We start from the raw sequence: 57671 nt of genomic DNA, 5'->3' as shown, positions 1-57671 counted from the left end.
ATCTTTTCTTTCTTCCGCCGCTTTGGCTTGCTGTTCTTCCTTCTTGGGACGCCCTCTTTTGCGCTTGGCTTGAGCCGTATTTCCGGCTCCGTTGGGCTGTTTTGCCGAATCTTTCCCCTGCAATTTCGCAGCCATCATTACGGCTTGCTTGTCTAATATGGAGTATATAAGATTCTGCTGAGTGGCACTCTCCGCATTGGGAATATCCATGGACTTTGCCACCTCTTGCAACTGCTCCGGCGACATTTTCTCAAGTTGAGAAATATTGTAATTCTGTGACATACTTATTTTAATCTCATCTCCATCCGCAAAAGAATGAAGAGTATCGGTTTATAGTAATTTGATGTATGAACTTCTAATCGGATTTCCTTAGATACAAAGGAAAACGTACAAAACTAAAAATGAAAAGAAAACACTCGGTCCGGAAAAAGACCAAATAAGATAAAAACAAAACAGAGAATCTTTCCAACTTTCAGTCCTTAAAACAGGAATTTAGAAGATAAAAGGTTATTCGGAAAGAAGCTCTAAGGAATTTTGTTCTGCGCAAAGGTAGATTAAAAATGCGACTTATACAATATTCAGAGGTGGATACGAGGATCGGAATCAATTAAAAACCTCTTATTATCTATCGGAATGACAAGGATGTTCCCATTTGAGGCAGAAAACTTTCCGTGTATTAGGACGGATCTTGACGGAATCTGCGACTCTAAAGGGCAAAACTCCCAATACCTCTCCCACAGCTTCTATTACCAAATAATTGGGTCTGAAAATATTGGGTACCCCGTGATCCTTAAGAAAATCCGTTGCTTCTTTTCGTCCTCTCATACCCATAGGAGAAAAAGAATCTTTGGTATCGACGGTACGAAGAACAAGTGTCTCCGGAATTGTATCCGCATCCAAGTACAAACATCCCTTATCGTATGCTCCAACTTCCTCGACATCAAGGAACGAAGCTGCAATAGTACCTTTGCCTACATGCCAAGAGCCATTAACCTTCGGAATTGTTATCTTAAACTCCCTCTCTACATTGACCGGAGAAAGATAGAGAGCGCCTCTAAAGAGTTCTGCTTCGTAAGACACATCTCTATTAAAAAAGCGACGTCCGGAAAGCATAGGTTCTCTCAAAATATCTGCGATAACCTCAGAAGAAAAATTGTACTCCGAAAGATATTCATGTAAAAAGGCAGCAGGAGAGGTGCTTATCACAAGTTTGTGCATATCCAACCGCTGCCCGAATCGTGTAATTGCAACCTTTGCAAAATCCAAATAGGACTTCTGAAAAGCAAGATGCTCTTCCTTCCAATAATCTACACTCTTGAATAAAGTATCTTCTATGGATGGATTAAACTCCTTAAGCAAGGGTAACAGCTCCAGTCTGACTTTATTTCTCTTGTAGATAGGCTGATAATTAGAGGAATCTTCTATGGATGGTATGGAATGAAGCTTCGCATACGCCCTCAACTGTTCTTTTTTTATTCCCAAAAGAGGACGCAAAATAGGAGATCTCCACTCTTCCATTCCCAAAAGACCTCTGATTCCTGTTCCTCTAATCAGATTTAGAAGGATCGTCTCTACTTGGTCAGTGTGATGATGTCCAAGGGCTATCGCTTCTGCCCCATAGGTCTCTTTTAGTTCTTTCAGCCACGCATGGCGGAGATCCCGGGCAGCCATTTCGATAGAAATACCTTTCTCTTTTGCTACCTTTTGTGTATTAAACACCATGTAGAAAAACCGGTGATTAGACCAACGTTCTGCGCAGACATCACGCACGAAGGCAGCATCCCGTTCCGACTCTTTGCCTCTAAGCTGAAAATTACAATTGGCTATGATAAGATTGTAACCGGCTGCATCCAACAAGTGAGTAAGAACCATGGAGTCCAAACCACCACTAAGACCAACCACAACGGTAGCTCCTTCCGGTAGAATATCGGAAGTGCGCTCCATAACATACGATTTCAGATCTATTTGCATAGTAAGACCTGTGGGAATATAAACGACAATAATTACAATCTAAAAAGCGACAAAAAGCAATTCTCTCTCCTACTCCGAAGAGAAAGGAGAGATTTTAGCCAAAGAATCTCACAAGGAGAAAATCTTACTTCTCTTCTCCAAGATTCTTATCTACCAAGATGCGCCCGCAGTACTCGCAAACCACAACTTTCTTTCGAGTCTTAATCTCAAGCTGTTTTTGAGGAGGAATCTTGTTAAAGCAACCCGAACAGGACTCTCTATCTACTGTTGATACAGCCAATCCGTTTCTGGCAGATTTGCGGATACGCTTGAATGCTTTGGAAAGTCTCTCATCCAACTTTGTCTCCAACTTGGATGCCTTCTCTCTAAGTTTCTCTTCTTCCACTTTGGTTTCCGAGACTATCTCATCCAACAAGCCTTTCTTTTCTTCAAGATCTTTGCTTCGTTCAGAAACAACCTCCATGATCTCTTCCAAGACCGACTTGATATGCTTGATCACACCTTCATCTTCTCCAATCTTCTTTTCCAAGAACTGAATCTCAAGAGACTGATACTCGATCTCCTTGGTTAAGCTCTCATATTCTCGATTGTTCCGAACAGAGTCCAACTGAGCAGTATATTTTTCAATCGCTGTCTGTGCTTCTTTGATCCGCACCTTTCTGTCAGCAATGATTTTCTTAATCTCTGCAATGTCTGCCTCGCACTTAGACTGTCTGGTTTGAAGGCCTGCGATTTCATCTTCAAGCTCTTGAACTTCTATCGGAAGCTCTCCGCGAAGAATACGAATACGGTCAACCTCAGACATTACTTCCTGAAGATCATAAAGCACCTTCAGTTTCTCCTCGATGCTTATCTCTTGTTCTACTTTTTTCTTGGCCATGTATATATTACTAATGTATATAGTGAATCGGATTTTGATTTCTTTCTGAGAAACAGAGTGCAAAGTTACTGAATTTCTGTGATATTACCTCCTTAAAGCATTTCAATGCAATCATTTCGGATTCATAATGCCCTATCGTTGCCAAGACGATGCTCTCTTTTGCGTCCAGATAATCGTTATATTTTGCCTCTCCGGTGATAAAAATATCAGCATTGGCACGTATGGCGTGCTTTAACAGGAATGCACCGCTACCTCCACAAAGCGCAACCTTCCGAATCTTTGTCTTAATCGGATGGGAATGAGCTATCTGCTTTATGTTCTCATTACTGCTTTTCAGCAAATTCCAAACCTCTTCAAGGGGCATTTCTTCGGGAAAATCTCCCATGATACCTGCTCCATAAGAAGAAAAAGATGTCTCAAGAGGCAAAATATCCATAGCAACCTCTTCGTAGGGATGCACGGCTTTTATTCTTTTCACTCCTTCATGCAGAGATATTCGTGGTACTACCGTAGATATTGCCACTTCAGGCTCGGTGTGAATCTCCCCCGGAGAACCACAGAAGGGATTTGCTCCATCGAGTGCTCTAAAACGACCTTCTCCTGTATGGGTAAAGCTACAGGCATCATACAGCCCCTGCTTACCCCAACCGGACTCTGCCATAGCCTCACGAACTTTTTGAGCATGAGACTGAGGCACATAAACCTGCACTTTACAGTACTGCCCCTCCATAGGAAGAACGGGACGAAGATTTACGAGCCCCAACTCTTTCGCCCAATAGTGGTTAAGCCCGTCGGGATGATTGTCCAAGTTCGTGTGAGCTGCATAGATTGCTATACCATTTCGTAAAGCAAGTACGACGGCTCGTTCCTCGTACGTGGCTCCGGTAATCCTCTTCAGCCCTCTGAACAGAAGAGGATGATGCGCCAAAATAAAGTTATATCCTTTCTTTATAGCCTCTTCCACCACCTGCTCCGTAACATCAAGGGTCAGAAGTACTCCCGTAACCCGATCAGAAAGTATGCCCACCTGCAGTCCGCTATTATCATAAGACTCCTGCAAAGGGAGCGGAAAAACCTCCTCTATGGCACGACAAACATCTTGAACAGTAGCAATCATCCGAATCTTTTATTACTTCTTCTGAGGGATACAGACCTGCAAACAAAGTTCTTCCAGCTGTGCATTATCTATGATCGAAGGAGCATCTATCATGACATCCCTTCCTGAGTTATTTTTAGGGAATGCGATACAGTCCCTTATACTGCCAAGACCGGCAAAGATGGAAACCCATCTATCCAATCCGTATGCTATACCGCCGTGAGGAGGAGCCCCATATTTGAAGGCATTGATAAGGAAACCGAATTGATATTGAGCCTGCTCATCCGAGAAGCCAAGCACTTTGAACATCTTTTTCTGAAGCTCGGAGTCGTATATTCTTATAGAACCGCCACCCACTTCTACTCCGTTTATGACCATGTCGTAAGCATTTGCACGAACAGCGCCCGGATCGGAATCGAGAAGAGATATATCTTCCGGTTTTGGAGATGTAAACGGGTGGTGCTTGGCATAGAACCTCTTGGTATCTTCATCCCACTCCAATAGAGGGAAGTCCACAACCCAAAGACAAGCATACTTATTCGGGTCCATGAGTCCGATCCGACGCGCCACTTCAAGACGAAGTTCACCAAGCTGTTCTCTCGTCTTCATGATATCGTCTCCACTCAAAATCAGGATCAAGTCTCCCTCTTTGGCATTCATCTCCCTCTTCAGCTGCTGAAGCACTTCCGGAGTATAAAACTTATCCACACTGCTCTTTACGGATCCGTCTGCTTCCACACGGGCATATACCATACCCTTAGCCCCAACCTGCGGACGCTTCACATAGTCTGTCAGGCTGTCTATCTCCTTTCTTGTCATGGATGCTTTGCCTTCCACACAAATGCCTCCTATGTATGCGGCGTTGTCAAAGACGCTGAATCCGTGTCCTTTCAAGATGTTATCCAGCTCTACAAACTTCATATCGAAGCGGATGTCTGGCTTATCCGAGCCGTAATATTTCATGGCATCGTGCCAAGACATACGAGGATAGCTTTCTGTCTGCTCTACTCCAAGAATATTCTTGAAAAGATGTTTGGAAAGTCCTTCAAAGGTCTGAAGAATATCTTCCTGCTCTACAAAGCTCATCTCGCAGTCTATCTGTGTAAACTCCGGCTGTCTGTCGGCACGCAGGTCTTCGTCTCTAAAACACTTTACGATCTGGAAATATCTGTCGAAACCACTGACCATAAGAAGCTGCTTGAATGTCTGTGGAGATTGTGGCAGAGCATAAAACTCTCCTTCGTTCATACGTGAAGGCACCACAAAATCCCTTGCTCCTTCCGGAGTGGACTTGATAAGCACCGGGGTCTCAACCTCCAAGAAGTTAAGCGAGTCCATGTATTTTCGCACCTCGATAGTCATTTTATGACGAAGTTCAAGGTTCTTTCTCACTGCATTTCTTCTTAGATCGAGATAGCGATACTTCATCCGAAGATCGTCTCCTCCGTCTGTATCATCTTCGATGGTAAAGGGTGGAGTGGCTGCTTTGTTCAGTATCTTGATCTCCTTAACATCTATCTCGATCTCCCCCGTCGGGATGTTTTTGTTCTTAGACACACGTTCTATGACTACTCCACGAGCCTGTATCACAAACTCTCGCCCAAGATGCTCTGCCTGTTCCTTTAGATTGTTATCTCTTTCTCCATTGAGAGTCAGCTGAGTAATGCCATATCTGTCTCTGAGATCGACAAAAACCAACCCTCCCATAGTACGTACTCTCTGTACCCAACCGGCAAGAGTAACCTCCTTTCCTGCATCTTGAAGTCTCAGACTTCCGCAAGTCTCTGTTCTAAGCATGATATTTATTCTGTTAATCTATTACTTGTCTCATAGTCTTTACACTTCCACAAAAGTACATAAAATCTCTGTATTATTTGTAGATTTCTTTTGTATTAAATCTCTTACGAACTCCGCTTTTTTCTTCAATCGGCATCTCAAATATTCTGAGCAAATGATCGAATAAAACCGGTCTTTTTTAGACGTAAAAATCGACATAAAAAGGGGGCTTTGGAGATGGTATTTTTATATAAAAATGAAGAGCGAAAAGGTCCCGAAAAATGAAGTCGTCAAAACAGGGAATCTCCTAAAAATTTCAGGATAAAACCGATAACAAACTCACCATGAAACGATTACAAAATATCGCGAATTTGAAAACTTTTTCCTCGTGATCGAATTGAAGCCCCAAATTCGAGTTAATAAAGATCAAAATAAGTCCGCAGAAATGTAAACAAAACACAACGAGGGAAATCGGGTAAAATCGGCAAAATCGAACACAAAACAGATAAAACACTAATAACCAACCGATTATGTAAAAATTCTAAACACGTTAATCGAATCCGGTAAACGTGTTTAATGAAATCACTAAACGTGTTCATTGAAAAATTAAACACGTTAAGCCNATCCGGTAAACGTGTTTAATGAAATCACTAAACGTGTTCATTGAAAAATTAAACACGTTAAGCCGACAAAATATGCTCGTTTAGCGTTTTTGCTTAGCAGGTATCAGAATTTGTGTTAATAAAACAGGCTCAATTTAACAATTCGATCGTGCTCTGAAAACGACCCCTCCGATGAAAATAGAGAGAGCGAAAAAAGTGAGCATTTTTCGGGATGGAATATATAAAAATGAAGCTCTGAAAAAGGGGGCTCTATTGACAAAAAAGAGCGTAAAATGTACACGATACAGGGTGTATTTTTTAGGATATTTATCCGAAGAGTTTTGAGCATCCATTTGGATGCCGAATAGCGATCGAATAAATCCGAAATCAGGAAACATAGAATGATTGGAAAATTGAGATAAAAACGAGAGACATTAGAACCGGATTGGTCAAACGCTCATCACTCGTTATTTTTTGTACATTTGTAAGCTATATAGAATAACCCTATAAATTTAACTTTAAGTAAATGACAACTCAAATTAACCACACTACCCTAAGAGAAAATGTATGGGTAAGATGGGGACTGCTTCTCGCAGTATCCTTCACGATGTTTTTTGCCTACATGTTTGTGGATGTTCTCTCCCCTATTAAGACAGAATTGGAACGCCCCGAAGTGTTAGGCTGGTCTTCTTCCGTTTTCGGAACGTATGCCGGCAGTGAATTTTTCATCAATGTCTATCTGCTGTTCCTCATATTTGCGGGTATCATTTTGGACTCTATGGGGATTCGCTTCACTATCCGTCTCTCCGGAGGGCTTATGGTGCTCGGTGCGCTCATAAAGGTTTATGCCCTGAGTGGTACCTTTATCAATGGAGGACCCGGATATGAGTTCTTCAACTCTTTTTGGCCCGAATTTCCTGCAACGGCTAAGCTTGCCTGTGTAGGATTTGCCATATTCGGCACCGGATGTGAAATGGCCGGCGTTACCGTGTCTCGCATCATCGTGAAGTGGTTTACGGGCAAAGAGCTGGCTTTGGCAATGGGGATGGAGATGTCTATTGCCCGCCTTGGTGTTTTTGCCGTATTCTGGCTCTCTCCATACTTGAACAAGACTTTTGAAAGTGTGCAAGCACCTGTTATCTTCTGCACAGCGCTTCTCATGATAGCATTCCTGCTTTATCTTGTTTACTGCGTATTCGACAAAAAGCTGGACAAGCAAGAGGGAGAAAAATCCATGGAAGCACAAGAGGATGAAGCTTTCCACATCAAGGATCTCAAATATATCGTTTTCAACAAGATGTTTTGGATTGTTTCGCTGCTTTGCGTTCTGTTCTATTCAGCAATATTCCCATTCCAAAAGTTTGCTTCGGATATGCTTCAAAGCAACCTCGGACTGAGTGTCGAGACAGCAGGACAGATATTCAGCTTGTTCCCTCTCGGCGCTGTGTTTATCACGCCACTAATGGGTATTTTCCTCGATAAAAAGGGTAAAGCAGCAACCATGCTGATGATGGGATCTTTCTTGATGTTTGTCTGCCACTCCATATTTGCTTTCTACGATTTTGACAGAGGAACAACAAGAGCCCTTGTTGAGGCTATCATGGCAATAGTTTTGCTTGGTCTTGCATTCTCTCTTGTACCTGCCGCTCTATGGCCTTCCGTACCTAAGCTAATAGACAACAAGGTATTAGGATCGGCATACTCTGCTATTTTCTTTATTCAAAACATCGGACTGATGCTTGTACCAACGTTTGTAGGTAAGGTTTTGGACTCTACCAACCCCAATGTTCAGGCAGGAGAACCAAAGAACTTTATGTTTGCAATGATGGTATTTGCCTCTTTTGGTGTTTTGGCATTCTTTTTGAGTCTTCTTCTTAAAATAGAAGATAAAAAGAAAGGCTACGGATTGGAAAAACCGAACGCCAAATAAACAACAAGAACATACACTTTTATTTGAATGATAAAATCAAAAGACATAGCCCTTGCGGCTATAAAAGGACTTGAAGAGAAGAAGGGCAAAGATATTGTCCTTCTTGATCTGACTGTTTTAGATGATCCTATCTGCGACTATATGGTCATTGCCAATGGTAACACCAACACGCAAGTGGAGGCTCTTGAAGACTCTGTCAGAACCATTGTAAGAAAAGAGACCGGAGAAAATCCGACCTGGAGTGATCGTGGTAACGGCGAGTGGATCGCAATAGACTATATTTCCGTTATGGTACATATATTTGTACCCGAATTGCGTAACTATTATGCTCTGGAACAACTTTGGGCAGATGCTAAAATTACGCACATAAAAAGCGAAGAATAGAGTTTCTCCGACAAATTATCTAATACCAAAAACAGCATGAACGGAAATACGAACAACAATAGACCTCAAGGACCGAACTCTTCAAGGGGTAGAAACCCCATGAAGGGTATCGGTTTTGGGTGGATATATGTCGTTATTCTAATAGTACTGGGAACGATGTTCCTAATCAGTCCATCTCCGGAAAACAAGATGGACTGGAGCGAGTTCCAGTCTTATATGGATAGCAATAGTTTTGAGTCCATAACAGTCTATACCGAAAATGGAGAAGCTGTGGGGACTCTGAAAAAAGAGGCTGCCGAGAAATATCACAAGTCAAAGCAAGAAGAAGCCGGTAATGACGATTCCATAGGGGCCAAAAGGACTCTATTGGCAAATAACGATGTTACGACGGAAGTACCCGGAGCAGGAAGTTTTGAAGCCTACTATCAGAAGTTGAAAGAAGCAGACAAACTCCCGGATGCAAGGATCAAGTATATCAATCCGAAACCGTCCATATTCCAATACATCTTCTCTTCTCTACCGCTCATCATTCTCATTGGCTTCTGGATATTCGTGATGAGTAGAATGTCGGGAGCTAAAGGTGGAGGTGGAGGCATCTTCAACGTGGGTAAGAGCAATGCCCAGCTGTTTGACAGAGAGAACAAAGTACGAGTAACATTCTCCGATGTTGCAGGTCTGAGTGAGGCCAAAACAGAAATAGAAGAGATCGTACACTTCCTTAAAGAGCCCAAGAGATATACTCATCTTGGCGGTAAAATACCTAAAGGTGCTCTGCTTGTAGGACCTCCGGGAACAGGAAAAACACTTCTTGCAAAAGCCGTGGCGGGAGAGGCTAATGTCCCTTTCTTCTCTCTATCCGGATCCGATTTTGTGGAAATGTTCGTAGGAGTCGGAGCTTCGAGAGTTAGAGACCTGTTCAAGCAAGCAAAAGAGAAAGCACCTTCTATCATATTCATAGACGAAATAGATGCCATTGGTAGGGCAAGAGGTAAAAATGCAGGCTTTGGAGGAAATGATGAGAGAGAAAACACATTGAATCAGCTCCTTACAGAGATGGATGGATTTGATACCAATAGTGGAGTCATCATACTCGCTGCAACTAATAGAGCCGACATCTTGGATAAAGCCCTACTGCGTGCCGGTCGATTTGACAGACAAATCCATGTAGATCTACCGGATCTTAACGACAGAAAGGAGATCTTTAAGGTGCACATGAAGAGGCTGAAGATGGACGAAAGTGTTGATATAGATCTTCTCTCCAGACAAACACCGGGATTTTCCGGAGCTGATATTGCAAATGTGTGCAACGAAGCAGCTCTTATTGCAGCTCGTAATGGTAAGGATGTAATACAGCGTGTAGATTTCATGAACGCTGTGGACAGAATAGTGGGAGGCCTCGAAAGGAAATCCAAGATAACCACTTCAGAAGAGAAACGCTCGATAGCCATTCACGAGGCCGGTCACGCAACAATCTCTTGGCTGTTGGAGCATGCCAATCCTCTTATTAAGGTTACTATTGTACCTCGCGGTAGAGCACTTGGAGCAGCTTGGTACTTACCGGAAGAGAGACAGATTACCACTACTGAACAGTTGTTGGACGAAATGTGTGCTCTCTTGGGAGGACGAGCAGCCGAAGAAGTTGTTCTTGGTCGTATATCCACAGGTGCATCCAACGACTTGCAAAGGGTAACAAAAATGGCACAAGCAATGATTACCTACTTTGGGATGAGTAAGACGATGCCTAACATCAACTTCCAAGATTCTCAAAATGAGTATGGATTTACCAAGCCTTTCAGCGAAGAGACTGCACGAAAGATAGATGAAGAGATCCTTGAACTGATCAATGAGCAGTACGACAGAGCTAAACAAATACTGAGAGATCATAAAGATGGTCATGCCGAAATAGCCCAACTTCTACTGACCAATGAAGTGATCTATACGGATGACGTGGCTCGTATCTTGGGAGAACGCCCATGGAAAAGCAGGACTGAAGAGCTTCTATCGCACGATATTCCTGAAGATAAAGTAGAACCCAAGGAAGAGGAAATCTCCGAACAGAAGAAATACCTCATTGATAGGTAGTTTTTTCTTAACTTTGTTCACAATATATTGACTTTTAGATCCAAGAAACAGAAAAAATATGCTTGAAAAGATACTGATCTTAGACTTTGGCTCTCAAACGACTCAGCTCATTGGAAGAAGAGTGAGAGAGTTGAATACTTACTGCGAAATAGTCCCCTATAACCAATTTCCGGAAGACACTACTAGCATAAAAGGTGTTATCCTTTCGGGCAGTCCTTTTTCTGTTTATCAAGAAGAGGCATTCAAAATAGATTTGCAAAAGATTCGAGGAAAGTTTCCTCTATTAGGAATCTGTTATGGTGCACAGTATATCTCACACTCTTTGGGCGGAAAAGTAGAGTCATCTAACACTCGTGAGTTTGGAAGAGCAACCCTTGTGGAGATCTCTTGTGCCGATCCTTTGATGAAAGGAATTGCTCCGAACAGTCAGGTTTGGATGTCTCATGGAGATACGATAACCTTCCTTTCCGATAGTTTTTCAGTGGTAGCATCAACAGAGAGTGTGAAGAATGCAGCATTCCGTGTGGAAGGAGAAAAGACTTGGGGTGTTCAGTTCCATCCGGAAGTGTATCACTCCGAATGTGGATTGGATCTGCTCAGCAACTTCTTGGATATTTGTGGCTGCGAAAGGAATTGGACACCTGCATCATTCATCGAAACAACCGTGGCGCAACTCAAGCAAGAGTTAGGTAATGATAAGGTTATCCTTGCGCTTTCCGGTGGCGTCGACTCTTCTGTTTGTGCCGTTCTGTTGAATAGAGCAATAGGAGACAGACTTACTTGCATCTTTGTGGATCATGGGTTACTCAGAAAGAATGAGTTTGAAAATGTTCTAAAGGACTATGAGCATCTTGGTCTGAATGTCAAGGGAATTGATGCAAAAGACTATTTCTATGAACAACTGAAAGATGTTACAGACCCTGAGACCAAACGCAAAATCATTGGTAAAGGATTTATAGATGTTTTCGACCGTGAAGCACACAAAATAGATGATGTCAAGTGGCTGGGACAAGGAACAATCTATCCCGATGTCATAGAGTCTCTTTCCATTACCGGAACGGTCATAAAGAGCCACCACAACGTGGGGGGGCTTCCTGAAAAGATGAAACTTAAACTTGTGGAACCTCTTAGAACTTTGTTCAAGGACGAAGTACGTAGGGTCGGACTTGAATTGGGTATGAGACCTCATCTTATTCATCGCCATCCATTCCCCGGTCCCGGCTTGGGTATCCGTATTATTGGAGCAATAGATGCGGAGAGAGTAAGAATACTCCAGGATGCAGATGATATTTACATCAGTATGCTTAGAGAGTATGGGCTATATGATAAGGTATGGCAGGCAGGAGTGATCCTTCTTCCAATAAAATCTGTCGGAGTAATGGGAGATGAACGCACGTATGAAAATACGGTAGCTTTAAGAGCCGTAACTTCTACGGATGCCATGACAGCAGATTGGGCACATCTGCCTTATGAGTTTCTTGCAAAAGTTTCAAACGAAATCATCAATAAAGTCAGAGGTGTCAACAGAGTGGTGTATGACATAAGTTCAAAACCACCGGCAACCATCGAATGGGAATAAAGGCAGAAGCCTCTGAGTCTCTTGTGTGCTCAGAGGCTTTCTTTTTTTGAACAAAACAGATTAGAATATTTTGTATATTTGTTCAAGCTAGTAACCAACCGTAAACATCGCGCAAGCGATAAAACTATTATGCAAATGAGTACCAGAAAAAACTTCATCTTGGATACCAATGTTATCCTGCACGACTCCGAATGTCTAAAAAAGTTTCAAGAGAATGATATTTACATTCCCATCACCGTAGTAGAAGAACTTGACGGCTTTAAGAAAGGGAATGAACAGCTCAACTATAATGCCAGACAGTTTATACGCACACTTGATCGCTTTGCTTCAAAAGAGGATATAACCAAAGGTGTGTCTTTGGGAAAAGATATGGGAAGACTCTATGTCGTTGTAGATACCAACTTGGACCCCAAAGTACATAACGCTCTTGTACAAAACACACCGGATCATCGTATTATCTCAATAGCCATAGCCGTGGCAAGAAGTGAGCCTGAAACAAAAACAATTCTGGTCAGCAAGGATGCCAATCTCCGTCTCAAAGCACTTGCATTCGGGGTACAGGCGGAAGACTATAAAAGTGGGCGAGTAGAGAATATCCATCACATGGAGCAGCAACATATCTGGAGAGTTCTCACCAAACCGGATGTTTTGGCAAGAGTGGCGCAGAAAGAAGAGGTAACCATAAAGGAGGTTATGTCCACAAGAGGCAAGAAAATCCTCCCGAACTCCTGCTTCGAGCTACGCGAAAAACGTGGAGATACTCCCCTACTATGCAGAACGCATGGAGACAGTCAGATCCTTAAACCGGTAGAGTTCAGCGTCAATGCCGGTATAAAGCCAAGAAACATTGAGCAACAGTTTGCATTCGATCTTCTCAATGACGATGCTCTCTCTCTTGTTGCTATCACAGGAACATCCGGAACAGGTAAGACCTTGCTTGCCATCGCTTCTGCTATCGAGCAAAGAAGAAGGTTTAAGCAGATCCTTATTGCTCGTCCTATCGTTTCTCTTTCAAATAAAGATTTAGGATTCCTTCCCGGAGGTTATGAAGCGAAAGTAGAGCCTTACATGCAGCCGATCTTTGACAATATCAACGTCATAAAGGATGTTACCGGACAGCGACATGGTTCAAACTCAGAGATAGATGAACTTTTAAGGACTCGTTTTATCTCTGTGGAAGCATTAGCATATATCAGAGGTAGAAGTCTCAGCAACGTTATCTGTATTATTGATGAAGCTCAAAACCTCACACCTCTGGAGATAAAGACAATCATCACCCGCGCCGGAGAAGGTACGAAGATAATTTTCTCCGGAGACATTTATCAGATCGACTCCCCTTACTTGGATGTCAAAAGCAACGGGCTATCTTACATGATAGACCGCATGGCAGGACAAGAGTTTTTTGCGCACGTACATTTGGAAAAAGGAGAACGCAGTCTTCTCAGCGAAAAAGCAGCCAAATTGTTATAGATAACAGAAAAAATTCTCTTAATATACTTGCCGTGTCTATCTAACTTTGTATCTTTACAATCAGTAGTATAACATCAGTGTATATATATGAAACGACAAATCAAATTTAGTTTAGTTTACCGCGACATGTTCCAATCGTCCGGTAAGTATCAGCCAAGATTAGACCAGTTAGCAAGAATAGCACCCGTAATCGTTGATATGGGTTGTTTTTCAAGAATAGAGACCAATGGAGGTGCATTCGAGCAAGTGAATCTTCTTTATGGTGAAAACCCCAACAAGGCTGTCCGTACTTTCACAAAGCCATTCAATGAAGCAGGTATCCAGACTCACATGTTGGACCGTGGATTGAACGGACTGCGGATGTACCCTGTACCTGCAGACGTAAGACGTCTCATGTATAGAGTCAAGAAAGCACAAGGAGTAGACATCACACGTATTTTCTGCGGACTCAACGACGTCAGAAACATCATCCCATCCATCAAGTACGCATTGGAAGCGGGCATGATACCTCAAGCGACACTCTGTATCACACACTCTCCGGTACATACTGTGGAGTATTACTCGAATATTGCGGACAAACTCATCGAAGCAGGCGCACCGGAAATCTGTCTGAAAGATATGGCGGGAATCGGTCGTCCGAAGATGCTCGGACGTTTAGTGAAGTCCATCAAGACTAAGCATCCTGAAGTGATTGTTCAATATCATGGACACTCCGGGCCGGGCTTCTCGGTTGCCTCCATGCTTGAAGTGTGCGAGAACGGAGCAGATATTATCGACGTGGCAATGGAGCCGCTATCCTGGGGAAAGGTTCACCCGGACGTGATCACCATCCAAGCCATGTTGAAAGATGCGGGATATGATGTTCCGGAAATCAACATGAATGCATACATGAAGGCACGCAGCCTGACACAAGAGTTTATGGACGACTTCTTGGGATACTTCATGGATCCGACCAATAAATACACCTCATCACTTCTTGTCGGATGCGGACTTCCGGGAGGCATGATGGGATCTATGATGGCAGACTTGAAAGGGGTACACTCCGGCATCAACATGTATCTCCGAAACGAAGGCAAAGAGGAGCTTACGATAGACGACTTGTTGGTGAAGCTCTTCAACGAAGTGGAGTATGTATGGCCAAAGCTCGGCTATCCTCCTCTGGTAACGCCGTTCTCTCAGTACGTCAAGAATGTCGCTCTGATGAATGTCTACAACATGGAGCGAGGAGAAGGCAGATGGCAGGCAATTGATGCCAATACCTGGGATATGATTCTTGGAAAAGCCGGAAGACTTCCGGGAGCATTGGATCCGGAGATCGTGGCGCTTGCAAAAGAGAAAGGTCTTGAATTCTCCGATGCCGATCCTCAATCCAACTATCCCGATGCTTTGGACACCTATCGTCAAGAGATGAAAGAGAATGGTTGGGATTTTGGTCAAGACGATGAAGAACTGTTCGAGCTTGCGATGCACGACCGTCAGTACAGAGACTACAAGAGCGGTGTGGCAAAACAACGCTTCAATGAAGAAGTAGAAAAGGCTCGCAACGCAGAGATGACCAAACAAGGCTTCTCCGCCGAAGACATCCTTGCCATCAAGAGAGCCAAATACATCGCCGTACCTGCCACTGCAACGGGGCAAGTCTTCTGGGAAGTGGACTTCCAAGACGGCTCTACACCTCCATCCGAAGGCACCGCTTACCGCGCAGGTTCCAAGCTTTGCTTCGTCATGACACCTATGGGCTATCCTGAAGACGTCAAGGTGAACATCTCCGGACGCATCCGCGAAGTAGCCGTAAAGCAAGGTCAGGTGGTGAAGAAAGGCGACGTCATTGCCTACTTTGAAGAGATCACGGACGAATCTCAGCTTCCACCCGTTGAAAACTCACAAGCGGCAGTGGACAGAGTAGAAAAGAAAAAGTTTGAATCCAAACCAAAAGCAGAGAAGAAGAAGTAACACGCTTCTTTCGGGATAAAAATAGAAACACCAAGCAGAGCTGCGGATCTTTCCGGTCCGTGGCTCTGCTTCTTTATATCTCCACATTCAGACAAAAGCCGCAAAACATCCGCTCTGTTCGGAGAGCTATCTTCCTTTCGTCCAAAATCTCACCGGTTTTGCTCTGAAAACCGACTAAAAAAAGTTTAATTCCTATTGACTAAAAATCAAAAACTTACTTATCTAAAATTGATTTCCCAATAACCTTTTCTATATTTCACGGCGAGAAACCAATATTTCACGGCGAGAAACCAATATTTCACGGCGAGAAACCAATATTTCACGGCGAGAAATATAGAAATACTTATTAGTAATATGACTTTTACTCATTAGAAATCTATCTTTTATTCATTATTAAAAGAAGTATTATTCATTAATAAGGCAGCTATCACTCATTATCAAGACAGACATCGATAATTATCAAAATAGAAAACAGTAATTACCAAAACGAAAAACGGTAATTATCAAAATAGACATCAGTAATTATTAAGACAGAAAATAGTAATTGTTAAAACAGAAAACGGTAATTACCAAAACAGAAAACGGTAATTACTAAAACAGAAAACGGTAATTATTAAAACGAAAAACGGTAATTATCAAAACGGAAAACGGTAATTATCAAAATAGACATCAGTAATTATCAAAATAGAAAACGGTAATTACCAAAACGAAAAACGGTAATTATCAAAACGGAAAACAGTAATTATCAAAACAGAAAACGATAATTACTAAAACAGAAAACGGTAATTATCAAAACAGAAAACGATAATTACCAAAATAGAAAACGATAATTATCAAAACAGAAAACGGTAATTATCAAAACAGAAAACGATAATTACCAAAATAGAAAACGGTAATTACCAAAACGAAAAACGGTAATTATCAAAACGGAAAACGGTAATTATCAAAACAGAAAACGATAATTACTAAAACAGAAAACGGTAATTACCAAAATAGAAAACGATAATTATCAAAATAGAAAACGATAATTACTAAAACAGAAAACGGTAATTACCAAAACAGAAAACGATAATTACCAAAACAGAAAACGATAATTACCAAAACAGTTTTTATTACACGGCTTTTACGAAAAAGCACCAAAGCTTCATACCGAAAGCTTTGGTGCTTATTGTGATAATATCTCAAACTCTCCCCGGAGAGATAGAGGGATCAGCTCCTGATGCGATCTTCAAAAGCAGAGAGTGCAGCCTTTGCTCCCTCGCCCATTGCCACAACAATCTGCTTATAGGGAACGGTGGTGCAGTCTCCCGCTGCGTAGATGCCGGGAGTATTGGTGCGACATGAAGGATCTATCAGAATCTCTCCGCGAGGATTGGTCTCGACCAAATCCTTCACAAGTGCAGTATTGGCAGCAAGACCGATCTGAACAAAGACACCCTCCAAAGCGATCTCCGTCTCCTTGCCGGTGGCACGATCGGAGAGAACGATGCTTGTTACCTTGCCGTTCGTTCCGCGGATCTCCTTTGTGGCAGTGCTGAGGATGATCTTGATGTTACCCATTTCCTGCGCTTTCTTCTGCAACACTTCGTCCGCTTTCAACACGTCAAGAAACTCCACTACGGTAACCTCCGTGCAGATCCCTGCAAGGTCAATGGCAGCTTCCATGCCGGAGTTTCCGCCCCCGATCACGGCAACACGCTTGTTCTTGAAGAACGGACCGTCGCAGTGAGCGCAGTATGCCACGCCGTTGCCGGTGTATTCCTTCTCGCCCGGAACGCCCAGCTTGCGCCAGGAAGCACCGGTCGCCATGATAAGAGCAGGTGCTGTGAAGAGTTCGCCCGATGTTGTTTCCACTCTCGATATGCCTCCGTCCTGAGTGATGTTCTTCACGGTGCGAGCCTCGAAGAGCGAGATGTCGTTCGCATCAATATGGTTGCGAAGATTGCCCGCAAGCTCTCCGCCGGTGGTGTAAGGCACGGAGATGAGGTTCTCAATACCTACGGTCTCGTTCACCTGCCCGCCGACACGCTCCGCGACGATTGCCACTTTGAGCCCTTTACGTGCCGAGTAGATCGCAGATGCGGCTCCGGCAGGACCTCCACCCACGACAATCACGTCGAAAGATCGCTCCTCCGGCTCTCCGACAGACTCTTGCGGTGTGCTGCCATAGCTCTCTTCCAGCTTGTTCAGCAGTGTCGCCATGTCTCCTCTGCCGACATGAATCACCTTGTCGCCCGCCATCACGGTCGGAACAGATGCTATGCCGAGACTCTCCACTTCGTCCGGAAAGAAAGATCCGTCCACCATCGTATGAGAGATGCCGGGGTTGAAGATGGCAAGAAGATTAAGAGTCTGAACCACGTCGGGGCAGTTCGTGCACGAAAGAGAGACATAAGTGCGCAGCTCTATCGGACCATTGAGGCTCTTGATGCGGCGGCAGACGCCCTCGTCGGGAAGGTTCTTTCCGATGCCGTCGTGGTTAAGAATGGAGAGAAGAAGCGATGTGAACTCATGTCCGCCCGGTATGCCTCGGAAGCTGATGCCCGAAGGCGTTCCGTCCACCAAAAGATCTATCCGGAAGTTTTCGCTCTCCTCATACGCAGCCGACAGCTTCTCCGATGTGGAAGCAAGCTCTTCGATCATCTCCTTGGCATCGTTGTACGAAGGATGAGAGGATTGTGCTTTCAGCAAAAGCGTATATTCCCTCTTGAGTGGCGCAAAGTAGCTGCCCACCTGCACAAGTGTATCTTTATCAAACATGGGTATAAATATTCTTTGTTTTTCTTGTTTCAGACTAAAAAAATAGCCCCCGACGGACTAATAAATAGTAGTCGAGGGCGTATTTGACTCATCTCTCAGCCCACCGGGCTACAGCATAAAAGCTCCGGAATCAGATCTTACCTACAAGGTCGATGCTTGGCTTCAGTGTCTGCTGACCTTCGCGCCACTTTGCAGGACACACTTGACCGTCGTGAGAAGCCACATACTGCGCAGCCTTGATCTTACGTAGGATCTCTTCTGCATCACGACCCACGCTGTTGTCGTTAAGCTCTACGATCTTGATGACGCCTTCCGGATTCACAACGAAAGAGCCACGGTATGCCATCTGATCCTCCTCGATAAGGATACCCAACGCACGTGTCAAAGCTCCCGTAGGGTCTGCCAACATAGGGTATTGCACTTTCTTGATGGCAGCAGAAGCGTCCGCCCAAGCCTTGTGTACAAAGTGAGTATCGCAGCTGCAAGAGTAAACCTCAACACCCAGTTGCTTAAACTCTTCATACTTGTTCGCAAGGTCTTCAAGCTCGGTAGGACATACGAATGTGAAGTCGCCCGGATAGAAAACCACCAAAGACCATTTGCCTTTAAGATCTTCATTGGTAATCACTTTGAATTCGCCGTTTTGGTATGCGTTCAGCTTAAACTCCGGAAATGTTGTGTTCAAAATTGGTGTCATAATAAGTTGGATTGTTTTATGGTTTATAATTTTACTGACATCTATATTATTGCAAAACAAAGATAGATACACTCATCAACCCGTTCAACAGATAATATATATAGGGTTATAGATGCGATCTATAAGAAAAGCTTTACAAGCTCATCCATCGGATAGTCTTTCTGCTCTCCGCTCTTCATATCCTTGATGTTCACCACGCCGTTCTCCAGCTCTTTTGTCCCCACAAACGCCACGAACGGGATGTTAAGGTCATCGGCATAGCTCATCTGCTTCTTCATCTTGGCAGCATCCGGGTATAGCTCCGTCCGCACACCCTGCATACGCAGCATATTCAATACGGGCAGCACGGCATCCACCTCCTTTTCGCCGAAATTGATGAACAGCAGCTGCGTGCCTCTTGCACTCTCTTTCGGATAGAGATCCAGCATATTCAGCACATCGTATATACGGTCTGCACCGAAAGAGATACCCACGCCGGAGATATTGTCCAGACCGAACACCCCGGTAAGGTTATCGTATCTTCCGCCACCGGTGATGGAGCCCATCTCCACACCCACAGCCTTTACCTCGAATATCGCACCCGTATAGTAGTCCAGCCCGCGAGCCAGTGTCAGGTTCAGCTCAAGCTCATTCTTCAACGGTGTAAGGGCAAGTTTGTCGAGGATGAACTCCACTTCGTCCAAGCCCCGAATAGCTGTGGACGACTCGGCAAGTACCTCCCGAAGCACCGCAATCTTCTCTCTGTTGCCACCGCTAAGGCGCAGTATCGGCATCAGTTTCTCTATTGCGGCATCGGAGATTTCACGCTCTTTCAGCTCCTCCACCACTTTGTCCAATCCGATCTTATCCGTCTTGTCCATCGCCACGGTAATGTCTATGATCTTGTCCGCATGCCCGATGTACTCCGCAATACCGGTAAGAATCTTTCGGTTGTTCAGCAAGATGCGCACCGGGAAGCCGAGCTTCGTGAAGACCGTGTCTATAATCTGCGTCAGCTCCACCTCATTGAGCAGAGAGTCGGAGCCGATCATGTCCGCATCGCACTGGAAAAACTCCCGATACCTCCCCTTTTGAGGGCGGTCGGCACGCCATACGGGCTGAATCTGATAGCGTCTGAAAGGCAGCGTTATCTCATTGCGGTGCTGCACCACAAAGCGGGCAAACGGCACGGTAAGGTCGTAGCGCAACCCTCTGTCGCACGCTTTGGCGGCAAAAGAGGCAGAGTTCTTAGCCAAAAGCTCCTCGTCCGTAAACTTCGCCAGACAGTCTCCCGAATTTAAGATACGAAACAGCAGCTTATCCCCCTCGTCTCCATATTTTCCGGTGAGAGTGGAGAGGTTTTCCATTGCAGGCGTCTCTATCTGACGGAAACCGAAGCTGTGAAACACGCTCTTTATGGTCTCGAATATATAGTTTCTCCGCTCCATTTCGTGAGGAAGAAAGTCCCTTGTTCCTTTGGGTATGGATGGTTTTTGCATCTTTCTCTCTGTTTTTTTGATTCTACTACAAAAATACGACTAAAAACCGACTTCCGGAAGCAAAAATCAAAATGCTCTCCCTGTCTCCCATGCCTCATCCCCTAACCGACAGAGCGCCCTCCGACACCCTCTCTCCCCTTTCCCGAAACACAATATACGGCTTAAAAACTTTCTCTGATCACGTCTAAATCTTTGATTGAACAGATTTAGAAAAAGAAATCGCGGCTTGATTTCTAAAAATCAAACCGCGATCTGTACCATTCAAGCCTTGCTTTCTCCCATTCAAGCCCTCATCTCCCTCTCTTTACACGTTCACCCCATCTTTTATCCCCTTTCAATCATTCTTCTGAACCCTTTTATCTCAACTTTCTTACTTATCAATCTGATGTAAATAGGCTTAATGACTGAATGTGTATAGATACTCACCTACATCTTCAAAGATTATAGAGAGACAAAAGAGTCTTGATAGTCTTACTGACTGAATATGTATAGATACGAGTCAGAAGCAGTTGGAGCTAGTGATCAAGGAAAAAGGTCTTGATAGTCTTACTGACTGAATATGTATAGATACTTTCCTCTGATTGGCATGCTGGAGAAATATTAGAGTCTTGATAGTCTTACTGACTGAATATGTATAGATACACCGCAAGAACGCGGTCAGGGCTTTGGCTCTGCGAAAGCGTCTTGATAGTCTTACTGACTGAATATGTATAGATACCTTAGTGGTTAACAAGCGGACTATAGCCCCCGTGATCAGTCTTGATAGTCTTACTGACTGAATATGTATAGATACTGATTGAAAAGCTTACAGGTAAACCTTTCAATAAAAAGTCTTGATAGTCTTACTGACTGAATATGTATAGATACTCCCTGAACAGCCTAAAGTTTGGAAGGTCAACATTGCTGTCTTGATAGTCTTACTGACTGAATATGTATAGATACAACTAAATCAGAGTTTCAACACCAGGAACTCTTGATGTCTTGATAGTCTTACTGACTGAATATGTATAGATACGCTGTTACCAAGGGGTATTATGATTGTAATTGCAAGGGTCTTGATAGTCTTACTGACTGAATATGTATAGATACAGCTGAGGGAACGAATCCAATCTCATGGTCAGTTGTTTCGTCTTGATAGTCTTACTGACTGAATATGTATAGATACAAAAAACAAAAGAGTATGCAAGAAAAATTTTATTACGAGTCTTGATAGTCTTACTGACTGAATATGTATAGATACTATTTGATTATCAACGATATACAAAAAAGTAAATTCGCAACTCTCTGATTATAAACAAGCAAAATAATTTCGAAAATACCGATATATAACTGCGCATATGTCGTCAATATATCTCATAGAAAGATTATTCTTTCTTGAATAACAAAGATATCCCGCCGGCTATCTAAAATTCCTATTCAAGATGTAGAGGTTCTCCATTCCGAAGAATGCGGATATTGTTCTTGGAGCAATACTTTATCATGTTACCGCTTAGAGTAACACCTTCTGCTTCTATAGAGATCTCTCTTACTTCCGGAGCCGGCAGCTCTCTCACTATCCGGTTATCCTTGCGAATCAGTATAGTATCCCTGCTTATGCCGATAGCAGAACCCTCTTCCTCTATAACAACAGGAGCAAAGGAGTGAGGGCTTCTTCTCCGTTCCCGGAAAGAAGAAACCGACATCTCTTTAAGGGAATCCCCTTGCTCTGCTACGATCTGTCCGTTACCCGATACGGTGTGAGTGCCGATATGCACCCAATGAGCCACAGCCAGCATGGCAGCTGCAACAGGATGATAGGGAGTGCGGTAGTGAAGCTGTCCCAAAATACCGGACATATCGTAGTGTCTGTTCTCCTTTATGGTAGACTTACGCGGCATGCTTACTTGGGAGAGTAGCAGATCGTCCCTGTCCGGAAAGATGTATGGCTCTATCTGCGTGCGCTCATCGGTAAGGAGGTAGTGCCGGTAGAGGTCGTAGAGCCTCCGAGATACCCGGTTCATGAGACGAGAATATGGAATGAGATCGGTAAGGATATGGTCTATCTTGAGCGTTGTGGGCGAAAGAAAGCGAATGGTAAGGATATCTTCCCATTTCGGTGCATGCTTCAAGAAGAAACGGATATCGAGCCGGGTATTCTCCGCTTTCAGACCGGTCTGATACTTGTCCGTGGTCGGGTCGAGCAGCTGATAGGAGTGGTAAGAGAGATGGTTCTCGTGAAAGAAGTTGTACTTCTGCCATTCGGGAAGAAAACGAAGGAACTCATCCACCGGTGCGGCATCTTTTGCCACTATGGTGATATAGAGATCCAACGGCTCTCTACGAGCTATGCGATGCCGATTGGGCTTGTCGGCACGGATAACGATCCGGGAAGAGATAGTGGATGCCTTCTCTTCTTCTCCTTTTGTACTCTCCGGCTTGAAAAGATCGGAGTAGAGATGCGAAAAGGTTTTGCTGTTTTTGAGAGCATTGCCCAAAGCAAAGCGAGGCAGGAAATACCACTTGCCCTTAAACTCCACATCCTTTTGTGCTACAAACCTTACCCGAAAATGGTAAGCAGAGAACTCCCGAAGAAATATAGGGAGTTCTTCTGCTTTAATACCGGTATCAGGACTATTTATCTGTAAACTGTCCATATCCTACGTTGGTTTTTGCTCCGAGTCCGAACGTCAGTATGATCTCCCGGAACAGTTTTTCCTTAGCTCCCGCCGTAAAAGTGCCTTTGTTCCTGAATAAGAAGCGGAACCGGTAAGTAACACCCGGATTTACTCTGAGGAAACGTACCGGATTGGGATCTTTTAATGGATTTTCGTGATGCGTGATATAATCGTCTCCAAAGAGAGAAGAATCACCACTTACGGAGACAGGGTAAGCATCCAGAAAAATATCCCTATCGTAGATAGACTTCCCTTCACCTTCAAAGATCTCTTTTATAAACTCTTCTTTTTTCCAACCGCTCCACACTTTTTGTTCGTCTCCCTCGTTATATTCAAGAAAGTCCCACTCTTCGATGGCAGACCTTAACGCTCCTTTTATGGAAGATCCGGGTATAACGGGCAGACCGGAAGTGTAATCGAAATACATACCCAACTGATAGAAGTCGCCCGATTCTTTTTTTTGACCTTCATTACGGCTACTCCTCCCGGCTCCTTTATTTTCTTTAGGTTTATTGATTTCGTGATGATACCCAATGCCACAAAGTAGTCCGGGATAAGATGTGGTAAGATCGAAAGAAGAGACATCGGTGATATTTTCTTCAAACTTTGGGAATTGCTTGCGCCCTAAAAGTTCATCCGTACCCTTATTAAACCGGCTTGTGTCTAATAATTTTCCGTTATTATCCAATTTCAATGTATCAAAGTAGTTACGATAGTACCACTTGCCAAAGTTTATGAAATCTTTCATTCCGACCTCCTTTCTTTCTTCTCCTTAATGATAAAGGTGCGAGTGGCGAGCTTTAGTGCGACCACATACTGCAAGATCTTTTTCTCCCACTCTCTTGCTACAGAAATGGATTTTATCTCTCCCCCTTTATCATTTATTACTTTCCTGATGATTTCTGTGGGTTCTACATGTTGCCAATCCCGGATATTTCTTCTTTCTTCTTCCGAAAGATCCATATAATAGAGAGCCTTTAGCCACAAACATAGTTCTCCTTCACTATTTCCACCTTTGCCTTTATTGTAGAAAACAAGTGTGGGCAGAAGTCCGGACTGCAAGATACTTGGACCAAGGGCATTGATATACCCTTCATATACATCCTCTATCTCTCTATCTTCATTAGCTATGCCCACTTTCTCTATCGCCACCATCGCCATAGGGATAAGATCCTGTATCTCTTTTTTATTTGTTATCATGACCGGTGATATTTTCGATTTTACAAAAACCATAACCAATAGAGGCATTGGCTCCTATCTGAACAAGAGAACCCTTCGCTGTGAGCAATTCATTGAATTTGTCAAACTTTTCTTTCGCTGCTTCCGGATAGGTAACAAAGAAAACAAACTCAGACATTGCCGGTACCACTTCTTCGTACCAAAGATTCTTGCTCTCGCCATTTTCCAATTTATTTCTGGCAATAATGGGAAGATTGTCAAGAGTATCATTGGGAATGTTGTCTCTTTCGTATGACGGAAAGGATATTTCTGTATTTAAGTTTTTTCCAAACGCTCTTATACTCTCCTGCCACTCTCCACAAGAACAAAGCTTATATCCCTTCTCCTGATCATCTCGAACCGGGTAGGCTACTAAGTTGGCTTGAAAAAAATTGAAGTTCCCTATCTTATTTTCTCCACCATTGTTGTTTGTTCTGACATTATCAGGTCCAAAGATGTAATCTATATCTACATCTTGAGTCTTTAGAGAATCAAAAAACTGTCTCAATGCTCCTTTCAGACTGGAAGAGTATATGCACGGTCTATCGGTAGTAACATCTCGTTGTACTACGTTATCCACTGCGTTATAGTTTGCTCCGCCTGTACCAACATGAAGATTAGTAAGGCACTGTATCTTGTATACTGCTGTTTTCATATTGTATCTCTGTTATTTATTTGTTGGGGATTATAATTGTGTGGTTGTATCCTATGGTACGAAAATGAGAAGACTCTACTTCTCTCTTAAAATCTTCTGCTGCGTCTTTATTTTCAAAATAAAAGAGAGAACCTCTGGCATATAACTCTATCTCTTTACTGACAGAGATATTGTCATCTGTTGTATGAGATGGTTTTCTCACTTTATTCCTGTTATAAAATCTTTTTGTGTGTTCGGTAGTAGTCAAAAGACAAGCAAATTCGGTTATCTCTGTAACTGCAAAATATGCTTCATCTACAATCTCCGACTCGATATAAGCATCCGAAAGAAGCATGACAGTGTAATAGTTTTCATCTTTCTCGTACTTTATTACCTCTGTCTTAGAAGTATATCCCTCTGCCGGATCCACTTTTATAACTTTCATGGAGAATGGCTGTCTCTCTCCTCCCAAGTGAACTATTCGATTAGAAAACTTTTTTTCTGTCTCAAGTTCAAGCTCAAGTTCACAATAAAAAGCAAAACAGAGATTGCGCTTGCCGTTTTCGTTATTAAAACGATAGAACGTTTCATAAAAGAAAGAGTTGTCATCCGTGTTACCTTCATAATTCTTACGGATACCTACACGGCTATCTTCTACAAAAAAGGTATCTTCATCCAGCAATTCTCCCTTAGAGTTTATCCACATATTAGGATGCTCTGCTTTAGAAGAATAATCTTTGAAGAAAGGATGCTTACTCTCACAAAACAGAGACAAAATCTCATATGGCTTGTCTTTGCCCTTTTTCTGATACCTTTTTCCTGCCGGGAAGTAACTCTCCTCGCTATCAATAAGAAAAACTGGAGATAGCCCTTTTATAACTCCAAAGCCCTCTCCCTTAGAGAAAGGAGAAAAACTTTGTTTGCCTATTAGCTTGACTGCTTCAGTTGCTTTTACAATCTTGTTATCTGAAAATATATCAGATCCCGCATCCAAAAGAAGCTGATAACGCAATAATCCCAATAACGCTGTTTGTTGTGGGAAATGAGATGAACGGACAAAGTAATTGACATTATCCTCCTCAAATGTATTCTTCTGCCCAAAGAAGAACTTGTCCATAGGGGTCAGTTTGACTAAATAAGTGTACATATCATCTTTCTTCTTTATCGGTTATAAACTGGCAGTATCTGAGAATTCCATAAAGCATCTTCTTTCGTTCTTCTTTCTCTAAAAAGACGACATCATTTGAAAGAGTGGTTTGATAGATAAAGTCAAATATCTTTTTTAAGAATGTTTCCTTCTTCTCATGAATATCTTCATTGAAGAAGTTTTTGCGAAGAGCCTCTAAACGTTTCTTTCTTATGTCTTCATCTTTCTCTTCCATCAAGATAGGTTCAATTACAGAATCATACATCTCATCGAGCCAATGAACAAAGCCATCAATCATAGCCTCGTCTTCTTTTAGCTCTTTCATTAGAGTACAAGCTTGTTTATACAAGTCAGAATCACCGTTAGTCGTACCCTTGTGAGGCAAAAGAAACTCTATGGTTCTTCCACTATGCTTTTGAATAGATACTGCCACACGATCTTTCTCTTCGTATTTCTTAGCTCTTCCAAATAGCATCTCTGTAGCAACATCCATAGCTTCGGACATTGGACTCTTGTAGTAAAAAATACTTACCCCATAAGACATGGAAAGATTTTCCTCAGTATTAAGGCTCTCCCAGAACTTTTTGAAACATCCATCTATCGTATTTATAAGGTCAAAAACATCCTTTTCTCCATTTTCAAGAATTGGAGCAAAAAAGAAAAGATCATCGCCTCCAATATAAATAGGAACGGCTTTTGCTGCTTCTATTTTTTGAGTAACATTGGTTGAGAATTCAAAAAAACTTCTAGAGAACTTCTCCATGTCTTTAGAAGATAGCCCCTTAATAAAGGAACCAAAATTATCTCCGTCTGCTTTTACGATAGCCATGTACTTATAGCAGTTCAGGAAGTCATCTCTTTCCTTTGATATTCTCTGATAATCTACCTCTTGTTCCCCATTTAGGTATTTAAGAACTTCATCGTGGGTTAACCAACCGGATACTGCTATTTCAGATATTGATGCGAATGGTCTCCCTTCAAACTCATCTCGGATAAAACAATTGTTTCCTTTCAAGAAACCGGAAATACAATCCAAAGAAGAAGTTACGGCTTTTTGTCTTAACTCTTGGGTATCCAAATATTGATTGAGTTCAAGAAAAATTCCTGCCTGATCTTGACAATCTACCTGAATGTGAGAGATAGAAATATACTCTTGAAGGTAAGGCACAATATCTTCTGCTCCCTGAAACTTTTTAGCCAATTCTTTGAGAACCTCATTTTTAATATCATCAAAACCTTCGACTTTCCCCTCAATAAATGCCCTATCCGGAAATAAGCCAACACCTTTCGGGGTATTGATATCGCTTGAATAATAAGGAGAGCGGATTTCAATGCCTTCTTGTTTTGGTACTCTCTCAAGCAACTCTCGCATAATCCAAGAGAACATAAAACTGGCACTCCAAAAGGACTTCGTATTACGAGCCTTTGATAAGGTCTTACATATCGGACCTATTGTTATTGCTGTGTATGATTGCATGTCTTCTTATTATTTTTCAGTTGCGCATAGATATCAGAAAGGAATATCTTAATATCTTTTCCCTCTTTATTATTCTTGTCTTCCATAAAAGATGTGAGATCTTCTTTTCTAAAAACGGCTTTCAAAATATCTATTAACTTTATATCATGTTTAAACTTCAAGTTTATTTGAGCCGTTCTATCCTTAAGTAATCCATTCTTGGCTACTACTTCAACTTCACCTTCATTTTTTAACAAAGTGTCTAATCCAACTTCTTCTTGAAATATTCCCATATACACCCAGAGTTCATATTTATTATTTTTTTTAAGTATAATAGGCTTAAATTGGATTGGAGATTTCATTCTCTCCACAGATTCTCGTTTATTGTTTTTGGCAATGCTGAATCTCCTTTGAATGTCGATATTATTGTAGTAGCTCCAAAGTTCACACGTAGATAATCCAAACATATTTCGATACTCATGCCAAGAAGTCTCTTCATTTTTTTTACGAAAAAAATCTCCATTTGATCTTCTGAATTTCTGAAGTTTTCTCTGCTCTTGGGCTGAATATGAGAGACCGCTCTTAAAAATAACAGTACTAATTTTTCTCTTAATATAGAATTTATCCCAATGCTCTCCTATATCCTCTGCATAATGATATATCACAGGTTTCATATAGAATACGCACTCGATCTTATTGGTTCTATAATCCTTTCGATACTCATTCAGTCCACTTCTCAAGCTTTTGTAAAAGTAATCCAATCCTTTGAAAAAGGATTTATAAAAGGATGAAAAATCTTGACACGATAGAGAATGAAATACACCTTTGTTGCAAGAAGGCAAAGTCTTAATTTGAAATCCCAAGGATTTATATTTTTTTTCTGCACGCTCCCATGTATTTTGTGAATTCGGCTCTTTCACAGTAAAGGAGCCGTAACCTTTACTTTGCCTAGCTCCAAAATTATGGAGCATAAAAAAATCGCAGATTTTATCTTCAGAAAGCAAAGCCTTCATTTCTTGATCCCTTACTAAAAGAGTCATTTTGACCCCATCTAATGCAATGGATAGATATTTCTCAGTAATGAAATCTCCTCTTTGAGCAATATTAGCAAAATACATTGGGGCATTTTTCTTATCAATACTCCACGATTTAGTATTTGTCGCAACAAAAGACATTTTATAATCAAGAGATATTGTTGAGGATTTCTCCTTTTTTCCTATCACAGCTCTTTTGCCTAGCTTTTCTATTTCATCTCTATAGTTATTCCAAAGATACCTATCCAACTTTGGCTTCACCTCCGATGCACGAAGCGTTGCCCCTCTATAATCCGCCTGAAAGTGAATGATAGGAGTATGCTGGATGAGTTCAAATGTTATCCTTTGCATACCTTCATCTTTTTTCTTTTCACTATTTCTCTCCATACTTTTCTCTACACAATTTCACGATTTCCTCATTGGACTTTAGTACAGATTGTATTACTCTCTGCCAATCGGCATGATTATTTAAGATCGCATCCTGACGAAATTTATCAATCTTTTCCTCGTGCTCCAGCTCTTCTTTTCGGATCTTTAGTTTCATACATCTGTCAATCCAAACAATTGCAATAGAAGCTATTGCTAAAATAGCAACACAACAGAATACACAACAGCATACACAACAAATAACATTCATAGCTTTTTATTTTTTATGAGTTAAGTAATATCGAATAGGGACAAATAGGCACAAAGCCATAACAAGAAGTGTTACAATATCTCCTGCAAACCATTGGGAGCACGATTCGTTTTCAAAGAATTTGGAAAAGATTCCTTCCTTTGCAAATGTATTTATACCCAAAACTCCTGTCAATAGTCCTAAAGGCAGATACAGATTGGCAATTCTATTGAGCTTACTCTGTTCATCTATGTCCAGATAACCAAACAACTCTGTCATTTCACCTTCTAAAGCCTTAGTATCACGCTCAATATTCATATTCTTTTGGAACATCTCATACATCTCCATACCTTGTATTTGCGATGTAACCTCTCGGAAATAGAGTTCGTTCAAAAAACGAATATAGTTTTCATAAAGCTCCTTGATATTGCTACCGGCTTTCCTCTTTCCCCTACGAATCTGACTTGTAAGATAGGATATCTCACCGCTAAATCTTAGGACAGAAGCACGCTGTACCAAACACAAAATAGCCATCTGATAGTACATACTCATAAAATGTCCTTCTATAACATCCCAACCTATGGTGTATACAGCAGAATCTCTCGTAATACCAATCAGGGTACCAGCCTCTATCCATCTCTCATAAGAGCATCTTTTGATCTCCTCCAACTGCAGACGATCACTTGCTACCCCCTTAAAGAGTCCGTCTCCGAACAGATAGCGATACCAGAAATCTCTTTTCTTTCCAACTTCGTATGCATATCCCATCTCCGGTAAAAGACCTAATTTCCCTTGTATTTTTTCTTCCCTTGAAAATTTCTTTTTTCTTTCTCTTAAACTCTTAACTAGTTCTCTACTATAAAAACAGCTTAAAAAATACATCCTGTCATCCATTACCGGAGATATTCTAATTCGGCCCGTGTCTTCATCGCTATTTCTAAAGACAAACTTACACCAGTCATCTCCGAGTTTGTCCGTTGGCTTATAACCAAAAACCTGACGAATATGATCCGGAGGTAAAAATATATCGGTATGATTTATGGGCTGTTCAAACTGACTGAAGTCATCATAAAAGCTCATATCTCCAATACTTCCGGAGATAGAGTTTGCCAAGAAAGTTGTTTTTGCTTTTAAGCGATCATCCGAAGCCATAAACTGAGGATAGAGACGACGTCCAAAATCGTTTATACGTAAAACATCTTCCTCCTCAACATATTTATCATTATACAGAGAGAAAGAAATAACACCGACACCCGTATTAAAAGCATGAAGAGAGACACTTTCAAGTCTTAATTCATAGGTTACAGACAAAGAACCCGTATTTATATCTATACAGTAACGTCCTCCATCAACCTCCAATTCATAAAAATAGATCGATCTATTTTCTTTGGTACCGTAGAGTGCTTTTCGAGCAAATGGGTGAAAATAAACATACTCGCTATAATGCTCTGCGGAAAGACCTATCTCAAAATAGCGTCGTTTCAAAGGACTGACCTTTGTAAATAGTCGGTCAAAAGCATCCAAATCGGTTCGTTTACCATACGATGTATTCTTCTTTTTGCCGGAAGGGTGGTCTATATAGTCCCACTGAAAAGGGAATATAAAAATATGTCTGCTATGTTTAGGTGTTTCCATAAAGGTGGATATTTAATACGTTTTTGAAAAAAACTCTGAACTCTTCTACCTTCTTCCCTTATTTCTGCCTTTCATAATAGTTAGAGGTATCCAAAAAAAAGTAGAGAATCCATAAGCACTCAACAAAAGCAAAAATAAAAAAAAATATCAACTCATTCAAGAGGTTTTCTTCTATTTATATCTTTCTCAATCCAAACTTTTCTCTTACATATTTTCTCCTCTGTAAAGCAAAAATAATGACAATAAATTTGAAATAAAGAGGAGGTCAAAAAGAGAGTGTTTGTGGTATGGAATATATAAAAATGAGGCTTTAGAATTTTCCGGAATAAATCACCCCACACTCTCTTTAGAAAGATGCAAAAGGGGAAGATATAGGATAACAGACTCATAATAAGAGCAATACAGAAAATTCAAAACTTGAGAAAAATTTTTTCTTTGGGCGTCTGATCGCTCTCTCCTGAGTTAACAAAGCAAAAATTAAAGCTATTCAAATGTAAATAAAAACTAATGCAAAATCTAAGACAAAAATGCTCTTTTTGTAGAGAAAAACGCTAACTCTCTAATAATCAATAGCATCAATAAAATTTCTAAACACGTTAATTGAATCCGGTAAACGTGTTAAATGAAATCAGTAAACGTGTTCATTGAAAAATTAAACACGTTAAGCCGAAACAATATGCTCGTTTACCGTTTTTACTTAACAGGCATCAAAATTTATGTTAATAAAATGGGCAGATTTAACAGTTTGCTCGTGCTCTGAAAACACCCCCTCCGAGCAAAATAGAAAAAGGGATGAAGAAGAGATGGAATGTATAAAAATGAATTGAGAGACGATGTTTTCCTTTTTCATTATTCTCTTCTAATAAAAAAGTCATCGGTCAAGAAAGAATAATTTTTCTTGACCGATGACTTTCCGGAAACACTCCTTTTTGAGAGTTCCTTGTGAACCACTAAAGAGCAATCCGATAAAGAAAATTTAAGATCTCTTTCCCAATAATATCAATGCCATGAAGCCATAAATTCCGGATAATAGAATCAAGGCGGAAGATAGGGCTAAGAGTGGTAAGGTAACTCGCTTTCTATACCGGATGAAATATATCAGAGCCAAGACAAGAGAGAGTGCAAGGGTGTAAAGATTGCCGAGTTCGCCCCTCGGATAGATGTGTGTACTCTCTCCCGAAGAGAAAGTAAGACGAAAAGGAAAAAGGATTTTGCCGATCTGCTCTACCCTGTCCGTCTCAAACTTGATGGTATGACTCGCCACCTGATTGCCACTTTCGGTCTCTATGGCAATAAAGGAGACGCCATCGTTTTGCTGAATACGATAAGTAGTGTAGAACATATTCCCTATTGCCATCCAGCCTTCTTGGGTGTGTTTGAGTTTGGGTAGATCCACCTTCTGAAACGAGTATGGCTGATGCTTCAAGAAGTAGAGTGCGCCATCTTCGGTGTAGATGTAGGCGAGCTTGGAACGGTCTGTAAATCCGCACAGCTCCATATATAGAATCGGAGCAGAAAGGTTCTCTGTGGCAATCTGCTCTAAATAGGGTTTTCCCTCTACCTGCTTGAAGTGAAAGAGAGAACCTTTGGAGTCGAGCAGGAGATAACCTTCGTCATACTCCTTTCGAGCGTTTCCATTACCGGCTGTCTTATATATAGGAAAAGAGAGATTGGAGTTCAGAAAAACGGAGTTGAAGCGTTCGTTCTTTTCTTCATCAAGAGCATTGGTTTTGCCATTGATAAAACAAATTCTGTGATTTCTAAATACAAAAATATCTTCTGCCGGATTAAGATTGACACGTCCGGAGGCACTTTCGATCAGCTGATAGGCTTTTGGAGGTGTCCTGTTTATATCTTTAGGCGAAAACCTGTGAATAAAGTTGGTGGCTCGGACAGCCTGGAAGTTAATCTTTCTGCCCAGCAGTGTGTCGGGAAAGCGATTATCCGCGACCAGCTGTCTCGCATAAAAAGTGGGGAGGATGCTGTCGAACTCTGCCTCTGTGTACTCTTTTGCCCCATCTATGGTACTTCTGAGAAGTTTATCGTCCTGCACTTCGGTTTTTACAAAAGTCTGTTCCACTTCACTGTACAGAACGAATGGGACTTTATCCGACCGAGTAAAAAGATAACCATAGAGCAGTGGCAAAAAATAGCTCATCAGCAATATGGCAACAGGTATGAGTATGAATCTTATATATTTCATGATGATACTAAGTCTTTTTTGAAAGATACAGGAGCACTAATAGACATATCCTCTTCTGAAACGATACACTGCATAAAGAGGTAAAAGAGCCGTAAACAGGAGGATAGATGAAAGCAAAATCAACATTCCGAATGTGTAGGCTTCGGGCGCAGTATCCAAAAAGAAGAGACTCTGAAGCCCCACAGAGATAAGAAGAGCTATGCCTCTCATACGCATATTACCTTCGAGAATGATCCAAGAAGTGAGAAAATAGGAGGAGAAACCGCCCAAACACCAAGGGATAAGAGAGTAGAGAATGCGCCCTAAAAGCTCTGAAGGGAGATACATTCCATAAGAAACAGCAGATCCCAAAAACAATAATAGAACAAAGAACAGGATAAAACTTGCTCCATAAGCCAACATATAGTAAGTGCTTCTAATGTCTGAAAGAGGCAGGTGAAGCGTCAGCTTGAGTCTCTTTTGCAGTACTTCCGGAATCATTTGAACAGTGGCAAGAACAAATCCAAGAATCATCGGAATATATCTGAGGCGATCCACAAAAATGGCATCCCTCTCCAACATCACGCCCCATAAGTGAGCAACATCCTGTATGCGCAGTGCTCTATGAAAATTGTACAGTGTATAGAGAAGAAAAAGAAGAGCGGCAAGGAAAAGAACCACAGTGGTTACCCTGGTTTTAATCCACTCTTTATAGAGTAAGGAACGAAATAAATTCATCTTGTTTTGTGTTAATATTTACCGGTAAGACCTATGAAGATATCTTCCAATGAGAGGTTACGCTCTTCTTCTACTATGACCCTCTCTCCTCCGGAAAGGGTAGTAAGAAGCTGCTCTATCTCTTGAGAGGGTAAGAAACTAAAGAGTTCGACCCGCTTACTTAACAGCCTCGACGGCTGATAAAACGCTTCATGCTGTGGCAGATCGTCATGATGCCACTCAAAGGTATAGCGTCTGAATCTCTCCATAAGCTCGCCGACACTCTTCTGTACAATGATACCTCCATATCCCATTACGATACAATCGTCTATGAGTCTCTCCATATCCTGTATAATATGGGAGGTCAGAAAGATGGTTTTCTGCGTTCCGGCTGTGTACTCTTTCAGTATATCGGTAAAGAGTCTGCGGTAACCGGGATCCAATCCGAGCGAAAAGTCGTCAAGGATAAGCAGATCCGGCTCTTGAGCCAATACTACACCAAGGGCCACTTGAGAACGCTGACCATTACTCATTGAGCCTATGGTCTGGCGAGGATTGACCTTTAGTCTGGAAGTGAGTGTATGGTATATCTCACTACTCCAAGCCGGATAGAATGCGCTGTAAAAACGCTCCAACTGCTCTATACGCATAAAGTTGTACTGAACGTGTCCCTCTATCAAAAGTCCTATACGGGCTTTAGTAGCAGGAGTAAGTCTGTGACACTCTTCTCCAAAAATGGTACACGATCCGGAAAGAGGCTTCAGGTAACCGTTCAGGATGTTTATGGTTGTCGTCTTTCCCGTTCCATTCTTTCCCAATAATCCCATGATTCGTCCCTGAGGAACAGAGAAGTTGAGATTTTCGTAGATGATACGCTTGCCGTAAGCATGAGACAACTGCTTACACTCAATAACATTAGACATAAAAGTGATTGTAATACACAATAAGTGATAAACTTTGAATACAAAAATGTATCGGGAGTCTTCGGGCAGTTAGAATGAATATGCAATGTTGCATGTTCCTTCGAGAGTCTGTCCTAATCCTCTCCAATGCAAAATCTGCACTGTTCCTCCCAAGACCACAGCATTTTGTTTTTTGGCTCCGACCGGTAGCCGAAACTCTTGTTGAAGAGCATAAGCATCATCCGCTCCACGCCTAAAGAGCAGACGATCTCGCTCTATTATATATGTGGGCTGCTCTTTATTGAGCTTCTGTTCGTATCGTCCGGAGATAAGATGCCTGCTTCTGAACATTGTATGGCTGTATAGTGTTTCGTTCCGGTTCTTCCAGCGCAGACTCAATACCGGAGAAAGGCTGCTTTTATCAAAGGATGAAAAAAGAGGTTCACTAAGATGACGAGCATTAAAGTGCTGTTTCTCGTAGTCCAGTGATGCGGAAAAGATGCTGTTTTGAAAATGTTGCAGCCACTTGATTCCGGCAGTTAGATCATACTGCGACTCGGCATAACTCTGCTGAGAAGCGACTAATACCGGTTTAGTCAAAGAGCTGTGTTCGTCTATCTGAACCCTCTTGTAGATTCTCTCTTCTCCCTCTTTGGTTTGTGTGGTGTATGTTCCGTGCAGGGATAGACGGGATCTGCTCCAAAACCAAATATCTGCCTGAAAATCGGTACTGATGCTTCGCCCTCTAAGTTCACTGAGATAAACACCGGCGTCTCTCGTCTCTAAACGGGAAGATGTTCGGAGGTAAGAGAACCCAAGCAAAGCATTTCGGGAAGGCAATATCCATGCTCCCCGTCCGGAAAGAGCCGTGTATTTGTGGCGGTAAGCTCCGTTATCATTTTTCCCTGAATACCTGAAGTTGTACTCTCCAAGAGGTCTCATGATATAAATGAGCTGAGATGAATGCGGCACCAAGACACTATAACTGAGTTGTTGTATCTCCTTTTGTATTGCCGTTCCTGCCGTTAAGATGCCGAAACGATTAAGATTCAAACTTACAGAAGATGCGCCATCAACGGTGGAAGATAGATTTTGAACTCGCGGATCTTTCCTGCTATACCGGATCTCTCCTTCGTATCCGGCAGAAAGACCGATAGAAAAAAGACGATTCAGTTTATATCCTGCATCAAAAGAGAGAGTATAGATCTCGGAGTTTGCATTCTGCCTTACGGTATCCGCTATAATGAATGGATAGAAACGATCCGAGTGATTGCTCAAATTGTGCGATAGCTCTTGCTCTCTCTTTTTTCTGAATTGTGCCATTCCTCTCAAGGAGAACAGCCTGCTATCTTTTGCTCCTTGAGCAAAAAGAAGATAAGAATCTTCCCTCTTTGGAATAGATGATAAGATGCTCGGATAAGAGCTTTTTGAGATATAAGAGACTCCTACATCGGATGGTTTTCCCTTAGGAGCAAAAACAAGAAGAGAGGGCAGCCGAAGCTGCTCACCCACAAGATAATGCAGAGAATCGCTTCTCCAAGTCCAATCAAGAGTAGACGGAAGAGAGGCAGAACTCCTCTGCTGACCTGAAGCCTGAGATACAGATGAAACTCCCAGTAAGACTGACAGCAGTAGAAATATTATTCTTCTGTTTGGATGAACGAGTCTCGGCAATACCATATCTTTTTTATTTAAGCCAAGTCCACCTCTTCCCTTTATTCGGAAAGAGGTGGCAGCTCGATGAGTTAGTTAAATAGATTATCCCGACTTACAGAAGAGAAGATGGTTTATCTCTTTCAAAGTCATTCTTAGAGTCATTGGTATCTACGCATACAACGCGATTGTCCTTGTTTGTTGTCTTACGCTGTATGGTGAATCCTTTACCTGTCTCGGAACAGAAAGTATGAGACTTATCCACAGACGATGGCAATGCTTTTGTTATACCGTTTTCAGCGTTGAAAAGTTCCACACCATCCAATATCCAAGAAGTAGGAATTACAGGTCTCTTAATGGGAGGAATAGTAGGATTAGGGAATGGGAACATCTTTGCATGCTTCTCAAACAACTCCTCCTTGCTCATGTTCAACTTGAAGATAAAGTAAGATGTAAAGCCTCTTGAGTGCAAAGCTGTAATAGTTCTACTCGTTTTGAAAATGATCTCCATGTTAGGAACATCAGGATTGTCTGTTAACTGATAAAGATCATTAGGCTCAAACCACTCGAAGTTTGCTTTCTTCGACAAGTTCGGAGCATTGCTTGCAATCTCATTATGATTCTTAGCCTCCATACAGATCACAATCTCCTTACCCGGTTCCACTGGATACTTTGTCCCATCTCCCGGTATCATGAATGCAAAGTCTGCGACAACTTCATTAGGCAGATATTCACGATACTTATCACTTGAGATCTTAGTGTTTGAAGCAGTCCCTACAAAAACCAGCTTATCTGCGTATAGAGTTACATCCGAATTGTTACGGAGAATAAGGTAGTGCGCAAAGTTATAAGACTTCTTTGTCTCATTATTTGTGGCACCACTGTAAAATATCTCACTTATCACAAATGTACTACCTGTATGGCTAAGCAACATATCCATTACGATATTATCACTCTTCGGAGTAATAGCCACGTTGGAAAGTAAAGCTGTGTATGTGTATGTTGTTTTAACGCTACCCTCTGCCGTGATGTCGTACACACCATAAGGGATTAGCTCTTCTACCTTCTTATCTCCCTTGATACCTGTTATTAGAATCTCCTTGCCGGTATCCTTGTTAAGGATTTTAAGCGAGATGTTATCCAAGATATTCTTATCCCCTTCAGGCATTCTGAAAGAAAAGTTTACCGCAACGGTATTTTCGGGTATTTCTCTTTTAAGATCGATGGAAAGTTCTGTCAGCTTTTCTGTAATAGCGAAGTTTTCAATGGCTGCACTATACTTGTGTTTAGCATCTTTGCTTCCTTCTGCGCTGATATCATAGTTGCCAAGCTGAAGTTTTACTGTCTGCTTCTCGTTGCTTTTGAGATTATTCAGAACAATCTCCTGATTTGTGTTCTTGTTTACAAACTTAAGCGTTACATTGTCAAGGTTACCCTCAACATTTTCGGGAAGAGTAAAAGAAACAAGAAGATTCTTGTAAATAATCTCTTCGTGGTCTTTCTTACATCCCACTGTTGCTAAAGCTATCAGCATAGCAACCAAAAGAAATTTAATCTGTTTCATGAATTTTGTTTTATAGTTTATGATTAAAAGATTAGTAGTTCATTTATAGACGTAGCCGGATCTCGCTTCCAAAGAATGGAGTACGCCATGCCTGGTGTGTTGTTTTAAGGTTAGACTCGTATATCGGATCGTAAGTGATCAGATTGTTTACATAGAAAGAGACCTTCAATCTCTTTCCTATCTCTTTCGTCATCTTCAGATTAAGAGAAGCAGAGAGTGGTTCTGTCCAGCGTTCAAACAGATGGTTCGGTACCGGGATAAAGAGTCGCTTCTGCAACGGATCGTTCTTATCAAGTGTGCTTCCCTCGTGTTGTTTTCCATACTGATCTACCCAATACTCCGGCATTCCGCCATAAGGCAAATCTTGTCGAGCGGTAAACCAAATCGTCTGAAGGTTACAAGAGAATATCATTTTAAGGTAAGGGATATGAGTGTCTGTACGTACAAGGGTGTGAAGTCTCTCGGTATCCGTATCATTTCGCCCTTCATAGAATCCCACATAGGGGTAACTCCTTCCATTGAATATTTCAGAAGGTCTGTAAGCGGTAGGCAGACTATTACCATAGAGAGTCTTATACCATGAACCTTGTACCGTGATGTTGGTCTTAATACTCTCTATTCTGGGGAAACGAAGCAAGTATTCCACTCCCCTTTTAAGCACTTTGACGCTGTTGTCGGGAGTAGAATATCCGGAAGTCATATCTATTCTCTCCTTGTTGAAAAGATCCAGTGTGGGCTTTCCCTCTCCCACTACACCGTCATAGGTGTATCTGTTGTATGGCGTATAGGCAAGTTGTGTGCGATTTTCAAATCCGGCAGTAGTAAGATGTCTGAACAGATTGATGCTCAACTCTGCCTCTTTCCAAGTCATATTCACACCAAGTTCAAACTTATCCTCTCTATTCGGGCGAAGCGATCTATTCACACGATCCACCACATAGGTACGCACCCATAAGAGTCTGTTTTCCGGTTTCTTGTGGTAGTAGTTGGCCTCTACAAAATCCATATATGCCCTTTCCGGATAAAGGTATCCTAAGGTTGGCATCTTCAAATGACGCCCATATCCTCCGAAGATACTGCTTCTAAAGCTCGAGCCTGCAATCTTAATCTCCGGAGCTGTAACGGATATCTGCGCTCTCGGTTCTACCAAAAATCGTTTGGAAAGATAGCGATCGGCATTCCGGAGAGCCAGCTCTTGAGTGGCTCTTAATCCGACACGAACTTCTCCTTTCCACCCGTTTCTGAAATAGTGTCTAAGCGTCTGCTCGGCAAAAAGAGCGAGAGGTACTCTTGCAGGAATATCTCTATATGCGATGGGACGAGAAGATAAAGACGAACCGGGATTAGGAGGTAAAAGAGGATCGTAGACTGCTCCCAAGCCGAAGTTTTTCTCGACACGCAGCTCCGCACCCAGCATCAGAGTACCACTCCACTGCTCACGCATAAAACGATGAGTGGATCTTACCTGAGAGAAAAGCTCGAACGGTCTGCCATCTGTCTTGAATACAGAGAAATATGTCGGCGGAAGATAAGCCCCTTCACCCTCTCCGGTCTCTTTCAGTATAGGCTGTACAAGTGTGCTTTGAGGCGATATGTATCTCTCCTGATCTACTAAATCGTGAGTATAAGAAAGAGACAAAGTACCTTCTATCTGCTCTATAAGATTTGTCTGAGGACGAAGAGAGAAGCGTCCGTTCAGCGTGAAGCGGTCGTAAGTGTTACGATAAATCTCACGAGAAGTCATGATCTCCGGATCAAACTTCTTCTGATCCAATGTACCCGTATAAGCAAAAGACAAAGAGGTATTAGGCTTCCACTCTCCTCGTCCGGAGTATGAATGTTTAAGAAGTGCCGTTATACGGCGATAGCCCGATATGGGACTGACGATATTGCCCAAAGAGTGTGCGTAGTCCACTCCTCCGTAGAAGTTGTGTTCCCTGTTCAGGTTATACCCTTTTCCTAAAGAGAAGAGTTTGGTATAGGGATCGGCTTGAGCCCTAATCTCCCAAGGGCTTCGTCCTACTTTGGTATTCAGGACAACCACCCCGCTGGTAAGGTTTCCATACCTCACGGAGGGGATTCCCTGTATCACTTCTATACTCTCTATATGGTCTATGGATATCTCTCGGAGGTCTATCCCTCTGTTCATGGTACTTTTTTCGGACAGGGCTTGATTATGATTTCCCATCCCTTGCAGGTTGGCATCATTGGATATAGGAGCATCGTCCAACACGATAGCCGTTCCCAAAGCACTATTTACGGAGTTTCTTGTCTCTCTCATCTGAATCTGCTGAACGCCCCTAAGTCCCGGATTACGCACGAGACCTCCCGGAGTGAGAAGGAGAGCATCCTGCAGTCCGGTCGGCTGCAGATAGTCGAGAGCCGTTTTACTGATTTTGGTATGACCTGTCTGTTTGGTGGATCTTCTACCCTGCACCTGAACGCCTTCCAGAGCATAAGAGGAGGGATGAAGCATAAAGGTAACCTCTTTGTCACCGGCAAGCGTAACCACAGACTCGTGAGACTTGTATCCCAAATAGGATATCCGAAGCGTGTATCTCTTATTTGGCCGGAACAGACGTATCTGAAACCGCCCGTCCGAGCCCGTTCTTAAACGCAGCTCCAACTCCTCAACCTCCACCCTTGCCATGGACAAAGCTGCCTTCGTCTCAGCATCCAAGACAATTGCATTAAAGAGATGAGGGGGCTTTGCTACCTCTTTTTGTTCGGCAGCAACACTCACGCCACAGCATACAACAGAAGCGAGAATAAAAGCCCATAGTAGATACATACTTTTCATTAGGGCGAATTTAGAAAGAGTTCACATGGTCAAAAATCACAACATATAGGTAAAATCCGACCTAAAATACCTACATATAACTATCCCCTTTACGCATCGGACAACAGAAAAAAGCATGAGACAAATCCCCTTACCAATGAAAAAGTCTTTCCCAAAAAACACAAAAACAGATCAAGACTTCTTCCTCCGGGATGAGCGAGCACATATCTCTGAGATAGGAAAAGAGAAACAGGAAGAGAAAAACGGAAAGAACAGATTTATAAATAGGCACAGGATAAATCCCTGCCATAGGGAATAAAAATAGTATATCTCCATAGCAATCTTAATAGTATTTATTCTCCTTTTTTGGGGGCTGATTGAGCAGACTTTTCGAGGGAGTTTTTATATAAAAATGAAGTCAGAAAAAGCTCCGAAAAATGCGAATCTCTCCACACCTTGTTACAGATCAGAAGTGAACAATAAACCATAAATCACTCATAAACAGCAATATATAAAAATATCGTATTCGAGAACTTTTCTCCTCTCGGTCGGATTTAGGGGCTGTTTTTGCGTTAATTGGTGTAAAATTCAATACGCCCATGTGTAAACAAAACCTAATACACTTTTGCGGCTAAAATGGGCAAAAAAGAGGGTGAAAACCTCAAATCACTAATTATCAACACCATAAGTAAAAATTCTAAACACGTTAATCGAATCCGGTAAACGTGTTTAATGAAATCACTAAACGTGTTCATTGAAAAATTAAACACGTTAAGCCNTAAACACGTTAATCGAATCCGGTAAACGTGTTTAATGAAATCACTAAACGTGTTCATTGAAAAATTAAACACGTTAAGCCGACAAAATATCCTCGTTTAGCTTTTTCGCTTAACAGGTATCAATAATAATGTTAATAAAACCGGGCCGATTTAACAGTTTGGTCATGCTCCGGAAACACCCTCTTTGAAGCAAATAGAGAGAGGATAAAAAAGTGAGCATTTTTCGGGATGGAATATATAAAAATGCTCTTCTAAAAAGGGCTGAAAACAACATCGCTCAAGAGAAAATAAATTCACTTGAGCGATATTATATTTAAGCCCTTTCTTATATAAGAAGTATGCTTCTATTTGAAAGTCATAATCACATCATTTCATCCTTATCCAAGACTGGCGTCATCACAATGTTTTCACTACTACATCCGGTCCAATCCGTTTGAAGCATACCATCAAAGAGCTATTACAGCTTACCTCCGTTTGCCTTCAGAGCCTCTTCCAAAGCCACCTCAATGGCTTGTCCGCGAAGTCCGCGCTTTACAATCTTGCCTTGTGGATCTATAAGCATGATATAAGGAATACCCTGAACACCATAAAGAGTTGGAGCTTCTTCGCTAAGCATCTGTGACCAAGGGATCTCCATATCTCTTACAGCGATCTTGTGATCCTCTACCTTGTCCCACACAACTACTCCGAGGATTTCAAGTCCAAGAGGTTTATACTTCTTGTAGACCCCCATCATTCTCGGCATTTCCTGTCTACACGGCGCACACCATGAAGCCCAAAAATCCACTAAAACATAGTGCCCCTTGCCTACATATTCGCTAAACATCTTGGATACCCCATCTGCATCTTTTCCGGAAAAGTCGGTAAACAGATTTCCTTCTTTCGTTTTTTCTGTATTCTCTATCAGTTCTATCTGAGCCTTAACTATCGGATAGTTCTTAATGTAATCTCCTGCAAAAGGAATGAACCTATTGGCTAGTTCCGGTTTTTCAATGATTAAACTTGAACAATGGCTCCAAATATAAGCTCCGACAGGATCGTTAGGATGCTCTTTAAACATCTTTACGGAGTAATCCATGACCTCATCCTGATAAGCCACAATGCTTGCCTCTTGCAGGCTATCAATATTCTTGCCGATAAAGATAGAGTCATGGTCAAAAGAGTCGATATACTTCATGGTCTTAATCTGAAGCTCTTCAAGATTAGACAAATACTCAAAAAGAGCCTCGTTAAGTGGTGTCCCTCGACCGGAAACATCTGCAAGATTCAACGAGATCTCTCCTGATTCCAATATCGCTGGAGCAAAAAAGCCACCATGATCTTGTTCTATATTAACAATGGAAATACTGTCAATTACCTCTCCTTCAAATCTGAACGAATTGTTTTCTATCTTGGCACTATCCAATATTCTGTTTTGAGTATCGTACATATAGATATACTTCCCGTTGGCTTCTGCCACATCGGGTATGGTACCCTTTATGAAATACTTATCGGAGATTGTCTTTTGAGAGCATGCACTCCCCAATACAACTGCAAGAACAATGCTTGCAGCAAAAAAAATCTTCTTCATGTAAAAGATGGGTTAGGTTGTCTATATTTCTTACACGTAAATCTGCTTCTAAAAGTTTAGCTGTTAGAGGATAAACAGATCGTATCATCACGCAAATATAAGGATAATAGCTAACAAACGGCACGACCTTAAAGAATAGCAAGACAAGCAACAAGAATATTAAATATATAATACATATATTTGCATATGTACTATACCTGCAAAATATCAATAAGGAATAAAGCTATGACAAATCATGAGAATAAGACTCTGCTTCAAGGCATAAGGGAGCCTCTATCAACACACTTCAAACCCATTTTTCGCTTATCTCCTTTTCGCTATCCGGCTTGGATTTGAAGAGAAATAGTTCTCTTTATTTGACACCTATATTAAGAGTTGACTGTATCTACCGGATCACAGGAGTCTTTTTCTACTCTACAGACTGTGGGGAAAAACTCTATCAAATAACATGAATAATATGGACTCTTCTTGTATTCTTTCTTATGGTACTATTTAGGCATTACAATACTTCTATTGTACAGCATAATCCAAAAGAACTCTTTAGCTTTATCACCTAATTTTCCTCTTTTTCATCCCATACTATCAATTTTTTCAGGACACATTAGTTTTTTCGAGAGCCATGTCAAGAGCCTCTATAAGTTTTTGCTTTTCATCGCTACCCACCGTTGAAAAACGCAAAAGAGGAATCTGATATAAAACCAGTATATGATCTTTTCTCAAGTCTCTCTGATACTGCTCTGTCTGCTTATTATGGTATAAATATCCATCTGTTTCTATAGCCAAAACCGGCTTTTTGCTGACACGATTGATAATGAGAAAATCAACATGAGTACCATAGTTTGAAAAGTAAGTCTTCTCTTCTTCATCCATAAGAGACGTATCCCTGATGATGCGGTATAGTGGTACATGACAAAGCGGAAGCAAGTGATTATATTCACTGTTCTCTGTGAGGACTTTATCTATCAAGGCAAATGTTAAGTTCTCAGAATCATAATTGGAAATCTTTGGATGATTCTTAATAAAAGCCAAACGTTGTTGGGTATAATGGCTATACAGATAGTCAAAAATAGAGTGAATCTTACTCTCCGTTATCGCAAAATTATTGTACTCAATATAAGATAGAAGTTCGCTTATATTGCCTTTCAATTCCTGTTCATTACCGGAAACAACCAAACAAAATCTCTCTTTTGCTCTTGAAATGGCCACATTCAGAAGATTGGGATCATCACTAAATTCCGTGATCTGATCATCTACAACACTCATGATTATAGTATCCTTTTCTCTTCCTTGGAACTTATGAATTGTTGCCGACTCAACGTCCGGAATCTGTTGTTGCAGCTCCTCAATCTGTGCGTTATATGGAGCTATAATTCCAATATCTTCAACATCAGATAAAACAGGTAATACTTCTCTCTTTATTACATCTATTTCCCTTTGATTATAATGGTTACGTTCGTGATTTCCTAAAGATGTCTTAACAGCCCAGAGCGTATCCGGAGCGTCGCTATCCTCTGTCATAATCAAAAGATTTCCACCATAAAACTTTTGGTTGCAGAAGTTGATAATACGAGGATGACAACGATAATGTTCTCTAAGTAGTGTCTGAGGCACATTCGGAACAATCTTGCAAATAGAGTGTAAAAAACTATTCTTAGCACAATCGTATCCTTCGGGAATATCAAACTCTTTGGCTATAAGATCAAGCTTTATTCTATCCTCTTTTGTAACGACATTGGGCAACTGCAATGTATCCCCTACAATTATCGCATTTTTAGCACAAGACATGGCTAAAACTCCGGTTTCAACAGAAACTTGAGAAGCCTCGTCCATTATGAGATAATCAAACAGAATATCGCCGACAATACAGTTTCGTGAAGAAAACGTTGTACTTAGAACAACCGGATACTGCTCTAAAAGAGACTCATAATCGTCCTCCAAGAATAAAAAAGGAAAGACAGTACGAGGCTTCTTCTCATACTTATTGAACAATTTATCCCTAAAAAGCTGCAATGAAACCTGATTAAGTTCTTCAGCCTCTTTCTTGGCATCGTAAGATCTTAGAGAAGTCTCTAAGCTTACAATATTTGCTTTCAATTCAGCGATCCTATGTATATAAAATAGTCTCTGTAGTTCCGGAATGATTGTACTTAATTTCTCTTTTTCAAACTGCATATCAAGCTTCAGAAAATACTTTCCTACCAAGCTCATCCATCTCCATTTCAAAGCTCCTAATAGCTTGGACAAGAAGTTGTGAGAAAGAGATTTTTCATGAGCTTCATACTCCTGAAACTGTATCCACAAACGAAGAAAGTGTGACGATTTTACAGATTTCAAGGGTTGTTCTAACACTCCCTCATCAATCTGTTGCTCCCTACAAAAGTGTTTCCATTCCAATTCAATGGACTGTAACTCTTGCTTCGACATGGCAAGTTTTTCTTGCCAAGAAAAGATTTTATCAAGCTTAGATAGTGTAGAATCAAGCCTATTTTTCACCATTCGCTCTTCCGACCGGCTGAACTTCCACTCTTTTATTTCTACCGGAACCTGAGGTTGATTGGCCATGAACAGATCCCGATTCTCTTTTTTTCCTAACGGAGCAACTATGAACCCAAATCCAAACTTGTTCAACTTCTCATAAACATTGGCTATTGCCGAGTTATTATTAGACACAACCAATACCGTCTGATCCCTCTCTACAATATTTGCAATTATGTTCAGTATTGTCTGAGTCTTTCCCGTACCCGGAGGCCCCTGAATAACACTGATCTGACTTTCAAAAGCCGAAACAACCGCTTTCTTTTGGCTGGCATTACACCCAAATGGGAAAATCAGTTTTGAACTCTTACTCTTCTTTATCCCTCTTCCCGGATTCAAGTAAGAAGCCAAAGCAATATCCTTATCTATAAAGCCGATACTCTCATAATGTCTCTCAAGAATTCCTTCACTGCTCTTACCCTCTTCTTTACCTAAAATATTAGTTGAAGCTACCGCCTTCAGGTACTCAAAAACATCACTTGAACGTTTATCTTTAAGACATGACTCTCTAATAACCAGCTCGCCATCAACAAGGATCTGCTTATAGCCGTTTTTATGTGTTACATGCCAATAATTCCTGTATCCATGAACAAAAACCAAGACCTTTTCTACATCGTAAACCCTCTTGTTACGAATATAAATACGACTATCGCTGATATCGACACCCCTCGGATCTTTTAACCAAAGAATACTCTCACAGCTATATCTGTACTTCTGATCGGATCCGTGAAACTTGACATAATACCACTTCTCTTTTCCATGGATCCACTCCACTTGAGCAGTCTTATTCTCTCCATGTATAAATATAAGATTCTTTGAAGTATCTATCATGACATCTCTATTTTGGGGACATAAATACTCTAAACAAAAAAGCTTCAATACACTGAAAAGATTTTATTAAAATATCGCTTTGCTACGAATGTACAATATCTTTTTCACTTACAAAGAGATAAACATGATCAGTTTGAATCAAATACAGTCCAGATAGAAAACAGGAGTAAATCTCCCCAAACTCTACGGTACATATCAACGAGTGTAGACAACACTGGGTCAATAAAATTCGTATCTTGGAACTCACAGCAAGATCTCACAACTCTTCACAACAATGAAAGCGAAGCTCATACTCATACTCCCTCTCATCCTCCTCTCTATATCGTGCCGACTAAAGGCGCAGACAAGCCCATTCTTCAACTTTGAAGACGTGTATCACGAATCTTTCATCGGCATCGGCTTTGGCACACTGAAAATGCAAAAAGAGATGGCACCTAATCTCGGTATCGCTCTAAACATCAATCTTTGTGGAGGCTTCATCAGCTACATGATCGGGCTGCCCAGAGAGCAACACTCCACTCGCTTAGGAAAAAAGATCAAGACTAAAGGAACACTTCTTCACGCCGGTTATCAGATCCCTATACACGACAGATTCCGAATTGCTCCGCTAATCGGCTACGCCTCATTCCGAAAATATGGCACTGATCTTTCCGAGAGAAAGAGAGGATTCGACTTCGGAGCGATGATGATCATAGACCTCAAGCACCTAAACCTGTATGCAACATACACAAGATTTGGATTCTACGCCGGATGCTCCATTGATGTAGGAAAATATCTTCCACGAACTTTCCCTCTGTGGTAACTCAAAAACGTTACTTGCCGATGCAATATATTTACCTCTCTATCAATTAGGCGATTAGCTTTTTAATCGGTACAAATACCCCTCAAATAAATGGGAAAGCAATTTTATCTTGCTGTTCTATAGGGATTTACATACTTGTACCGCATAGCTTAGTTCTCAGTCTTTCAATCTTCTTTTGAGTTTTTTATTCTGTAAATCAATAGATTACAACACCTCCGATTTGTGCTCAGCACGCTTGCTCACAGCAAAAGTACCTATTTTGGAGCATATTAAGGCAAAATAATGCAGGGAAAAATATTACAATCCCCCCTCTTGGGTATAATCCCGTATTTTATTCAAATAATATCCCCGAAAAGGGGTATAATTGATTCCCATTCCTTATATTTGCCACTAATAAGGTATATAATACTCTTTCAGAAGAATTCGAATGCCAAATCATAAGTAAGTAAATGAATATGGGCAAAAGCTATAACATACCTACATTGCCTCTCGCCTTTGATGTAGAGAGCAAAGAGATATTACGACAGGTGAACAAGGCCAATCGAGCTTTGGCGGAATTAAAGGGGATAGCAGCAACAATTCCTAACGAAGCGATACTGATTAGCACCTTGACCCTTCAAGAGGCAAAGGATAGTTCCGAGATAGAGAATATCGTCACAACGCAAGATGATCTCTACAAAGCTGAGATAAATATAGAGAAGCAACTTATAACAGCGGCTACCAAAGAGGTCCTTAGGTATCGAGAAGCTTTACAGCGAGGATTTGAATTGGTTAGAAAAGATGCTCTATTAACCAACAGCAGAATAAAGGATATTCAAATGCACCTTGAGGGAAATAGAGCAGGTTTTCGTTCACAAGCAGGGACAATGCTAAAGAATGGTCAGGGAGAAACCGTTTACACTCCACCTCAAAATATAGATGATATAGAGAAGTATATGGCAAACCTTGAGGCTTTTATCAATAATCCTGAGATGTGTGAAGTCGATCCTCTAATCAAGATGGCGATTATACATCATCAGTTTGAGAGTATACACCCCTTCTATGATGGTAATGGACGAACGGGGCGTATTATCAACGTGCTCTATTTGGTGATAAATGACTTGCTTGACTTGCCAATTCTCTACTTAAGCAGGTATATTACTCAAAATAAATCGCAGTATTACTCCTTGATTCAAGCTATTAGGGATAAGGGCGAAGATAACTCGTTGGAGTGGGAAGAATGGATCCTTTTCATTCTTAAAGGAGTCGAACAAACGGCTCGCGACACCATTCGATTGGTGCAGGGGATCTCTAAGCTAATGCAGGAGTATAAGCAGATTCTGCGTCCTCTATTTGGCAAGAACTATAAACACGAGTTGCTCAACAATCTATTTTATCATCCTTATACTAAAATCGAGTTTATGCAGAGGGACTTGATGGTTCAGCGTAAAACGGCTACTAAGTATTTGAATATGATGGTCGAAGAGAGAGTTTTAGTTGTTGTAAAGATTGGAAGAGAAAATTATTACATTAATCATGCTCTTATGGACTTGTTTCTTAATCAGGGTTCTGCATTACCACGACAAGATGAAACGATAGAATCGGTGACAGATAATCAATCACCTTTATGATGTGTACCTGAAAAGCCTCTTTGGGGTACACATTTTCGAAATATGTACCCCAAAGAGGCAAAATGGGTACATATCCTTGAGACGTGTACCCGAAAAAGGCTTTTCGGGTACATATTCAGAGTATGACACCTCAAATAATTGATGAAAAATGATAGCGAGGACAATCATAGCGCAGTACGTGAAAGAGATGCGCAAGAAATATAAACTGACACAGGTAGACCTCTCTGAGAAAGCAGGAGTAGGGCTACGCTTCGTTCGTGAACTGGAGCAAGGCAAGACCACGCTTCGCCTTGATAAAGTCAATAAAGTCTTTGAACTTTTCGGTTCTGAGTGTGGACCAGTACCAATGAAACGAGAAGGAGATGAAGTATGAAGCAGGCTATTGTTTATTGGAAGATGCTCAAGGCAGGTGTTCTCACAGAAAGTGATGAGGGCTATTCCTTTGCTTACGACAAGGACTATCTGACTATGCCCGAAGCTCAAGGCATAAGCCTAACAATGCCTTTGCGAGAAAAGCCTTTCCAAAGTAATGCTCTTCATCCATTCTTTGATGGACTTATCCCTGAGGGATGGCTATTAGATATTGCTCAAAAGAATTGGAAAATAGAAGCAAGAGATCGAATGGCTTTACTGTTGGCTTGTTGCCGAGACTGCATTGGGGCGGTAAGTATTGAACCTCTAAATACGGCCGAAGATGAAGAATAGATGCTTATACTGCTACGAACCTTTGGTTAGTGGAGAGGTAGATTACCATGCCAAGTGTTGTCGCAAATTGTTTGGAACGCCCCAAGCACCGATATTGCCTTATACAAGTAGTGAGGTACGAGCATTGGCTGACGAGGTTGTTCGTTCGCAGACCACAGTGACAGGAGTACAACCCAAGCTATCTCTTGACTTTGATCAGATGAGCCATTCCCCCAAGCGATTTACCATCGTGGGCTTGTGGGGACGGTTTATTCTTAAACCTCAAACAGAGCGTTATCCGCATCTCCCCGAGCTGGAAGATGTGTCGATGCACCTTGCAGAGATTGCCAAGATAGAAACTATTCCTCATGGACTGATGCGATTCAGCGATGGCGAACTATGCTATATCACTCGTCGCATAGACCGAACAGGGCAAGGAGAGAAGCTCCCAATGGAAGATATGTGTCAGTTGTCAGAGCGTTTAACGGAGTATAAATACAAAGGCTCACACGAGCAGATAGCCAAGCTGATCTCCAAGTATAGCTCTGTGCCAAAACTTGATCTTGTCAAGTACTGGGAGCAGGTACTCTTTTCGTGGCTGATAGGTAATGCCGATATGCACCTCAAGAATTACTCGCTCTATGCTCCAGAGGGAAATGAATATCAACTCACTCCAGCTTACGACCTGCTGTCTACGGCACTTGTTATTCCTGAGGATACAGAAGAACTTGCATTGACCCTCTGTGGCAAAAAGCGCAAACTCACTCGCCAACACTTCCTCGAAGCGATGACAGCCTCTGGACTAGATAAGAAAGTGTGTGACAATATTTTCGCTCGCTTCCAACACATCCTCCCCGAATGGGAAGCCTGCATCCGTCATAGCTTCTTACCGACAGAGATGCAGGAACAATATATAGTATTAACAAAATATAGATTTGAAGTATTCAATCTAAGCATATAATAGAATGGCTAAGAAGAAAAAGGAAGAGACGTTAAGTCTTGAAAGTATATTATTCAACTGTCGAGATTACCTCCGTAGTAATGCAACACTCAATGACAAGAGAGACCTACTCTTGACATTGGTATTCCTCCGCTTCATCGGTGAGAAGTTTGAGGATGCTCAAGAGACATTGCGTCAGAGTTTCATCGAGAGTGGAATCACTGACGAAGCCATCATCTCAATGCGGCTCAATAACCCTCGAGCATACGGAGGAACTGCATTTGTCCCCAAGAAGGCTCGATGGAGTCTCTTCTTGGAGACACCAAGTGAAAAGCTAAATAGTACACTGGACGATGCACTCCAATGTCTAGAGGAGAGTGGAGATACTCTCAAAGGGTGTGTGCGCTTAGGTCTATTTACTGCTATAAATTTGGAGAAGAGTGTCATCAAAAAGGTGGTGGATGAGGTCAATAAGATTTCGCACAAGGTCTTCGGAGAGCAGAAGGATCTCATCGGACGGGTATATGAATACTTCCTCAAGTCTTTTGCTGTCAATGCCTCCAAAGAGGAGGGCGAATTCTATACTCCTCACGATATTGTAGAGCTGATAGCTGCCTTTATAGAGCCTTATGATGGTACACTCTACGATCCCTGCTGTGGTTCGGGTGGTATGTTTGTGCAGTGTGCCAAGTATGTAGAGGAAAAGGGTGGAGACATCGCCCAAATCAATGTATATGGTCAAGAGAACGACCCTGCGACCTATCGTTTGGCTAAGATGAACTTAGCGGTGCGAGGTATTTCGCACCACTTAGGCGAGCGGAATGCCTCCTCCTTCACCAACGACCTACACAAAGGACTCACCTTTGATTACATTATGGCTAATCCTCCCTTTAATCTCAAGCGGTGGTACGACACGGCACTCAGCACCGATCCTCGATGGGCAGATTATGGTGTGCCACCAGAGAGCAATGCCAACTATGCGTGGATACTGCATATCCTCTCGAAGCTCAAAGCTGGACGTGGTGTCGCAGGTTTCCTCCTCGCCAATGGTGCATTAGGCGACAGTGATGCCAGTGAGATACGTCGCAAACTTATCGAAGGAGACAAGGTAGAAGCCATTATCGTACTTCCCAGAGAGTTATTCTACGCTACTGATATATCTGTTACCCTCTGGATACTTAACCAAAACAAGAGAGGTGGCACCTATCATGGTCGAAGGCTACGCAATCGCTCGGGCGAAATCCTATTTATGGATCTCCGTCAATGGACGAGCAATGCAGTAAAAGGCGAACAAAAGAAAAAGGTAGAATTGCTATCAGACCAAATACGTAAAGCAGCTGATATCTATTTTCGTTGGCAGAGAGAGGGCACGGACGGTACGCAATATGCCGAACCCGAACTCTATCGATCAGTGGGTATAGACGAACTGCGAGCCAATGACTTTACACTGGTTCCCAGTCGTTATATCGAGTTTGTAGATAGGGATAGCCAGATTGACTACCACCAAGTACTCACCGCAACAGCTAACACAGTGTCTGACCTACTCAAGCGTCAAAGAGAGAATGATAAGAGGTTACGTCAAGCGCTTAAACAATTAGGTTATGATTGCGAATAAAACGAAGTGGATACGCCTCGGGGATTATATTGAGGAGGTGGACGAAAGGAACGCAGAGGGGCAATATGCTGTGGAGAGTGTGAGGGGTATCAGTGTAGATAAAGTGTTTATTGATACCAAAGCAAATATGGAAGGGGTATCTGTGCATTCTTATAAGGTTGTAAGCTCTCGTATATTTGCCTATGTGGCAGATACCTCTCGGAGAGGAGATAAGGTAGCCTTGGCTTTTAATTCAGCGAATGAAAGCTATCTGATCTCTTCAGTATACACTACATTTACGACCAAGGTGGAGTTGCTCCCCGAATATCTCTATATGCTGTTGAATCGAGGAGAGTTCGATCGCTATGCTCGCTTCAATTCTTGGGGAAGTGCTCGAGAGACTTTTAGTTGGGAAGAGATGTGTCGAGCTAATATCCCTTTGCCATCCATAGAAGTTCAACAAGAGTTAGTCGATACTTACACTGGACTAAAGTGTTTAGCCGAGGAGAACGAAGCTTTAATAGCCCCTCTTACGGAGGCTTGTCAAGCATTTATCGTAGACTGCCAAAAGAAATATCCTATGGTAGATCTCGGGAAGTATATAGAAGAAAAAGATGAGAGAAACTCAGATTTGTCTGTTACTCTTTCACAAGGTATAGCCAATACAAAGGTGTTCCAAGAACCAAAGCAAGTATCTGTAAATTCTAAATCTGATAAAATTGTTCGCAAAGGTCATTTTGCATACAATCGTGCAACTACACGGAATGGAGAAAAAATATCTATAGCATATCGCATGGGAGAGGATTGTACCGTTTCATCTGCGTATTGTGTTTTTCAAATAATAGAAGAGAAAGTACTTAACCCAAACTACCTCTGGCTTTGGTTCTCTCGTCCCGAATTTGATCGTTATGCTCGATATATGTCTAAAGGGAGTGCTCATGAGTTTTTCGATTGGGAAGAGCTTTGTCGTGTTCAAATCCCTCTTCCTCCCCCTGAGGTTCAGCAGTCAATAGTAAATCTTTATCACTGCATTGAGGAAGCTCAAAAGATTGCCAGCGAAGCTCGAACACAATTACAAACTCTATGTCCGGCACTGATACAGTTTGCTGAACATCACTAAAAAGGACGAATATGAAGTTTTATGAAAGTGAATATGAGGAAGCCCTCATAGACTTGCTACAGCAGGAAGGATGGGAGTACACACACGGAGGTAATATAAGACGTAACAATAGAGATATTCTCATCTCCAGAGACCTACGCCAGTACCTCCAAGAGCGCTATCCTGCATTGGAGGCTAATGACCTGGACGAAATTGTCAGCCATCTACAACATACGGGGGGACAGACTCATTTTGATATACTCCGCAATACGTATCGTCTACTGCGAGACGGCTATCGCTATACTCGTCACTCCGATGATGAGATTTTCGATATAGAGTATCTCGATTTCGGTACGCCTTCGGACAATCGCTTTCGTTGTGTCAATCAATACGAAGTGGGCTATGGGATACAAGGGGATAGGCGTATCCCTGATGTGCTACTCTTCGTCAATGGTATCCCCCTCTGCATCTTTGAGCTAAAGAATCCTACGGATGCCACGGCAACCATAGCAGATGCCTATCAGCAAATCCATACTCGCTACATGAGGGATATACCGCATCTACTGCGCTACTGTCCGCTCTCCTGTATCAGCGATGCGACCGCCAACAACACCAAACTGGGTACGACCTATACGCCCTATGAGCATTATTATGCTTGGAAGAAAGTCAATAACGAAGACAAGGCTGCAGAGAAAGGTTTGGACCAAGTGCGTACAATCGTATCGGGTGTGTATGCCCCTATGCGCTTTCTGGAGATCGTGCGTGATTATATCTACTTCCCAGACGAGGTGTATCCTAAACAGGAAGAAGTTGTCTGTCGCTACCCTCAATTCTTTGCGACTCGTATGCTCCGAGAGAGTGTAGTCCAAGCATTTGAGAGACAAGATAACAAGGGAGGTACTTACTTTGGGGCTACGGGGTGTGGCAAGACCTATACGATGATGTTTTTGGCTCGCCAACTCTCCTTGCGTTGTCCCGAACTTGGTTCTCCGACCATTGTGATGATCGTAGACCGTGAGGATTTGCAGTCCCAAGCGGGCAAATTATTTTTACGCTCTGAAGATTTTCTCTCGATAGGTGCAGCCAAGATTATCGCTGACCGAGAGAATCTCAAGACTGAAATGTCCCTTCGGCAGTCGGGAGGCTTCTTTATCTGTACCATCCAGAAGTTTTGTGAGGAGATAGGGCTGCTCAATACACGACACAACATTATTTGCTTTTCCGATGAAGCTCATCGTAGTCAAGTACGGCTCAACACTCAACTCAAGGTTCGGCATACAGCCAAGGAGGGAGCATCACCCAAAGAGACTGAGCAAATAGGAGCTTTTGTCACGAAGCCTTATGCCGAGCATCTACGTACCGCCTTCCCCAACGCTACTTTCGTCGGCTTTACCGGTACGCCCATAGATGAGACGATACAGGTCTTTGGTGGGATTGTCGATAGCTATACGATGAAGCAGGCTGTTGATGATGGCATCACCGTAGGCTTGAAGTACATCCCACGCATCGCCAAGGTTACACTCGACACTGCTAAAGTCGAAGAAATAGACCGCTACTACAATCAGTGTGCAGAGGAGGGAGCGACAGAGGCTGATATTGCCACCAGCAAGAAGGCAATGAGTGCGATGGAGGTTATCTTGGGGGATGATGAGCGACTGGAGCGACTCGCCAAGGATATAGCAGAGCACTATACTCAGGCTTGTAACAACAAGGCAGATGTGCCACAAAAGGCTATGATCGTGTGTAGCAAAAGGTCTATTGCATACAACCTGTTGAAAAAGTTTGAGTCCTTATATCCAGACTGGTTCGTTGAGCGAAAGTCTCCTGATGATACGTTGCTGAGTGAAGAGAAGCTACGAAGTCTACCCCTAATGCCTACCATTGCTATGGTGGCAACACGTGGAAAGGATGACCCGAAAGAGATGTATGACTATCTGGGTGATAGGAGTCGGACAAAGTTGCTGGACGATGCGTTCAAAATGGAGCAGTCCAATTTCAGTGTCGTCATAGTCGTCGATATGTGGATTACGGGCTTTGATGTCCCCTGCCTAACTTATCTATATAATGATAAGCCATTGCAGAAACAAACGCTCATACAGACCATTAGTCGTGTGAACCGCAAATTTGCAGGCAAGGAGTTTGGGTATGTCATAGACTATATCGGTATCCGAAAGAATATGATGGAGGCAATGAGTCGATTTGGCGGAGAAGACTTTGGACCAAGTGAAGATGATGTACAGCAGGCATTGGAAGCTCTCATCGTAGAGATTGACCTCATTAAGAAGCTCTTTGTGGGCTTTGATCTCACTCCTTTCATCGACAAGAATACAAAGCCATTGGAGCGATTGGAATGCCTTTCCGAAGCTGCCAATCATATCCTGTCGCAAACGTCTGGATGGAACAAAGACCAAGGCAATCGTCCTCCAAAAGCCGTCAGCGCTCAAAGTTATTTCTTAGCTCATATCAAACGCCTTCGAGTAGCGTATGATATTTGTCAGCCATCAGCTGTTCTTAACCACGAATTGCTTTCGCTCTCGCAATGCTTTATGGCGGTAGCTTCTTATATTCGTAAGACTTCTGGTGACAAGCACGATGCTGAGAGTATGAATAGAGTCGTGGAGAAGATGGTGAGAGAAGCACTGATGTGTAACTCTGTGGTCAGTATTCTTGATACCGATGTAGAGGAACAGATTTTTAGTCCTGAGTTTGTAGCACAACTTGAGGGTATCAAACTACCCGCAACAAAGTTGGAAGTATTGGTAAAGATGCTCCGCAAAGCCATTAGAGAGTATAAGAATACCAATAAAATCGCAGCAGAGAAGTATGAGGATCTACTAAAGGAAACATTGGACAAGTATCACGAACGTCGATCTGCTCTTTCGGCAGAAGAAGCCTCGCATACACAAGCGACAGCAGTTTCTGAGATTATGGAAGAGGCAACAAAACAGGCTCTGGAGCTTCTAGAACAGCTCGGCAAGGATCGAGAGAGCTTTCGACATCTGGGTTTGACCTTTGAGGAAAAGGCTTTCTATGATATTTTGATGCACTTACGAGATAAGTACAATTTCGAGTATGGAGAGGATAAAGAGGAGAATGGTTTTATCTTCAATGACAAGTGTAAGATATTGGCGAAGAAGATCAAGGAACTGATAGACATCCAATCCTCTTTCACCGATTGGCTCAACAATAGTAATATCCGTGCAGACCTCAACAACAAGATATTCATCTGTCTACACCAAAATGGTTATCCGCCTCAATACAATGACGAGGTGATCGACCAAGTGATGGAGCAGGTGGAACACTTCAAGGAATATGGAGGTGAGTAGTAATAGATATTGGAAATGCTTATAGTGTTTCTTTTGTAATCAAAAAATAGCTTTTTCGCAGAGCATTAGCTTTGCTTATAATGAATATGAAACAGGAAATAAATATACAAGAGGTCATAGAGAATGGTGGCAATGTGATTAAGACAAGAGATGATCGTGAATTGATTGTCGTTGGCCAAGATGGCAAAGTGCTTAATATGGAGGATTGTAGCTGGTTGCCCGACAACGAGAATCCTGTTGTGAACAACGTTTTCCGCTCACGTATAGAACCTTGGCTAACGTCACTTTTTCAGTCTGAACACTTATCACTTTTGTGCGGGTCTGGAATAACAAATGCCATTAGCTTCTTAGCAGGAGCAGGTTCTGGCACCACAATGGGTGAGACTACATTTTCCAACTACAAAGATCAGATTGAATCTGCGGCTCGGGAATCAGCACAATCTAGTGGAAGAGAGAATGGTAATATTGAGGATCAAATAAGGGCAGCCAACGATTTGCTCCGAGGATTAAAAATCCTTCAAGATAATGACAATGCCACAAAATTAGAGCAGGAACTAAATTCGATCATTTCAAATTTTGCAAAGTCCATATTAGAGTCTGAGAATAAAATAGCAACTTCCAAGGAAGATCCCATAAAAGATGAGGCTGTAAACACGCAAAAAGATGAGTCAGAAGCTCCCCAAGATAATAAACCTAAAAATGAGGGAGTAACAACTAAGCAGGATAAGCGAGAGAAAGCCTATTTAATACTGGTTAACTTCCTTCTAAGCTTTGCAAGTCGTACAGGCAATAAAGAAAGACTAAACATCTTCACAACCAACTATGACCGCCTAATAGAAATGGGAGCAGAGTTGGCTGGAATCCACCTAATGGATAGGTTCGTAGGGACTATGATGCCTATATTCCGCTCTTCGAGACTCAATCTTGACATTCACTACAATCCCCCTGGTATTAGAGGAGAACCCCGTTATTTGGAAGGTGTAGCACGTCTAACAAAACTTCATGGATCTGTTGATTGGGTGCAGAATGGAGGAGAGATACGCCGTATAGGA

General features: G+C 42.0%; 40 protein-coding genes and 1 CRISPR repeat array (2 of these 41 cut by a window edge). Of the genes, 15 read left to right on the top strand and 25 right to left on the bottom strand.

Features of this window, described 5'->3' with window-relative positions; translation table 11 throughout:
• The 5 genes from rho to aspS form a co-directional block, all read right to left on the bottom strand.
• On the bottom strand, positions 1-282 hold the beginning of the coding sequence (gene rho / locus HQ29_RS00450) for a transcription termination factor Rho (RefSeq protein WP_036866895.1). The gene continues 1842 nt to the left of window position 1, outside the view; the window shows 282 of its 2124 coding nt (coding positions 1-282); it begins with the start codon at positions 280-282; the stop codon falls past the left edge of the window.
• 339 nt (positions 283-621) lie between these two features.
• On the bottom strand, positions 622-1971 hold the full coding sequence (gene tilS / locus HQ29_RS00445) for a tRNA lysidine(34) synthetase TilS (protein ID WP_082226795.1): 1350 nt from the start codon (positions 1969-1971) through the stop codon (positions 622-624).
• Positions 1972-2095: 124 nt separating this feature from the next.
• The gene (locus tag HQ29_RS00440) at positions 2096-2851 is read right to left on the bottom strand and encodes a zinc ribbon domain-containing protein (RefSeq protein WP_036866889.1); all 756 of its coding nucleotides are present in this window, start codon (positions 2849-2851) and stop codon (positions 2096-2098) included.
• Positions 2852-2861: 10 nt separating this feature from the next.
• On the bottom strand, positions 2862-3968 hold the full coding sequence (locus tag HQ29_RS00435) for a Nif3-like dinuclear metal center hexameric protein (RefSeq protein WP_036866886.1): 1107 nt from the start codon (positions 3966-3968) through the stop codon (positions 2862-2864).
• Positions 3969-3980: 12 nt separating this feature from the next.
• The gene (aspS, locus tag HQ29_RS00430; RefSeq protein WP_036792137.1) at positions 3981-5744 is read right to left on the bottom strand and encodes an aspartate--tRNA ligase; all 1764 of its coding nucleotides are present in this window, start codon (positions 5742-5744) and stop codon (positions 3981-3983) included.
• 1107 nt (positions 5745-6851) lie between these two features.
• On the opposite strand from aspS, the gene HQ29_RS00425 reads away from it, so the two are divergent.
• The 6 genes from HQ29_RS00425 to HQ29_RS00400 all read left to right on the top strand — a co-directional run bounded on the left by HQ29_RS00425 (position 6852) and on the right by HQ29_RS00400 (position 15723).
• Complete coding sequence (locus tag HQ29_RS00425; RefSeq protein WP_036848860.1) at positions 6852-8255, top strand: MFS transporter; 1404 nt, start codon at positions 6852-6854, stop codon at positions 8253-8255.
• Positions 8256-8282: 27 nt separating this feature from the next.
• Positions 8283-8639 (top strand): ribosome silencing factor, encoded by a 357-nt coding sequence (gene rsfS, locus HQ29_RS00420; protein ID WP_036862707.1) that lies wholly within the window; start codon positions 8283-8285, stop codon positions 8637-8639.
• Between the two features lie 99 nt (positions 8640-8738).
• Positions 8739-10721: an ATP-dependent zinc metalloprotease FtsH gene (gene ftsH, locus HQ29_RS00415; RefSeq protein ID WP_082226807.1), complete on the top strand. Its 1983-nt coding sequence runs from the start codon at positions 8739-8741 to the stop codon at positions 10719-10721.
• Positions 10722-10779: 58 nt separating this feature from the next.
• Positions 10780-12300: a glutamine-hydrolyzing GMP synthase gene (guaA, locus tag HQ29_RS00410; protein WP_036866879.1), complete on the top strand. Its 1521-nt coding sequence runs from the start codon at positions 10780-10782 to the stop codon at positions 12298-12300.
• Positions 12301-12435: 135 nt separating this feature from the next.
• Positions 12436-13770 carry a PhoH family protein gene (locus tag HQ29_RS00405; RefSeq protein WP_036866876.1) on the top strand — a complete coding sequence of 445 codons (1335 nt, stop codon included), beginning with the start codon at positions 12436-12438 and terminating at the stop codon, positions 13768-13770.
• 87 nt (positions 13771-13857) lie between these two features.
• Complete coding sequence (locus tag HQ29_RS00400; RefSeq protein WP_036792102.1) at positions 13858-15723, top strand: biotin/lipoyl-binding protein; 1866 nt, start codon at positions 13858-13860, stop codon at positions 15721-15723.
• 1209 nt (positions 15724-16932) lie between these two features.
• Here the strand turns inward: HQ29_RS00400 and ahpF are convergent.
• The 20 genes from ahpF to HQ29_RS00305 all read right to left on the bottom strand — a co-directional run bounded on the left by ahpF (position 16933) and on the right by HQ29_RS00305 (position 46564).
• Entirely contained in the window at positions 16933-18483 is a 1551-nt protein-coding gene (gene ahpF, locus HQ29_RS00395; RefSeq protein WP_036866872.1) for an alkyl hydroperoxide reductase subunit F, read from the bottom strand.
• 130 nt (positions 18484-18613) lie between these two features.
• Positions 18614-19180: an alkyl hydroperoxide reductase subunit C gene (gene ahpC / locus HQ29_RS00390; protein ID WP_036792096.1), complete on the bottom strand. Its 567-nt coding sequence runs from the start codon at positions 19178-19180 to the stop codon at positions 18614-18616.
• A 119-nt stretch (positions 19181-19299) separates the two neighbouring features.
• Positions 19300-20658, bottom strand: coding sequence for a histidine--tRNA ligase (gene hisS / locus HQ29_RS00385; RefSeq protein ID WP_036792093.1), 1359 nt, complete (start codon positions 20656-20658; stop codon positions 19300-19302).
• A 385-nt stretch (positions 20659-21043) separates the two neighbouring features.
• Positions 21044-21898: a CRISPR direct-repeat array (repeat unit 37 nt; unit sequence GTCTTGATAGTCTTACTGACTGAATATGTATAGATAC).
• 172 nt (positions 21899-22070) lie between these two features.
• Entirely contained in the window at positions 22071-23291 is a 1221-nt protein-coding gene (gene cas6, locus HQ29_RS00380; protein WP_052089619.1) for a CRISPR system precrRNA processing endoribonuclease RAMP protein Cas6, read from the bottom strand.
• Positions 23269-24060 (bottom strand): type III-B CRISPR module RAMP protein Cmr6, encoded by a 792-nt coding sequence (gene cmr6, locus HQ29_RS00375; protein WP_235318016.1) that lies wholly within the window; start codon positions 24058-24060, stop codon positions 23269-23271. Before cmr6 ends, cas6 begins: the two co-directional genes overlap by 23 nt.
• Entirely contained in the window at positions 24057-24512 is a 456-nt protein-coding gene (cmr5, locus tag HQ29_RS00370; RefSeq protein WP_036866869.1) for a type III-B CRISPR module-associated protein Cmr5, read from the bottom strand. The genes cmr6 and cmr5 overlap by 4 nt, the downstream gene beginning before the upstream one ends.
• On the bottom strand, positions 24499-25185 hold the full coding sequence (locus HQ29_RS00365) for an RAMP superfamily CRISPR-associated protein (protein WP_036866866.1): 687 nt from the start codon (positions 25183-25185) through the stop codon (positions 24499-24501). Before HQ29_RS00365 ends, cmr5 begins: the two co-directional genes overlap by 14 nt.
• Positions 25186-25201: 16 nt before the next feature.
• Positions 25202-26311, bottom strand: a complete 1110-nt coding sequence (gene cmr3, locus HQ29_RS00360) for a type III-B CRISPR module-associated protein Cmr3 (RefSeq protein ID WP_036866864.1) — start codon at positions 26309-26311, stop codon at positions 25202-25204.
• A 1-nt stretch (position 26312) separates the two neighbouring features.
• Positions 26313-27788 carry a type III-B CRISPR-associated protein Cas10/Cmr2 gene (gene cas10, locus HQ29_RS00355; RefSeq protein WP_036866861.1) on the bottom strand — a complete coding sequence of 492 codons (1476 nt, stop codon included), beginning with the start codon at positions 27786-27788 and terminating at the stop codon, positions 26313-26315.
• Positions 27767-29188, bottom strand: a complete 1422-nt coding sequence (locus HQ29_RS00350; protein ID WP_036866859.1) for a hypothetical protein — start codon at positions 29186-29188, stop codon at positions 27767-27769. The genes cas10 and HQ29_RS00350 overlap by 22 nt, the downstream gene beginning before the upstream one ends.
• Positions 29175-29345 (bottom strand): hypothetical protein, encoded by a 171-nt coding sequence (locus HQ29_RS10370; RefSeq protein ID WP_161781542.1) that lies wholly within the window; start codon positions 29343-29345, stop codon positions 29175-29177. The genes HQ29_RS00350 and HQ29_RS10370 overlap by 14 nt, the downstream gene beginning before the upstream one ends.
• 99 nt (positions 29346-29444) lie before the next feature.
• Complete coding sequence (locus tag HQ29_RS00345) at positions 29445-30941, bottom strand: hypothetical protein (RefSeq protein WP_235318015.1); 1497 nt, start codon at positions 30939-30941, stop codon at positions 29445-29447.
• Positions 30942-32028: 1087 nt separating this feature from the next.
• Positions 32029-33255: a DUF4857 domain-containing protein gene (locus tag HQ29_RS09785; protein ID WP_052089618.1), complete on the bottom strand. Its 1227-nt coding sequence runs from the start codon at positions 33253-33255 to the stop codon at positions 32029-32031.
• 36 nt (positions 33256-33291) lie between these two features.
• Positions 33292-33972: a hypothetical protein gene (locus HQ29_RS00335; protein WP_036866853.1), complete on the bottom strand. Its 681-nt coding sequence runs from the start codon at positions 33970-33972 to the stop codon at positions 33292-33294.
• Between the two features lie 11 nt (positions 33973-33983).
• Positions 33984-34874: an ABC transporter ATP-binding protein gene (locus HQ29_RS00330; protein ID WP_036862672.1), complete on the bottom strand. Its 891-nt coding sequence runs from the start codon at positions 34872-34874 to the stop codon at positions 33984-33986.
• Between the two features lie 69 nt (positions 34875-34943).
• Positions 34944-36533: a DUF6850 family outer membrane beta-barrel protein gene (locus HQ29_RS00325; RefSeq protein WP_036862670.1), complete on the bottom strand. Its 1590-nt coding sequence runs from the start codon at positions 36531-36533 to the stop codon at positions 34944-34946.
• Between the two features lie 88 nt (positions 36534-36621).
• Positions 36622-38070 carry a DUF4876 domain-containing protein gene (locus tag HQ29_RS00320; protein ID WP_036862669.1) on the bottom strand — a complete coding sequence of 483 codons (1449 nt, stop codon included), beginning with the start codon at positions 38068-38070 and terminating at the stop codon, positions 36622-36624.
• Positions 38071-38113: 43 nt separating this feature from the next.
• Positions 38114-40861, bottom strand: coding sequence for a TonB-dependent receptor (locus HQ29_RS00315; protein ID WP_036866850.1), 2748 nt, complete (start codon positions 40859-40861; stop codon positions 38114-38116).
• 1224 nt (positions 40862-42085) lie between these two features.
• A complete protein-coding gene (locus HQ29_RS00310) occupies positions 42086-43198 on the bottom strand; it encodes a TlpA disulfide reductase family protein (protein WP_036866848.1) in 1113 nt (370 codons plus the stop codon).
• Positions 43199-43789: 591 nt separating this feature from the next.
• Entirely contained in the window at positions 43790-46564 is a 2775-nt protein-coding gene (locus HQ29_RS00305; RefSeq protein WP_036866846.1) for an AAA domain-containing protein, read from the bottom strand.
• 274 nt (positions 46565-46838) lie between these two features.
• Here HQ29_RS00305 and HQ29_RS00300 point away from each other — a divergent pair, with 274 nt between their 5' ends.
• The 9 genes from HQ29_RS00300 to HQ29_RS00260 form a co-directional block, all read left to right on the top strand.
• Positions 46839-47366 (top strand): hypothetical protein, encoded by a 528-nt coding sequence (locus tag HQ29_RS00300; RefSeq protein WP_036866843.1) that lies wholly within the window; start codon positions 46839-46841, stop codon positions 47364-47366.
• 449 nt (positions 47367-47815) lie between these two features.
• On the top strand, positions 47816-48976 hold the full coding sequence (locus HQ29_RS00295; RefSeq protein ID WP_036866840.1) for a Fic family protein: 1161 nt from the start codon (positions 47816-47818) through the stop codon (positions 48974-48976).
• Positions 48977-49124: 148 nt separating this feature from the next.
• Positions 49125-49349, top strand: coding sequence for a helix-turn-helix transcriptional regulator (locus HQ29_RS00290; RefSeq protein WP_036866838.1), 225 nt, complete (start codon positions 49125-49127; stop codon positions 49347-49349).
• Positions 49346-49681, top strand: coding sequence for a HipA N-terminal domain-containing protein (locus tag HQ29_RS00285; RefSeq protein WP_036866837.1), 336 nt, complete (start codon positions 49346-49348; stop codon positions 49679-49681). The genes HQ29_RS00290 and HQ29_RS00285 overlap by 4 nt, the downstream gene beginning before the upstream one ends.
• Positions 49671-50621, top strand: coding sequence for a HipA domain-containing protein (locus HQ29_RS00280; RefSeq protein WP_036866835.1), 951 nt, complete (start codon positions 49671-49673; stop codon positions 50619-50621). Before HQ29_RS00285 ends, HQ29_RS00280 begins: the two co-directional genes overlap by 11 nt.
• Positions 50622-50625: 4 nt before the next feature.
• Entirely contained in the window at positions 50626-52215 is a 1590-nt protein-coding gene (locus tag HQ29_RS00275; RefSeq protein ID WP_036866833.1) for an N-6 DNA methylase, read from the top strand.
• The gene (locus HQ29_RS00270; protein WP_036866830.1) at positions 52202-53314 is read left to right on the top strand and encodes a restriction endonuclease subunit S; all 1113 of its coding nucleotides are present in this window, start codon (positions 52202-52204) and stop codon (positions 53312-53314) included. Before HQ29_RS00275 ends, HQ29_RS00270 begins: the two co-directional genes overlap by 14 nt.
• 11 nt (positions 53315-53325) lie before the next feature.
• Entirely contained in the window at positions 53326-56619 is a 3294-nt protein-coding gene (locus HQ29_RS00265; RefSeq protein WP_036866828.1) for a type I restriction endonuclease subunit R, read from the top strand.
• Positions 56620-56699: 80 nt separating this feature from the next.
• Positions 56700-57671: the 5' portion of an SIR2 family protein gene (locus HQ29_RS00260; protein ID WP_036866825.1), read on the top strand. The gene runs 540 nt beyond the window's last position; the window shows 972 of its 1512 coding nt (coding positions 1-972); the start codon lies at positions 56700-56702; its stop codon lies beyond the right edge, outside the window.

It is taken from the genome of Porphyromonas canoris, from assembly GCF_000765975.1.
In the GTDB taxonomy this organism is placed as follows: Bacteria; Bacteroidota; Bacteroidia; order Bacteroidales; family Porphyromonadaceae; genus Porphyromonas_A; species Porphyromonas_A canoris.
The sequence above is the reverse complement of the archived record's forward strand: the minus strand, read 5'-3'. Positions and strand labels throughout refer to the sequence as shown.

Excerpts from the sequence above, each read along its gene's own strand:
- HQ29_RS00330 (WP_036862672.1), bottom strand. The coding sequence starts at position 34,874 with ATGTCTAATGTTATTGAGTGTAAGCAGTTGTCTCATGCTTACGGCAAG.
- guaA (WP_036866879.1), top strand. The coding sequence starts at position 10,780 with ATGCTTGAAAAGATACTGATCTTAGACTTTGGCTCTCAAACGACTCAG.
- HQ29_RS00315 (WP_036866850.1), bottom strand. The coding sequence starts at position 40,861 with ATGTATCTACTATGGGCTTTTATTCTCGCTTCTGTTGTATGCTGTGGC.
- cas10 (WP_036866861.1), bottom strand. The coding sequence starts at position 27,788 with ATGCAATCATACACAGCAATAACAATAGGTCCGATATGTAAGACCTTA.
- hisS (WP_036792093.1), bottom strand. The coding sequence starts at position 20,658 with ATGCAAAAACCATCCATACCCAAAGGAACAAGGGACTTTCTTCCTCAC.
- HQ29_RS00350 (WP_036866859.1), bottom strand. The coding sequence starts at position 29,188 with ATGGAGAGAAATAGTGAAAAGAAAAAAGATGAAGGTATGCAAAGGATA.
- HQ29_RS00335 (WP_036866853.1), bottom strand. The coding sequence starts at position 33,972 with ATGAATTTATTTCGTTCCTTACTCTATAAAGAGTGGATTAAAACCAGG.
- HQ29_RS00295 (WP_036866840.1), top strand. The coding sequence starts at position 47,816 with ATGAATATGGGCAAAAGCTATAACATACCTACATTGCCTCTCGCCTTT.
- HQ29_RS00285 (WP_036866837.1), top strand. The coding sequence starts at position 49,346 with ATGAAGCAGGCTATTGTTTATTGGAAGATGCTCAAGGCAGGTGTTCTC.
- HQ29_RS10370 (WP_161781542.1), bottom strand. The coding sequence starts at position 29,345 with ATGAAACTAAAGATCCGAAAAGAAGAGCTGGAGCACGAGGAAAAGATT.
- cmr5 (WP_036866869.1), bottom strand. The coding sequence starts at position 24,512 with ATGATAACAAATAAAAAAGAGATACAGGATCTTATCCCTATGGCGATG.
- HQ29_RS00405 (WP_036866876.1), top strand. The coding sequence starts at position 12,436 with ATGAGTACCAGAAAAAACTTCATCTTGGATACCAATGTTATCCTGCAC.
- HQ29_RS00305 (WP_036866846.1), bottom strand. The coding sequence starts at position 46,564 with ATGATAGATACTTCAAAGAATCTTATATTTATACATGGAGAGAATAAG.
- HQ29_RS00275 (WP_036866833.1), top strand. The coding sequence starts at position 50,626 with ATGGCTAAGAAGAAAAAGGAAGAGACGTTAAGTCTTGAAAGTATATTA.
- HQ29_RS00310 (WP_036866848.1), bottom strand. The coding sequence starts at position 43,198 with ATGAAGAAGATTTTTTTTGCTGCAAGCATTGTTCTTGCAGTTGTATTG.
- HQ29_RS00270 (WP_036866830.1), top strand. The coding sequence starts at position 52,202 with ATGATTGCGAATAAAACGAAGTGGATACGCCTCGGGGATTATATTGAG.
- tilS (WP_082226795.1), bottom strand. The coding sequence starts at position 1,971 with ATGCAAATAGATCTGAAATCGTATGTTATGGAGCGCACTTCCGATATT.
- HQ29_RS00320 (WP_036862669.1), bottom strand. The coding sequence starts at position 38,070 with ATGAAACAGATTAAATTTCTTTTGGTTGCTATGCTGATAGCTTTAGCA.
- ftsH (WP_082226807.1), top strand. The coding sequence starts at position 8,739 with ATGAAGGGTATCGGTTTTGGGTGGATATATGTCGTTATTCTAATAGTA.
- cmr3 (WP_036866864.1), bottom strand. The coding sequence starts at position 26,311 with ATGTACACTTATTTAGTCAAACTGACCCCTATGGACAAGTTCTTCTTT.
- HQ29_RS00425 (WP_036848860.1), top strand. The coding sequence starts at position 6,852 with ATGACAACTCAAATTAACCACACTACCCTAAGAGAAAATGTATGGGTA.
- cmr6 (WP_235318016.1), bottom strand. The coding sequence starts at position 24,060 with ATGAAAGATTTCATAAACTTTGGCAAGTGGTACTATCGTAACTACTTT.
- HQ29_RS00280 (WP_036866835.1), top strand. The coding sequence starts at position 49,671 with ATGAAGAATAGATGCTTATACTGCTACGAACCTTTGGTTAGTGGAGAG.
- HQ29_RS00400 (WP_036792102.1), top strand. The coding sequence starts at position 13,858 with ATGAAACGACAAATCAAATTTAGTTTAGTTTACCGCGACATGTTCCAA.
- ahpC (WP_036792096.1), bottom strand. The coding sequence starts at position 19,180 with ATGACACCAATTTTGAACACAACATTTCCGGAGTTTAAGCTGAACGCA.
- HQ29_RS00290 (WP_036866838.1), top strand. The coding sequence starts at position 49,125 with ATGATAGCGAGGACAATCATAGCGCAGTACGTGAAAGAGATGCGCAAG.
- HQ29_RS09785 (WP_052089618.1), bottom strand. The coding sequence starts at position 33,255 with ATGAAATATATAAGATTCATACTCATACCTGTTGCCATATTGCTGATG.
- HQ29_RS00365 (WP_036866866.1), bottom strand. The coding sequence starts at position 25,185 with ATGAAAACAGCAGTATACAAGATACAGTGCCTTACTAATCTTCATGTT.
- cas6 (WP_052089619.1), bottom strand. The coding sequence starts at position 23,291 with ATGGACAGTTTACAGATAAATAGTCCTGATACCGGTATTAAAGCAGAA.
- aspS (WP_036792137.1), bottom strand. The coding sequence starts at position 5,744 with ATGCTTAGAACAGAGACTTGCGGAAGTCTGAGACTTCAAGATGCAGGA.
- HQ29_RS00265 (WP_036866828.1), top strand. The coding sequence starts at position 53,326 with ATGAAGTTTTATGAAAGTGAATATGAGGAAGCCCTCATAGACTTGCTA.
- rsfS (WP_036862707.1), top strand. The coding sequence starts at position 8,283 with ATGATAAAATCAAAAGACATAGCCCTTGCGGCTATAAAAGGACTTGAA.
- HQ29_RS00440 (WP_036866889.1), bottom strand. The coding sequence starts at position 2,851 with ATGGCCAAGAAAAAAGTAGAACAAGAGATAAGCATCGAGGAGAAACTG.
- HQ29_RS00325 (WP_036862670.1), bottom strand. The coding sequence starts at position 36,533 with ATGGTATTGCCGAGACTCGTTCATCCAAACAGAAGAATAATATTTCTA.
- HQ29_RS00300 (WP_036866843.1), top strand. The coding sequence starts at position 46,839 with ATGAAAGCGAAGCTCATACTCATACTCCCTCTCATCCTCCTCTCTATA.
- ahpF (WP_036866872.1), bottom strand. The coding sequence starts at position 18,483 with ATGTTTGATAAAGATACACTTGTGCAGGTGGGCAGCTACTTTGCGCCA.
- HQ29_RS00435 (WP_036866886.1), bottom strand. The coding sequence starts at position 3,968 with ATGATTGCTACTGTTCAAGATGTTTGTCGTGCCATAGAGGAGGTTTTT.